Genomic DNA, 52,929 nt, shown 5'->3' with positions numbered 1-52,929 from the left:
AACTCGCGACCCTCACCTTGGCAAGGTGATGCTCTACCAACTGAGCCACGTCCGCTTGTCGTTTCCGGTCCGCTTGCGCGTCCCGGCGACGTGTTGAACTCTAGCGGATTCCCGGGCCAGCACAAAAACGCGTTTCCGCAGCGTGCTGAGCTGCCCGCTTCTCCGCGGCCCGGCCCGGGCGCCCAGGAGCGTTCGCCCGACGTTCACTCCCCGTGTCCCCCGGGTGGCTCGCAGCCCCCGCGTGCCACCTCCGCCCCCCACCCCCTCGGCGGGCCCCGTCATCGCTCCGCCGCCCGCCTAGACTCGCACCCGTGCACGACCTTGCTCCTCTGGCCCGCTTCGGCGGCCTCGTCGCGACCGACCTGCGGGATGTCACCAGTGACCCCGAGGCCCTGGACTCCGCCGGCTTCTGGGCCGTCTCCGCGGACTTCGAGGGCCGTCTGACCTGCGCCCGCTTCGGCGACGTGCGGACGGAGCCCGTCCCCGCCCCGGTGCCGGGAGCCTGGCGCGGCCCCGCCGCCGCTGACTGGACGTCCTCGCTCGACCGCGCCGCGTACACCGAGGGCGTGCGCCGGGTCCGGGCGCACATCGCGCGTGGCGAGGTCTACCAGGCGAACCTCTGTCGGGTGCTGTCCGCGCCCTTGCCCGAGCCGGACGCCGCCGACGTCGACGCCCTCACGGCCCTCCTCGCGCGCGGTAACCCGGCTCCGTACGCCGGAACGATTCGCCTGCCCGCCCACGGCGTCGAGATCGCGACCGCGTCCCCCGAGCTCTACCTGCGCCGTGACGGCGGCACCGTCGAGTCGGGGCCCATCAAGGGCACCGGGCGGACCGCGGAGGACCTCCTGGAGAAGGACCACGCGGAGAACGTGATGATCGTGGACCTCGTGCGGAACGACCTCGGCCGCGTCTGCGCCACCGGATCCGTCACCGTGCCCGAACTCTGCGTGGTCGAGCCTCATCCCGGCCTGGTGCACCTCGTCTCCACGGTCCGCGGCGAGCTCGACGCGAAGGCCGGCTGGCGCGAGCTGCTCGACGCCACCTTCCCGCCCGGCTCCGTCACCGGGGCCCCCAAGTCCAGCGCGCTGCGGATCATCGAGGCCCTGGAGACCTCCCCCCGGGGCCCCTACTGCGGCGGCATCGGCTGGGTCGACGCCGACCGCCGCACCGCGGAACTCGCCGTGGGGATACGGACCTTCTGGATCGACCGCGCCGAGGGCCTGCTCCGTTTCGGCACCGGGGCGGGCATCACCTGGGGCTCCGACCCCGAGCGCGAATGGGCGGAGACGGAATTGAAGGCGTCCCGCCTGCTGGCGGTAGCGTCGGGTACGTACGAGGCGAGCGGAAAGGCCATCTCTCGATGAAACTGTGGGTCAACGGCGGGCTGTACGACGCGGACCAAGCCCGGGTGTCCGTCCTGGACCACGGGCTGACCGTCGGCGACGGCGTCTTCGAAACGGTCAAGGCCGAGCGCGGCGGGACCTTCGCCCTCACCGAGCACCTCGAACGCCTCACCCGCTCGGCGCGCGGGCTCGGTCTGCCCGACCCCGACCTCGACGAGGTCCGCCGCGCCTGCGCCGCCGTCCTGGAGGCCAACCCGATGGAGCTCGGCCGGCTCCGCATCACGTACACCGGCGGCATCTCCCCGCTCGGCTCCGAGCGCGGTGAGGCGGGCGCCGGGCTCGTGGTGGCGCTCGGCGAGACGAAGCGCCGCGCCGACTCCACCGCCGTCGTCACCGTCCCCTGGACGCGGAACGAACGCGGCGCGCTCACCGGTCTGAAGACCACCTCCTACGCCGAGAACGTCGTCGCCCTCGCCCGGGCGCACGAACACGGCGCGTCCGAGGCGCTGTTCGCCAACACCGTCGGGCAGCTCTGCGAGGGCACCGGCTCCAACGTCTTCGTGGTGCTCGACGGCCACATCCACACCCCGCCCGTGTCCTCCGGCTGCCTGGCCGGCATCACCCGCGCCCTCGCGGTGGAGTGGACCGGCGCCAGGGAGACGGACCTGCCGTTCGACGTCCTGGACAGCGCCGAGGAGATCTTCCTGACGTCGACCCTGCGCGACGTCCAGGCGGTCCACCGGGTCGACGGCCGCACGTGTCCCGGGGCGCCCGGACCGGTGACCGCCAAGGCGATGCGGATCTTCGACGAGCGGGCGGCCGCCGAACGGGACCCCCGCTTGGCGTGACACCGCCGGGTAAATCCGGATGACGGCGGCCCGGCGGGTGGGTAGAACACCACTGATGACCACCACCCTGCGGCCGGCCGGGCCGCTTCAGCAGACCTCCGGCGGCGGGCGTTCGCGCCCGTTCGACGTGTGCGTGAACAGCCGTCGCGTCGGCTCGCTCCATCTCTCCACCGCGCCCGGCTTCGGCGCCGCGTGCGGGGTGATCGAGGACCTGCGGATCGACGAGCGGGACCGCCGCCGCGGCCGGGGCACGGTCGCCGCCCTCGCCGCGGAGGAGGTGCTGCGCGGCTGGGGCTGCCGCGAGGTCCAGATCTCCGTCCCCGCCGCCGCCGAGGCGGCGCTGCGGATGGCCACGGCCCTGGGCTACGTCGAACGCAGCCGCAACATGGACAAGGACCTGCCCCGGGAGCCGCCCGTCCTCCCACCGGACGTCGGGATCCGCCGCATGACAGAGCAGGAGTACGCGTCCTGGGCCGTGAAGGCCGAGGAGGAGTTCGCGCGGAGCTGGATGGACCGGGGTGTGCCGGAGGACCAGGCGCGGGCCAAGGCCGAGGCCAGCCACCGCGAGCTCCTGCCCCGGGGTCTGGCCAGCCCCGGCACCGAGATCCACGTGGCGGTGCGCGACGGGCAGACCGTCGGGTGGATCTGGACCGGACGGCGCGAGCTGAGCCCCGGCCGGAACGGGGCGTACGTCTACGACATCGAGGTGGCCGAGGGTTCGCGCGGCCGCGGCTACGGCCGCGCCCTCATGCTGCTCGCCGAACGGGTCGCGCTCGACGCGGGCCAGAGCCTGCTGGGTCTCCACGTCTTCTCCGGCAACGCCCCGGCTCTTCGCCTCTACGCCTCGCTCGGCTACCGGACCACCCACGTCAACAGCTACAAGCAGGTCCTGTAGAGCCCCCGGGAGCCGGCCGGCTCAGCCGGCGTCGGCGAGGAGACGGTCGGCGATCTCCTCGACACGCTCGCGCAGGCCGTCCTGGCTCTTGCCGCCGTCGAGACGCTGCCCGTCGATGACGTAGGTGGGGGTGCCGGTGACCTTGATGGCCTTGCCCTCCGCCTCGTCGGCGTCGACGGCGAGCAGATGCCGGCCGTCGATCAGGGCGGTGTCGAACTCCTCGGCGTCCAGACCGAGTTCCCTGGCCACCTCGATCAGCACGGACTCGCCCTGTCGGCCGAGTTCCACGGTCCTGGCGAGGAGCGCCTCGGCGTACGGCCAGCCCTGGCCCTGCTCGGCCGCCTCCTCGGCGGCCTGGGCGGCGGCGTACGCGTGCTTGTGCTTCTCCAGCGGGAAGTGACGCAGCCGTACGTCCACGCGGTCGCCGTACTTCTCGCGCAACGCGCGCACGTCGTCGAGGGCCTGGAAGCAGTCGGGGCACTGGAGGTCGAACCAGGCCTCCAGCACGACGGGGGCGGAGGCGGGCGCGGTGGTGGGGTCGCTCATGGGAGCAGTCTTCCAGCCCCCGGTGGCGTGGCCCAACCGGGACCTGGGGAGGAGATCGTCAGGGTGCGACCCGGAGATCTCCCTGAGGTCGGTCCCGGTACGTGGCCTGGATGGGCCCCGGCGGTGCAGGATGGAAGGGACGTATCGCCCGGCGCCAGGAGGACCGCATGCTTGCCGAGACCATCTGCTCCGCGGTGTCCGTGGCGGGCCTGGGCATCGCCGCCGTCACGGCGTACCGCAGGCGCTTCCTCACCGCGGCCAGGATCGCCGCCTACGCCCTGGTGCCGGTGGGCCTGGTGATGACGGGGGCGGTGGAGTGGCTCGCCGCGACGGCCTTCAGCCCCACGGCCTGGGCCGGCTTCGGGGTCCTCGGGGTGGCCTGGCTGCTGTTCACGACCACGCGCGCCGTCGAGCGGCGCAGGGGCGCCGGCCGCCAGGAGGCGACCGCCGGCAAGCGGGCCGGGACCGCGGCGCCCGCCGCGTCAGCGCCCTCGCTCGGCGGCGGTCAGCGCGGCGCGAGGCCGGAGCCGCGGCCCACCCCGACCGGGGACGACTTCAGCGACATCGAGGCGATCCTGAAGAAGCACGGAATCTGACGGGTGGCGGCGTCCACGGGATGGGGTGAACTGCCCCGCGCGTGAGGCGTGTTGCGAGCGGTCCGGGCGGGTGGCTGCGCCATGATCGCATCCGAGATGCTCGATACCTCGCGGGATCACGCCCCCGCCGCCACCGAAGAGCCGCGCGGTTGTCTGTTCGCGCTTTCCCAGCCGCCACTGATGATCTTTCTCGCGGTGATCGGCTGTCTGCTGCTGATGGCCGCCGTGCACGATCTGTTCCTGCTGTGAGCGGGTGCCGTCGGGTTCCCGCCGCGTGGTGGTGCCGCCCGGCGGATCAGCCGGCGGCTTCCTTGCGGCGCGCCCGGTACGCCGCCACGTGGAGCCGGTTACCGCAGGTGCGGCTGTCGCAGTAGCGGCGGGAGCGGTTGCGGGACAGGTCGACGAAGGCCCGCCCGCAGTCCGGTGCCTCGCAGCGCCGCAGCCGCTCCTGCTCGCCCGCGACGACGATGAACGCCAGTGCCATGCCGCAGTCGGCGCCGAGGTGGTCGGAGACCGAGGCTCCGGGGGCGAAGTAGTGGACGTGCCAGTCGTAGCCGTCGTGGTCGGTGAGCTGCGGAGTCGTGCCCGCGGCCGCGACGAGCTGGTTGATGAGCGTGGCCGCGATCCGGGCGTCCGGTGCGGCGAAGACGGCCGCGAACCTGCCGCGCAGCTCGCGGACCGCCTTGAGGTCGTGTGCGCCCAGATCGCCCACGTCGCTGATGTCGTGGGCCCGCACGAAGGCGTGCAGCGCCTGGAGGTCCTCGAGCTCGTCGACGCGGTCGCCCTGTGGAGCGGTGTTCATCAGGTCGACGACGGTGTCGAGGGCAATCCGGGTGTCGTGGGGGATCAGCACGATTCGCTCCCTGGCCTGCTGCGGGCGGGCGCCCGCGGAATTGCGCTGACTCTAGCGGCTCGGCCGCGACGGGCCGGGAGCGGTCCGAAAGCGGGCCGGAACGGGGCCGAAAGCAGGCGCCGGCCGGCTCGCGGGACGGAAAGCGGCCGCGCCGTCCCGCAGGAGGGCGCCTCGCGCGGTCCGGCCCGCCCGTTCACGCGGGTGCCCCGCGCCGTCCGTACGGTTCGGGCGGCCGGCCGGACGGCGCGGCCGGAAAACGGGCATCGGCGCCCCCGCCGCGCCGGCTGCGCGGTGAGGACGCCGATGTTCGCCGTGGGGCTTTCCGCCCGGCGCCGTCTCCCCGAGTCGGACGGCGCCGTGCGGCTCTCGGGCTGGCTCAGCTGTCGGCCAGGATGTGGGAGAGCTCGGTGTCGAGGTCGAAGTGACGGTGCTCGGTGCCCGGGGGCACGGCGGCGTCGGTCCTCTTCAGGAACGACTCCAAGGCCCTCGCCGGGGCCTCGAGCAGGGCTTCGCCCTCTGGGGAACTCAGTGCGATGCAGACGACGCCCTGACCGTGACTGCGGGACGGCCAGACTCTGACGTCGCCGGTGCCGGTGGGCCGGTGCAGCCCCTCGGCGAGAAGGTCGCGGGCGAAGACCCACTCGACCGTCTCCTCGGCTCCGGTGTGGAAGGTGGCGTGCACGGCATACGGATCGGCCGTGTCATACCGCAGGCCCGCGGGTACAGGCAGTGAGGACTCGCTCGACACAACGAGGCGCAGGTGCAGCTCGCAGCTGACCGTGGTGTTCATAAGCGCCAGGGCCTTTCGCTCAGTGTGCGCTCGGGGATTCGCACGTCGGCGAAATCGACATGCCACCTACGGTGCCGTTGTAAACCCCTCTGTCTGTTTTGTGATCGTTCAGGTAGCTCGTATGGGGGAGTGTGACTTCGGGTAATACCGCCATACCGGTGACGGCGCCGAATCCGGTAGGTTGGGACCCATGAATGCGGAGAGTGACGAGCGCACCGGGGAGTCCGCGACCGACGGCGACTCCGAGCTGGGATCCCGGGCGCCCGAGTTCATCAAGGCCCGCCGGACCCTCCATCTGAGCTGGCAGGTCGGCGTCTTCATCGTGGGTCTCGCCGTCGTCGTCGCCGGCGTCGTGATGCTGCCCCTGCCGGGCCCCGGCTGGCTGGTGATCTTCGGCGGCATGGCGATCTGGGCGACCGAGTTCGTCTGGGCCCAGCTCGTGCTCCGCTGGACGAAGCGGAAGGTGACCGAGGCGGCCCAGCGCGCCCTCGATCCCAAGGTCCGCAGGCGCAACATCATCCTCACGACCGTCGGTCTGGTGATCATCGCCGTACTCGTCGGAATCTACCTCTGGAAGTTCGGCTTCGTCATGCCGTGGAAGATCGACCAGTGAGCCGCGGGGCATGCCGAAGGCGGTCGAGGGGACCCGCTGACATGCGGTAATGTTTGCGGTGCGCCCGGGCGATTAGCTCAGTGGGAGAGCGCTTCGTTCACACCGAAGAGGTCACTGGTTCGAACCCAGTATCGCCCACCACCCGGACCGAAGGCCCGGAGACCGACAGGTCTCCGGGCCTTCGGCGTTCTCCTCGCGGCTACCGCATCCTGCCCAGCCGCTCACGCAGCCGCCGGGCGTCCCGCAGACGCTGCTCGTAGGTCGCGCCCACCGCCAGGAGCAGCAGACCGGCCAGGGCCGGCGGCAGCCAGCGAGGCAGCGCGCCCACGGCCTGTACCACGTACGGAGCCAGCTCGTGCAGCCCGTCCAGGGCCAGGGCGCAGCCGCCGAGGACCAGCAGCGCCTGAAGCCGGAACCGGGCCCCCAGGAGCGTCACCGCCAGCGCGGCCACCCCGAGGAGCAGCGGCCGCACCCAGTCGGGATCCGTCCAGGCCGCGAAGAGGCTCGGTACCAGCGTCGCCGCGAGGCCCGGACCGTACGCCGTCCAGGACGACGCCCCCGGATCGCGTCGGCGGTGCAGCGCCCCGACCGCCAGCGCGGGCACGGTGACCGGGAGCGTGTACGCCTCGGGCGTCGCCACGTCCGAGGCGGCGAGCCGCACCCAGGTCGCCAGCAGGAACAGACCGGCCGCCGACCACCCGGCCACCCGCCGCCGCTCCGGGCGCACCGCCGTCGCCGCCGCGATCACCCCGCCCAGGGCGAGAACGAGTGCCAGGACGGCCGGCCGGGAGACGGCGAGCCCGACCGCGAGCAGCCCCGCCACGGCACCCGTGATCTCCACGGGCACCGCGACCGGCCGCCGGCCGAGCCTGGCGCCGACGGCAGCCGTGGCCGCCGGGACGAGCAGCAGGAGCAGGGCCGTGCGGTGGCCGGGGAACTCCGCGGCCGCCGCCGCGGCCAGGACGAGCCCGGTCAGCGACCCCACCGCGGCACACGCGGCGACGGCCCGCCGGGCGCCCGCGCCGAGGATCCCCGCGGCCGTGAACAGGCCGAGGAGCACGCCCAGCGCCGCGAAGGTCGCCCCCCGCGTGTCCAGGGCCGCGGCGACACCGCTCACCGCCGAGACCATGCCGCAGGCGAGCGCGCTCCAGCCGAGCACCTCGCGCGGCGGGAGGGGGACGCGGGGCACCGCGGCCGTCGGCCCCGGACCCCAGGACGCCCACGGACCCCAGGCGGGGGCCTGCGCGCCGCCGGCCGGTCCGGAGGACGGAGGAACGGCGCCACCGGCCCGCGCGGCCGGCCCGCCGCCCGCAGCCGCCTCGCCGCCGGCCGTCCCGACGGGAGCCTGCCCGGCCGGCGAAGGAGACTCGGTCGACCGCTCGGCCGAGGGCACCCGCAGCCCCCGGGCCGCCGGCTCCGGGCGCACCGCGAGGAACAGCGCCGCCGCCACCGTCCCCAGCCGCAGCGTCAGCCCCACGCCGTACGGCGGCTCCAGCGACAGCGTCAGGGCCGTCAGCACCGCCCACCCCAGGAACAGGGCGCCACAGCGGGCCCACAGGCGCGGCACCGCCGCCAGGGCCGCCGCCGCGATCAGCAGCACCAGCGGGGCCGTGGCCGGGTACGACGCGAGGGCCGGCTCCGCGTGCGCGCCCGACCACACCGCCGTCGTGCGCCCCGTGGGCGCCAGGAGCGCCGCCGCCACCGGAGGCACCGCCCACACCACACCCAGCGCGAGGACCCCGCCCCCGGCGCCCGCCAGACCGAGCCGCACCCCGCGCGGCGCCGTCGACCGCAGCACCGCCGCGAGCGCCACCGCGCACAGCACGTACCCCGGCACCTGCCAGTCGCCCGGCAGCGCGGCGCGCAGCACACCGCCGGCCGCCGTGATCACGGAAAGGCCCGCCACCACCGAGGCGGCCGTCGCCACCCGAGGCATCCGCCACGCGAGGATCAGCGCGGGCACGGCGCCGCCCAGCAGCAGTGCGCCCGCCGGAAGGGCCGAGGTGAACGACAGCCAGCCCCCGGCCAGCAGTGCCCAGCCGCCCAGTACACCGCCGCCGACACCTGCCGTGACCCGCACCGCCGCGGGCTTCGCCCACAGCACCAGCGCCAGATCCGCGGCCGCCGTCACGAGCGCCGCCCAGGCCGTCGGGAGGAGGCCCCCGCCCGCCGCCTGCACGCCGAGGAGCAGGGGGAGTTGACCGGCCACCACGGCCGCGGGCAGCGGAATCCGCAGCCGGCCGAGCGCCGAGCCGTACGCCGTCCACGCCCCCGCGAGCACGGCCGACGCCACCGCCGCGTACCCCGCGCCGTCCGTGTCCGCCAGCGCCACCCGGTGCAGCGCGTACGCGTCGAGCACCGTCAGGGCCAGCGCGAGCGCCGCCACCGCCTCGGCCGTGGAGCCCAGACCGCGGCGCAGCAGCGTCACCGGCGCGCCGAGCGCGGCGGACGTCACCGCGAACAGCACCGCCGCGCGGCCGCCGATCCCCATCGAGCCCCAGCTCACCAGGGTGAAGGCGACGGCGGCGATCGTCAGCAGGGCCCCGCCGAGGGTCAGGAGGACGTTCTGCGCGCTGCGCGGCGTGGAGTCCGGACGCGGGGGAGCGGGCCAGGGGGCCGTCGCCGCGGGCCGGGCCACGGGCGCGTGCAGCATCTGCAGCAGCCACGCCCGGCGGGCCAGCAACAGGGCCCTCCGGGCGTCGATTTCGGCCAGCTCGCGGTCGACGAGCCGCAGCTCTTCCGCGGGCGGCAGGGGAGTGTTCATACCGGGAGTGTGGCGCGGGGCACACTCCCGGGCCATGCGCGCGCGTACTCAGATCCCGGCCTGAGTACGTCCACACTGGGGGCATGGACCGGTACCACTATCGCTTCCGCAGCGTCTGGCGCCTGGCGGCCCCGCCCGACGCGGTCTACGACGTCCTCGAACGCGGCGAGGAGTATCCCCGGTGGTGGCCCCAGGTCCGCGAGGTGGTCCCCCTCGACGACGTCACCGGCACCGCCCGCTTCCGCTCCGTCCTGCCGTACGACCTCGTCGTCACCGTCCGGGCCCGGCGCAACGACCCGGTCGCCGGTGTCCTGGAGGCCGGGCTCAGCGGCGATCTGGAGGGCTGGTTCCGCTGGACCCTCACCGCCGACCCCGCCGGAACCCGCGCGCTCTACGAACAGGAGGTCGAGGTGCGCGACCCGCTGATGCGCCGCTTCGCCGTCCCCGCGCGGCCCCTCTTCCGTGCCAACCACGCCCTGATGATGCGGGGCGGCCGGCGCGGGCTCGCCGCCCGCCTGCGGCCGGTTTGAAGGAAACCCGCCGGGACCTGTATGGTTCAACCCGTTCCCGGGCGATTAGCTCAGCGGGAGAGCACTTCGTTCACACCGAAGGGGTCACTGGTTCGATCCCAGTATCGCCCACCGGGTCAGGCCGGTCCGTCACACGACGGACCGGCCTTCCGCATCTCCGGGCCCGGGCTCACGCCGCCGTCCGCATCTCCGGACGCAGGGGCCACGTCGGATCCACCACCTCCGGTGTCCCGTTGCGCGCGAACCACGCCTGCAGCCCGCGCGCCTGCGCGGCGTGCCAGACCGCCTGCAGGGTGTGCAGCTCCGCCGGTGACAGCCGTTCCAGCCGGGACGCGAAGCGCCGCCCCACCGCCCGTACGACATCCATCGCCGCCGTCGCGTCGGCCGCGGCGTCGTGCGCGCCCTCCAGCTCGACGTCGTACTGCGCGCAGAGGTCCGTCAGCGTCCTGCGGCCCTTGCGGTAGCGGTCCAGATGACGGTCGAGGACCCGCGGATCCAGCACGCACAGCGGCGTGTTCTGCAGATAGCGGCCCAGCGACGAGGCCCGGTGGCGGCGCAGCTCGCGGTCCAGGATCGTCAGATCGAAGGGAGCGTTCATCACCACCAGCGGACGGCCCGCCGCGCACTGCTCGGCCAGCGCCCGTCCCAGCTCCTCCATCACCGGCGCGGGCCACCGCCCGTTCCGCTGGAGGTGATCGTCCGTCAGGCCATGGACCGCCGTGGCCGCTTCGGGCACCGGCACCCCGGGGTTGACCAGCCAGCGCGTCACCCGGGGGCGGCCGCCCGTCATGTCCTGGACGACGAGGGCGGCGGAGACTATCCGGTCCTCCTCGACGTCGACTCCCGTGGTTTCCGTGTCGAATGCGGCCAGGGGCCCCTCGAACCAGTGCGTCATCCCCGAACTCCTCGCACGTGTGCGGCAGATGGCGATCCCCCTGCCCGAATCGGTGATACCCGGGCTGTTTGCGCCGTACGCGGGCCGGTGACAACACAGATGACGGGGAAGGGAATCGACATGGCGCTCGCCCAGCCCGAATCGGGTGGGCTGCCGCCCCAGCGGGCAGCACCACTGCGCGGCTCACTCGCCACCACCGCCTGCATGGAGACACTTCAGGTGGGCTATCTGCACGCGGTCGCGGCGGCGGCGGGCTGCTCGCTGTCGCAGCCGTTTCCGGACAACGGAATCGACTGGCACGTGAGTCACAGCGCTCCCGGCCACACGGTCGACGACGAAGTCACCATCAAGGTGCAGCTCAAGTGCACCTATCAGATACCGCCGAGCCCGCCCGGAGGCACGTTCTCGTTCACGCTCGACAACGCCCACCTGGTGAAGCTCGCGCGGACACCCGTGTCGGTGCACAAGATCCTGGTCGTGATGCTCGTACCGCGCTCCCAGGAGGACTGGCTGCGGGCCGGGCACGACCGCCTCGACCTACGGCACTGCTGCTACTGGATCAACCTGGCCGGCCACCCGGTCACGGGACAGCGCCGCACCACCGTCCGCGTACCGACGGCGCGGATCTTCGACGACCGGGCCCTGTGCGAGATCATGACCCGCGTCGGCGTGGGAGGGAGACCTTGATGCACCGGCCGATCGACGAACCGGAGGGAGGGGCCGGCCACGGCACCGTCCCCCCGCCCTTCCGCCCCCATCCCACGCCCGGCGAGCTTCCCGGCGGCCCGTGGGCCGACGCGGACGGGCCGCCGGACGCCGGGCAGGTGGACCCGCGGGTCCTCGGCGCGCTCCTGGCCCGGCACGGCTGGCGCCGCCGCGGCGGCGCCACGGGCCGCTACAGCCGCTGGACCCCGCCCGGGAGCGGCGCCGGCATCGGCGCCACGAGCCTCCTGGTCCCGGAGAGCCGCGCCTTCCCCGACTGCGAGGACCTCCTCGAGGACGCCCTGACCGCGCTCGCGCGCAGCGCCGCGCCGTCGGCCCGTGAGGTCCTGGTGGGGCTCACCGTCCCCAGTGACGAGATCCGCTGGTGGCGCGACGTGCCGCCGGGGCCCGCCGGCACGGTGCCGTGGAGCGTCCAGGAGCAGCTCGGCTCGGCCGCCCGCCAGCTGCTGCTGGCCGGGGCCCTCGCCGTCCGGGCGCGGGCCGGGTACTACGGCGCCCGCCACCGCCGCCAGGCCCAGTCCTCCCTGCGGGCCGTGGTGGTCGGGGCCGCCCAGGGCGGCCGGGGCCTGACCGCGTTCGTCCCCGTCGACCCGGGCCGGGCCGTCGCCGTACGCCTCTACCACGCGCTCCACGCCGCCAGGGAGGCCGTCGACTACCAGCGGGCCACCGGCGGCATGGAGGCCTTCGACACCGCCGTCGAGGCCGGCGTGAGCCGCGAACTGACCGAGGCCCTCGTCACCCTCGTGCGCGGCTCCGAGGGCGCGCGGATCGCCCTCGAATGGGCCCCGGCCGCCGGGGCGCCGACGGGCTGCGCCGCCCGGCCCGAGCCGGTCGAGTTCTCACCGGGCGACCTGCCCGCCCTGCGCGAGGCCGGCGTCCGCTACCTCACCGACGAGCCGTCCGTACCGGTGCGCATCACCGGAGCCGTCGTCCGCATGCGCCGCTCGGGCCCCCGCGGCGAGGGGACCGTACGCCTGCGGGTCCTGGCCGGCGCGGAGGTGCCGCACGTGCGGGTGACCCTGGACGAGGAGTCGTACCGCACGGCCGGCCACGCCCACCTGGTGGGACTGCCGATCCGGGTCGTGGGACGCCTGGAGCGCAGGGGCGGCTTCCGCAGGATGACGGACGCCTCCGGGGTCGTCCCGGTGCAGGTGGACGAGGCGGAACGGGACCGGCTGATGAAGTCGCTGCACGAGAACCTCGACTTCTTCGAGGAGGCGTGGGGCGGGGAGTGAGCACCGGGGCACACCCCCGGGCCCGGGGGTAATCGTTTCGCGGGCGGGCACCACGGCTCGGTACGATCGACGGCGACGCGGCACCTCGTCTCTGCCGCGCACCGCCGGCGCCGGCACTTCGTATCTGCCCGCGCCCCGATGTATGGAGCACCATGTCTGATGTCCGTGTGACCGTCCAGTCCGCCTCAGGAGCCGAGGATCGGGCGGTGAGCGCGGGCACCACCGCCGGCGCCCTGTTCGCCGAGGACCGGTCGGTGATCGCCGCCCGGGTCGCCGGCGAGCTGAAGGACCTCTCCTACGAGGTCAGGGACGGCGATGTCGTCGAGTCCGTCGAGATCTCCTCCCCGGACGGTCTCGACATCCTGCGCCACTCCACCGCGCACGTGATGGCGCAGGCCGTGCAGGAACTCTTCCCCGAGGCCAAGCTGGGCATCGGCCCGCCGGTCCGTGACGGCTTCTACTACGACTTCGACGTCGAGCGGCCCTTCACCCCCGAGGACCTCAAGGCCGTCGAGAAGAAGATGCAGGAGATCCAGAAGAGGGGCCAGCGCTTCTCCCGCCGTGTGGTGACCGACGAGGCCGCCCGCGAGGAGCTCGCCGACGAGCCGTACAAGCTGGAGCTCATCGGCATCAAGGGGTCCGCCTCGTCCGACGACGGCGCGAACGTCGAGGTGGGCGGCGGCGAGCTGACCATCTACGACAACCTCGACGCCAAGACCGGCGAGCTGTGCTGGAAGGACCTCTGCCGCGGTCCCCACCTGCCCACCACCCGGAACATCCCGGCGTTCAAGCTCATGCGCAACGCCGCCGCCTACTGGCGCGGCAGCGAGAAGAACCCGATGCTCCAGCGGATCTACGGCACCGCCTGGCCCTCGAAGGAGGAGCTGAAGGCGCACCTCGACTTCCTCGCCGAGGCCGAGAAGCGCGACCACCGCAAGCTCGGCAACGAGCTCGACCTCTTCTCCATCCCGGACGAGATCGGCTCCGGCCTCGCCGTCTTCCACCCCAAGGGCGGCATCATCCGCCGGACTATGGAGGACTACTCGCGCCGCCGGCACGAGGAGGAGGGATACGAGTTCGTCTACTCCCCGCACGCCACCAAGGGCGCCCTCTTCGAGAAGAGCGGCCACCTGGACTGGTACGCGGAGGGCATGTACCCCCCCATGCAGCTCGACGGTGGTACCGACTACTACCTCAAGCCCATGAACTGCCCGATGCACAACCTGATCTTCGACGCGCGGGGACGTTCCTACCGTGAACTGCCCCTCCGCCTCTTCGAGTTCGGCACCGTGTACCGGTACGAGAAGTCGGGCGTCGTGCACGGTCTGACCCGTGCCCGCGGCTTCACCCAGGACGACGCGCACATCTACTGCACCCGTGAGCAGATGGCCGAGGAGCTCGACCGCACCCTCACCTTCGTGCTCAACCTGCTGCGCGACTACGGCCTGACCGACTTCTACCTGGAGCTGTCCACCAAGGACCCGGAGAAGTTCGTCGGCTCCGACGAGGTCTGGGAGGAGGCCACCGCGGTCCTCCAGCAGGTGGCCGAGAAGCAGGGCCTCCCGCTGACCCCCGACCCGGGCGGCGCCGCCTTCTACGGCCCGAAGATCTCCGTGCAGGCGCGCGACGCCATCGGCCGCACCTGGCAGATGTCCACCGTGCAGCTCGACTTCAATCTGCCGGAGCGCTTCGACCTGGAGTACACCGGCCCGGACGGCACCAAGCAGCGCCCGGTCATGATCCACCGTGCGCTCTTCGGCTCGATCGAGCGCTTCTTCGCGGTGCTCCTCGAGCACTACGCGGGCGCGATGCCCCCGTGGCTGGCGCCGGTGCAGGCGGTCGGCATCCCGATCGGCGACGCGCACGTCGACTACCTGCAGGAGTTCGCCGCCGAGGCGAAGCGGAAGGGCCTGCGGGTCGAGGTGGACGCCTCCTCGGACCGCATGCAGAAGAAGATCAGGAACCAGCAGAAGCAGAAGGTTCCGTTCATGATCATCGTCGGGGACGAGGACATGGCGGCCGGCACCGTCTCCTTCCGTTACCGCGACGGCTCGCAGGAGAACGGCATCCCGCGCGACGAGGCCATCGCCAAGATCGCCAAGGTCGTCGAGGAGCGGGTCCAGGTCTGACGCCCGGCCGGGCGCCGGGGCCGACACCAGCCCCGGCGCCCGGACGGCATCTCGGGCCGGAATCCGGCCGTCGCCCGCGTCCGGCAGGGGCGGGAGGCCCCCGGGGGACGCTCCCGGGGGCCTTGCCGCGCTCACCGGATCCTCGCCCCGCCGACTTCTTCCGAACGGGCGAAGCAATATGCTGCACAGCATGACGATTGAGCCGGAGCAGCAGATCGGAGTGGGGACGCAGGACGCGTTCCAGCGCCTGTGGACGCCCCACCGGATGGCGTACATCCAGGGAGAGAACAAGCCGACCGGGCCGGGGGCCGGGGACGGCTGTCCCTTCTGCTCGATTCCGGCCATGTCGGACGAGGACGGGCTCGTGATCGCGCGGGGCGAGCAGGTGTACGCCGTGCTCAACCTCTATCCGTACAACGGCGGCCACCTGATGGTCGTGCCCTACCGGCACGTCGCCGACTACACGGAGCTGGACGCCGCGGAGACCGCCGAACTCGGCGAGTTCACCAAGCGCGCGATGATCGCGCTGCGGTCCGCGTCCGGTGCGCACGGCTTCAACATCGGCATGAACCAGGGCTCGGTCGCGGGCGCCGGAATCGCCGCCCATCTGCACCAGCACGTGGTGCCCCGCTGGGGTGGCGACACCAACTTCATGCCGGTCGTGGGGCACACGAAGGTGCTTCCGCAGCTCCTCGCCGACACCCGCAAGATGCTCGCCGATGCCTGGCCGGCCTCCTCCCGGTAGGCCGGCCGCGGCTCGCGGTCCTCACGCGTCGTAGACGTCCGCCTTCTTCGGGCCCGGCTCCTGGACGGTGCCGCTCAGGATCAGCGAGCGGTTGGTGAAGCGCTCCGTGTCCACCCCGTGGTCGTCCAGCACCCTGATGGTCGCGGCGTGGACCGCGCGCATCACCGGGGTCGCGGCGCGGATGGCGTCGTCGGCCATGAAGCGGTGGCGCCAGGGCTGCGCCGCCCAGGCGTGCCGCAGACCGAACGGCTCCGGCAGGACGAGCTTGCCACCGAGGAAGTCCAGGACCGGCGGGAACCACGTCAGCGGCGCCCGGACCGCGAGGCGCACCACCTCGTCGGTCTCGATGAGCGGCAGCTGGATCTCCCGGGTCTCCCAGAACCGGACGGTCTTGGAGACCTCCTTCGTCTTCGCCTTGGGCTTGGTGGTGAAGAGCGAGTGGACGGGCCCCAGCGCATGGCCGGTGACCTCGACCCGCAGCGTGTGCAGCAACGACGTGACCGTGATCATCATCGTGAGGACGAGCTGACCGTCCCAGAGGGTGAACTGCACGCCGAGGTAGTGCCGGTTCCCGCTGCCGAACTGCTGGTCGTTGCAGATGCGCTGTATCTCGTGCGGTTTGACCTGGAAGTGCACGATGTTGTCGCCCTCGGGGCGGGCGACCTCGTCGGCGCCCTCGCCGACGGGCGACACGATCCAGTGCTTGACGGTCGGCTTGGGGAAACCGGTCTTGAGGGAGCCCCGTTCCATCAGCGACAGCTCGTCATGGATCTTGCGTACGACGTCCCAGGCGCGGAAGTCGTGGATCTCCCGGCCGTCCTTGGGCACCAGCTCCTCGGCGAGGGTCCAGCTGCCCCAGCGGGTCCCCATGCCCAGTATTCCCTTGGGGCCGGCGTAGAAGACGACGTTGGAGTGCTGCTCGGCGGTCAGCTTCTCCAGGTTCTGGCGGAGGTCCTCGGCCGCCTTCTCGCTCGGGTCGCCGGGCACCGCCTCCGGGATCCGGGCCCCGATGCCACCGCCGCTGAGCAGGCCGTCCCAGCGGGCCCGCAGGTCCCTGGCGGTCGACTCGCAGATCCGCTTGGCGAGGAACCAGCCGATGACCGGGGCCACGATCATGGCCCGGAGGTAGATCGACAGGACGCCGCCGAACGGCAGCTTGAACAGGACCAGCGCGGCCAGCAGACCGGCGCCCAGCAGCAGGGCCGTCCCCACGGCACCGGTCCGCCGGTTCTCCGTGCCGGAGACCATGCGGCGCAGCTGGATCACCCCGAGCCAGAGCAGCAGGCCGGGCAGGAAGACGATGCCGAAGAGGAAGGTGACCAGGGTCAGCCTGGTGTCGCGCTGCTTACGGATGCGGGTGGCGGCCAGACAGTGCTCGACCACCGGCTGGGGCTCGGTGCCGAAGGACTGGACGAGCGCCTTGCGGGCGCCGCCGAGCATCCGCACCTGCACCGCGCGCGAGAACGCCTCGCCGAGGTCCGGCCGGAAGAGCTTGTTCCACTTGCCCTCGGTCACCTTGGACTGGTGCCACTCGTTGTTGGCCTTGAGGATCTCCTCGACCGGACCGTCGCGATACGCGGCGGAGGCGAGGGCATGCGTCGCCGCCGTCTGTCCGTCCGAGCCCTGGAGGGGGATCTGCGCCCCGGGTCCGAAACTGCCGATCGTCACTGCCGCCCCCATCGCCGCGTGCCCGCGTGGTCCACCGCGTGTTCCTCTGCGGCCTGTTCCCAACTACCGCGCCCCGCACACCTTCTGAGCTGGGCACCACAGCGTAACCGGGTACCGGCGGATGCGTCACGGAACCGGGCACGGACGGCCGGATGCCGTCGACCGGAAGGGAGTTCCGCGGGCGGCACCGGCGGTCGGACGACGGCCGAGGGCGACAAGCGTCCGCCCGGACGACGGGCGGGCCGGCGGCCGCTCCGCCCCGGCCCGCCGCCGAGCGGCGTCCGGGCCGGGGCCGCACGGCCCGGCGCCGCCCGAAACACCGGCCCGCCTGCACACCGGGCTCCACGCCGGCCCGTCCGCCGGCCTCCCTTTCCCACCGTCGGCCCGGGCCTGACCGGCCGCCGGCTCGGGGGCAGGCGCGGTCGACTACGCCTCGGCGCCCGCCTGTTCGCGGAGCTTGTGCGCCACCGGCGGCGGCATCGCCTCATGACGGGCGTACGAACGGTCGAAGCGGCCGGTGCCGTGCGAGACGGACCGCAGGTCGACGGCGTACCGGCCCATCTCGATCTCCGGGACCTCGGCGCGCACCACCGTGCGCCCCTGCCCCGCCTGCTCCGTACCGACGACCCGGCCGCGTCGCCCCGACAGATCGCTCATCACCGGACCCACGTACTCGTCGGGGACGAGGACCTGGACCTCCGCGACCGGCTCCAGAAGCTGGATGCTCGCCTCGGCGGCCGCCTCCCGCAGCGCCAGCGCACCCGCCGTCTGGAAGGCGGCGTCCGAGGAGTCGACCGAGTGGGCCTTGCCGTCGCGCAGGGTGACCCGCACGTCGACCAGCGGGTACCCGGCCGCCACGCCCCGCGCCGCCTGGGCCCGCACGCCCTTCTCCACGGATGGGATGAACTGCCGCGGCACGGCGCCGCCCACCACCTTGTCGACGAACTCGATGCCGCTGCCCGGGGGCAGGGGCTCGACGTCGATCTCGCAGATGGCGTATTGGCCGTGGCCGCCGGACTGCTTGACGTGCCGGCCACGCCCGGCCGAAGGGCCGCCGAAGGTCTCCCGGAGCGAGACCTTGTGCGGGACGGCGTCGACCTGGACCCCGTAGCGATTGCGCAGCCGTTCGAGCGCGACCTCGCGATGGGCCTCGCCGAGGCACCACAGCACCACCTGGTGGGTGTCCTGGTTCTGTTCCAGGCGCATGGTCGGGTCCTCGGCCACGAGCCGCGCCAGGCCCTGGGAGAGCTTGTCCTCGTCGGCCTTGCTGTGCGCCTCGATCGCGAGCGGGAGGAGCGGGTCGGGCATCGTCCACGGCTCCATCAGGAGCGGGTCCTCCTTGGCCGAGAGGGTGTCCCCGGTCTCCGCCCGGCCGAGCTTGGCGACACAGGCCAGGTCGCCCGCCACACAGGCGTCGAGCGGCCGCTGCTGCTTGCCGAAGGGGGAGGTCAGCGCGCCGATCCGCTCGTCGACGTCGTGGTCCTCGTGTCCCCGGTCGGTCAGACCGTGCCCCGAGACGTGGACGGTCCGGTCGGGCCGCAGGGTGCCGGAGAAGACCCGCACCAGCGAGATCCGGCCGACGTAGGGGTCGGAGGCGGTCTTGACCACCTCGGCGAGGAGCGGGCCGTCCGGGTCGCAGGTCATCCGCGGCCGGGGCTCGCCGTCGGGGGTGGTGACGGCGGGGACCTCACGCTCCAGAGGGGTGGGGAAGCCGCTGGTGATCAGCTCCAGGAGCTCGACGGTGCCCAGCCCCTGCTTCGCGCCGGCGGCGGCGGGCGCGGCGGCGAGCACCGGGTGGAAGGTGCCCCGGGCGACGGCCTTCTCCAGGTCGTCGGTCAGGGTGGTGAGGTCGATCTCCTCGCCGCCGAGATAGCGGTCCATGAGGGACTCGTCCTCGCTCTCCGCGATGATCCCCTCGATGAGGCGGGCCCGTGCCTCGGCGATGAGCGGCCGCCGGTCCTCGTCGGGCGGGATCTCGCGCCGCTCGCCGCCTGCGTAGTCGAAGATCTTCTCCGACAGCAGCCCGATCAGGCCGGTGGCCGGGGCGTGGCCGTCGGGGGCTTCGGCACCGTGGACCGGCAGATAGAGCGGGAGCACCGCGTCGGGGTCGTCGCCGCCGAAGATCCGCCCGCAGACCTCTGTCAGCTCGGCGAAGCCGGTGCGGGCCGTGTCCAGGTGCGTGACCACGATGGCGCGGGGCATGCCGACGGCCGCGCACTCCTCCCAGACCATGCGGGTCGAGCTCGCCACGGCGTCGGCCTCCTGGGCCGCCGAGACGACGAAGAGGGCCGCGTCCGCCGCGCGCAGACCGGCCCTCAGCTCTCCGACGAAGTCGGCGTATCCGGGGGTGTCGAGAAGGTTGATCTTGCACCCGCCCCATTCCACCGGGACGAGGGAGAGCTGTACGGAGCGTTGCTGGCGGTGCTCGATCTCGTCGTGGTCGGAGAGCGTCCCGCCGTCCTCGACGCGTCCGGCCCGGTTGACCGCTCCGGCGGTCAGCGCGAGGGCCTCGACGAGGGTGGTCTTTCCCGATCCGCTGTGGCCGACCAGCACCACGTTCCGTACGGCCGAGGGCCGGTCGGCCGTCGGCGCCCTGCCGGCGGCCCCGGAGTGTGCGTTCGCCTTGTCGCCCATGGTGTTCCTCCCGATCGCTTGCACGGTGAGGCGGGCGCGGGCGTGGGGAGGGGGCGCGGCGGACGGTGCTTCGCGTGCAGCTCCGGCGACGCCCGCGGGTTGTCCTTCGAGCTTTGCACCGACGTCACGATGCGTCCATACGTCGTACGTGACGCGGCGGACCGGGTGCCCGACGGTACGGCGCCACGGTCCTGGCTACGATGGGCGAGCCGGTGGTCGTTGGGGCCGCGCGGCCCACCGAACGTCGGGAAGGCCATGCTGAACAAGTACGCGCGTGCATTCTTCACGCGTGTCCTCACACCGTTCGCCGCGTTTCTGCTCCGCCGGGGCGTCAGCCCCGACGCGGTCACACTCATCGGCACGGCCGGTGTGATGGCGGGTGCACTGGTCTTCTTCCCCCGGGGAGAGTTCTTCTGGGGCACGATCGTCATCACCCTCTTCGTCTTCTCCGACCTCGTCGACGGCAACATGGCCCGGCAGGCCGGCATCTCCAGCCGCTGGGGGGCGTTCCTCGACTCCACGCTCGACCGGGTCGCCGACGGCGCCATCTTCGGCGGCTTCGCGCTCTGGTACGCGGGTACCGGCGACGACGACGTGCTGTGCGCGGTCGCCATCTTCTGCCTGGCCAGCGGTCAGGTCGTGTCGTACACCAAGGCCCGAGGAGAATCGATCGGCCTGCCGGTCGCGGTCAACGGCCTCATCGAGCGGGCCGAGCGCCTGGTGATCTCGCTGGTCGCGGCCGGCCTGGCCGGACTGCACGCGTTCGGCGTGCCCGGCGTCGACGTCCTGCTGCCGATCGCGCTGTGGATCGTGGCCGTCGGCTCGGCGGTGACGCTGGGGCAGCGGGTCGTGACCGTACGGCGGGAGTCGGCGGAGGCGGACGCCCGCGGTGACGCGGGCGCCGGCCGGGGGAGCGAGGCGACGTCGTGAGCGGTGCCACGGACCTGCGGGACCGGCTGACCGACGGGCTGTACGGGCTCGGCTGGGCGACGGTCAGGAAGCTGCCCGAGCCGGTCGCGGTCGGGCTCGGCCGGCGGATCGCCGACATCGCCTGGAAGCGGCGGGGCCCGAGCGTGCTGCGGCTGGAGTCCAACCTCGCGCGCGTGGTGCCCGACGCCACGCCGGAGCGGCTCGCCGCGCTGTCGAAGGCCGGCATGCGTTCCTACATGCGGTACTGGATGGAGTCCTTCCGGCTGCCGGCCTGGAGCAAGGAGCGGGTCGGAAGCGGCGTCGACATCGAGGACGTCCACCATCTGAAGGACGGGCTCGCCTCCGGGCGCGGTGTCATCGTCGCCCTGCCGCACCTGGCCAACTGGGACCTGGCGGGCGTGTGGGTGACCCGGCACCTCGGGGTGCCGTTCACCACGGTCGCCGAACGGCTCAAGCCGGAGACGCTGTACGACCGCTTCGTGGCCTACCGCGAGTCCCTGGGCATGGAGGTCCTGCCCCACACGGGCGGCGCCGCCTTCGGCATACTGGCGCGCCGCCTGCGGGCCGGCGGTCTGATCTGCCTGGTCGCCGACCGCGATCTGTCGGCGTCCGGTACGGAGGTCTCGTTCTTCGGCGAGACGGCACGGATGCCGGCCGGTCCGGCGATGCTGGCGCAGCAGACCGGCGCCCTGCTGATGCCCGTGACGCTCTGGTACGACGACTCGGCGGTCATGAAGGGGCGGGTGCACGCGCCCGTCGCCGTGCCCGAGACAGGCACGCGGGCCGAGAAGACGTCCGTGATGACACAGGCGCTGGCCGACGCCTTCGCCACCGGCATCGCCGACCACCCGGAGGACTGGCACATGCTGCAACGACTGTGGCTCGCGGATCTCGACGAGCGTGCCGAAGAGCCCGGCGGCGACCGTGCCGACGGCCGGGGCTCCGACGAGCGGGGCTCCGGCGACCACCGGGGCGACGGCCCGCGCGGGGAGCGGAGCGCGTGAGGATCGGCATCGTCTGCCCGTACTCGTGGGACGTGCCGGGCGGCGTCCAGTTCCACATCCGCGACCTGGCCGAGCATCTGATCCGCCTCGGGAACGAGGTGTCGGTGCTCGCTCCCGCCGACGACGAGACACCGCTCCCGCCGTACGTCGTCTCGGCCGGCCGGGCCGTTCCCGTGCCGTACAACGGCTCCGTGGCGCGGCTCAACTTCGGCTTCCTGTCGGCCGCGCGCGTGCGCCGCTGGCTGCACGAGGGCACCTTCGACGTCATCCACATCCACGAGCCGGCCTCCCCGTCGCTGGGGCTGCTGACCTGCTGGGCGGCTCAGGGGCCGATCGTGGCCACCTTCCACACCTCCAACCCGCGCTCGCGGGCGATGATCGCCGCGTATCCGATCCTCCAGCCGGCGCTGGAGAAGATCAGCGCGCGGATCGCGGTGAGCGAGTACGCGCGGCGGACCCTCGTCGAGCACCTGGGCGGCGACGCGGTCGTCATCCCCAACGGCGTCGACGTCGACTTCTTCGCGCGCGCCGAGCCGAAGAAGGAGTGGCAGGGCGAGACGCTCGGCTTCATCGGGCGGATCGACGAGCCCCGCAAGGGGCTGCCCGTGCTGATGCGGGCCCTGCCGAGGATCCTCACGGAGCGGCCCGGAGCACGGCTCGTCGTGGCGGGGCGCGGCGACGAGGAGGAGGCCGTGGCCGGTCTCCCGGCGGAGATGCGCGCGCGGGTCGAGTTCCTCGGCATGGTCAGCGACGAGGACAAGGCACGCCTGCTGCGCAGTGTCGACCTGTACGTCGCGCCCAACACCGGCGGCGAGAGCTTCGGGATCATCCTGGTCGAGGCGATGTCGGCCGGCGCGCCGGTCCTCGCCTCCGACCTCGACGCGTTCGCGCAGGTCCTCGACCAGGGCGGGGCCGGCGAACTGTTCGCCAACGAGGACGCGGACGCGCTGGCGGACGCGGCGGTCCGGCTGCTCGGGGACGAGGAGCGGCGCAAGGAACTCAGGGCCCGGGGGAGCGCGCACGTACGGCGCTTCGACTGGTCGACGGTGGGCGCGGACATCCTGGCCGTGTACGAGACGGTGACGGACGGCGCGGCGTCGGTGGCCGCGGACGAGCGCACCGGCCTGCGGGCCCGCTTCGGCCTGGCGGCCCGGGACTGATCCGCCGGGGTTCTCCCGGCACGGCCCGTCCGTGCCGGGGCGTTCCCTCGGGCCGGGTTCGGGGCGGTTCCCGTGGGCCGGGTTCCGGGCGGTCTCTCCCGGCCGTGTCCGGCGTCCCGGCCGGCCCTTGCGGTACCAAGGGCCGGCGGAGCCCGGTCTCCCGTGACCACGCCCTCGGGAGGGGAGGCCCGCCGCCCCGGTAGCCTGTGCGCCCGTGACCGTAACCCTGATCTGGACCGTCGTCGCGCTCATCGCGATCGGCCTGTACCTCAGCTGGACCGCCGGGCGGCTCGACCGGCTGCACTCCCGGCTCGACGCCGCCCGCGCCGCCCTCGACGCCCAGCTGCTGCGGCGCGCCTCGGTCACCCAGGAACTGGCCACCTCCGGGGTGCTCGACCCGGCCGCCTCGATCGTGCTCTACGAAGCGGCCCACGCCGCCCGCCAGGCCGAGGAGGACCACCGCGAGGTCGCCGAGAGCGAGCTGAGCCAGGCGTTGCGGGCCGTCTTCGGCGAGCCCGAGCAGGTCGAGGTCGTACGGGAGGCCCCGGGCGGCGAGGAGGCCGCCGGCGAACTCGCGGCGGCCGTGCGCAGGGTCCCGATGGCCCGCAGGTTCCACAACGACTCCGTGCGCGCCGCCCGTGCGCTGCGCCGTCACCGTACGGTCCGCTGGTTCCGTCTCGCGGGCCACGCCCCCTTCCCGCTGGCCTTCGAAATGGACGACGAGCCGCCCGTGGCCCTTGCCGATCGCCCGACCTGACCCCCCTCGCCTGGGAATGCAACGAAAACGATCCACGGGCTCCACATTGGCCCTTGCTGTGGACCGCAGGTGGCCTGTTTCCTCGTCTTGTCTCCACACCGCTTTCTCGAGTGAGGTCCCTGTGTCCACCACGCTTCCCAACAGCAACCCGTCCGCTGAGTCGTCGGCGATTGGCACCTCCCGCGTCAAGCGCGGCATGGCCGAGCAGCTCAAGGGCGGTGTGATCATGGACGTGGTCAACGCCGAGCAGGCGAAGATCGCCGAGGACGCCGGTGCCGTGGCCGTCATGGCCCTGGAGCGGGTCCCCGCGGACATCCGCAAGGACGGCGGCGTGGCCCGCATGTCCGACCCGAACATGATCGAAGAGATCATCGGCGCCGTGTCCATCCCGGTCATGGCCAAGTCCCGCATCGGCCACTTCGTCGAGGCGCAGGTCCTGCAGTCCCTCGGCGTCGACTACATCGACGAGTCCGAGGTGCTCACCCCGGCCGACGAGGTCAACCACTCCGACAAGTGGGCCTTCACCACGCCGTTCGTCTGTGGCGCCACCAACCTGGGCGAGGCCCTGCGCCGCATCGCGGAGGGCGCGGCCATGATCCGCTCCAAGGGCGAGGCCGGTACCGGCAACGTCGTCGAGGCGGTCCGCCACCTCCGCCAGATCAAGAACGAGATCGCCCGCCTGCGCGGCTACGACAACAACGAGCTGTTCGCCGCCGCCAAGGACCTGCGCGCCCCGTACGAGCTGGTCAAGGAGGTCGCCGAGCTCGGCAAGCTGCCGGTCGTGCTGTTCTCCGCCGGTGGTGTCGCCACCCCCGCCGACGCCGCGCTGATGCGCCAGCTCGGCGCCGAGGGCGTCTTCGTCGGCTCCGGCATCTTCAAGTCCGGCGACCCGGCCAAGCGCGCCGCCGCCATCGTGAAGGCCACCACCTTCTACGACGACCCGAAGATCATCGCGGACGCCTCCCGCAACCTGGGCGAGGCCATGGTCGGCATCAACTGCGACACCCTCCCCGAGTCCGAGCGCTACGCCAACCGCGGCTGGTAAGACCCCATGAACACTCCTGTGATCGGTGTCCTGGCTCTCCAGGGCGACGTACGGGAGCACCTGATCGCCCTGGCCGCGGCTGACGCCGTGGCCAGGCCGGTCCGGCGCCCCGAAGAGCTCGCCGAGGTCGACGGCCTGGTCATCCCCGGCGGCGAGTCCACCACCATCTCCAAGCTGGCCGAGCTGTTCGGCCTGACGGCCCCCCTGCGCGAGCGCATCGCCGCCGGCCTGCCGGTCTACGGCACCTGCGCCGGGCTCATCATGCTCGCCGACAAGATCCTCGACCCGCGCTCGGGCCAGGAGACCTTCGGCGGTATCGACATGATCGTCCGCCGCAACGCGTTCGGGCGGCAGAACGAGTCCTTCGAGGCCGGCGTCGAGGTCCGCGGCATCGAGGACGGTCCCGTCGAGGGCGTCTTCATCCGCGCCCCCTGGGTCGAGTCCGTCGGCGCGCAGGTGGAGGTCCTCGCCGAGCACGACGGTCACATCGTCGCCGTGCGCCAGGGGCGGGCCCTCGCGACCTCGTTCCACCCGGAGCTCACCGGGGACCACCGCATCCACGCCCTGTTCGTCGACATGGTGCGCGCGGCGCGGTGACACGATCCCGGTAGGATCTCTGGGGTTCGTTCAGTAATGGGTTACGCGAAGGAGACAGGCAGATGTCCGGCCACTCTAAATGGGCTACGACGAAGCACAAGAAGGCCGTGATCGACGCCAAGCGCGGCAAGCTCTTCGCGAAGCTGATCAAGAACATCGAGGTCGCCGCGCGTACCGGCGGTGCCGACATCGACGGCAACCCGACGCTCTTCGACGCCATCCAGAAGGCGAAGAAGAGCTCCGTCCCGAACAAGAACATCGACTCCGCGGTCAAGCGCGGCGGCGGCCTCGAGGCCGGCGGCGTGGACTACGAGACGATCATGTACGAGGGTTACGGCCCGAACGGCGTCGCGGTGCTCATCGAGTGCCTCACCGACAACCGCAACCGCGCCGCCTCCGACGTCCGCGTCGCCATGACCCGCAACGGCGGCTCGATGGCGGACCCGGGCTCGGTCTCGTACCTGTTCAACCGCAAGGGCGTCATCGTCCTCCCCAAGGGTGAGCTGAGCGAGGACGACGTCCTCGGCGCGGTGCTCGACGCGGGCGCCGAGGAGGTCAACGACCTCGGCGACAGCTTCGAGGTGATCAGCGAGGCCACCGACATGGTCGCCGTGCGCACCGCCCTGCAGGAGGCCGGCATCGACTACGACTCCGCCGACTCCAACTTCGTCCCGACCATGCAGGTCGAACTCGACGAAGAGGGCGCGCGCAAGATCTTCAAGCTGATCGACGCGCTCGAGGACAGCGACGACGTGCAGAACGTCTTCGCCAACTTCGACGTCAGCGACGAGGTCATGGAGAAGGTCGACGCCTGACGGCGGGCCGTCTTCGGCGGGCCGACGGGGACACACTCCCGTCGGCCCGCCGCTGTTCGCGGGGCGTTGTCAGTGCGAGCCGATAGCCTGCGCGAACCGGGGAACCCCCGGACGTAGTCTGAGGCGGAACGACAGTGCGGGGAGGGACTGAGGTGCGCGTTCTCGGGGTGGACCCGGGCCTGACCCGGTGCGGCGTCGGCGTCGTCGAAGGTGTCGCGGGCCGGCCCCTCACCATGCTCGGCGTGGGCGTGGTGCGGACGGCCGCCGACGCGGACATCGGCGTACGGCTGGTCGGCATCGAGCGTGGCATAGAGGAGTGGCTCGACCGCTTCTCACCCGAACTGGTCGCCGTGGAGCGGGTGTTCAGCCAGCACAACGTCCGCACGGTCATGGGGACCGCCCAGGCCAGCGCCGTCGCCATGCTCTGCGCCTCCCGTCGCGGGATCCCCGTCGCCCTGCACACTCCCAGCGAGGTCAAGGCCGCCGTCACCGGCAGCGGGCGGGCCGACAAGGCCCAGGTCGGGGCCATGGTGACCCGCCTCCTGCGGCTCGCGGCCCCGCCCAAGCCGGCCGATGCGGCCGACGCGCTCGCCCTGGCCATCTGCCACATCTGGCGGGCCCCCGCGCAGAACCGCCTCCAGCAGGCCGTGGCCCTGCACGCCGCCGCTCACTCCACCGCATCGCCCTCCGCTCCGCGCACCGCGAAAGGCCGTACCCGATGATCGCCTTCGTCAGCGGCCCCGTCGCCGCGCTCGCCCCCACCACCGCGGTCATCGAGGTCGGCGGTGTGGGCATGGCCGTCCAGTGCACCCCGAGCACCCTCGCCGAGCTGAGGATCGGTCAGGAAGCCCGTCTGGCCACGTCGTTGGTGGTGCGGGAGGACTCGCTCACCCTGTACGGCTTCGCCGACGACGACGAGCGGCAGGTCTTCGAGGTCCTCCAGACCGCCAGCGGCGTCGGCCCGCGCCTGGCCCAGGCCATGCTCGGCGTGCACAGCCCCGACGCGCTGCGGCTGGCCGTCTCCACCGGAGACGAGAAGGCGCTCACCGCCGTCCCCGGCATCGGCAAGAAGGGCGCCCAGAAGCTCCTCCTCGAACTGAAGGACAAGCTGGGCCGGCCGCTCGGCACCGGCGGCCTCGTCGGCGCCCAGCGCGCCGCCGCCTCCGGACCGGCCCCGTGGACGGAGCAGCTGTCGGCCGCGCTCATCGGCCTGGGCTATGCCAGCCGCGAGGCGGAGGACGCCGTCGCCGCGGTCACCCCGCAGGCCGAGGCCGCCCTCGCCGAATCCGGCTCCGCCCCCGTCCCGCAGCTGCTGCGCGCCGCGCTCCAGACGCTCAACCGCGCCCGCTAGCACCGCCGGACCGCGGCACCGCCCCCGTACGCCCCCGCACCCGCACCGCACCGAGAAGACCGAGAAGGCAGACACGTGAACTGGGACGACGACACGGCACCGGCCGCCGAGGAGCGGATCGTCGACGCCGCCGCCGAGGGCGACGACCAGGCCGTCGAGGCGGCCCTGCGCCCCAAGGACCTCGCCGAGTTCGTCGGCCAGGAGAAGGTCCGCCAGCAGCTCGACCTGGTGCTGAAGGCGGCCCGTCAGCGCGGCGCGACCGCCGACCACGTCCTGCTCTCCGGGGCCCCCGGCCTCGGGAAGACCACCCTCTCGATGATCATCGCCGCGGAGATGAACGCGCCGATCCGCATCACCTCCGGCCCCGCCATCCAGCACGCCGGCGACCTCGCCGCGATCCTCTCCTCCCTCCAGGAGGGGGAGATCCTCTTCCTCGACGAGATCCACCGCATGTCCCGGCCCGCCGAGGAGATGCTCTACATGGCGATGGAGGACTTCCGCGTCGACGTGATCGTCGGCAAGGGCCCCGGCGCCACCGCCATCCCGCTCGAACTGCCCCCCTTCACCCTGGTCGGGGCGACCACCCGGGCCGGACTCCTCCCGCCGCCGCTGCGGGACCGCTTCGGCTTCACCGGGCACATGGAGTTCTACGAACCGGCCGAGCTGGAGCGCGTGATCCACCGCTCCGCCGGCCTCCTCGACGTCGAGATCGACACCGCGGGCGCCGCCGAGATCGCCGGCCGCTGCCGGGGCACGCCCCGCATCGCCAACCGCCTCCTGCGCCGCGTCCGCGACTACGCCCAGGTCAGGGCGGACGGCGTGATCACCCGCGACATCGCGGCGGCCGCCCTCGGCGTCTACGAAGTGGACAGCCGCGGCCTCGACCGGCTCGACCGGGCCGTCCTGCAGGCCCTGCTGAAGCTCTTCGGCGGCGGACCGGTCGGCCTGTCCACCCTCGCCGTCGCGGTCGGCGAGGAGCGCGAGACCGTCGAGGAGGTCGCCGAGCCCTTCCTCGTACGCGAGGGGTTGCTGGCCCGCACGCCCCGTGGCCGGGTCGCCACCCCCGCGGCATGGACGCATCTCGGACTGGTCCCGCCGCAGGCAGCGGCCCCGGGAGCGGCCGGAAGCGGACAACAGGGGCTCTTCGGGGCGTGACGGCGCGGAGACTCGCCGGTCGAGGAACCGCGGTGCGATGCTGGACGTTGTTCCATCGATGCGGACTCGCCTAGACTCCGCCGATGCCGACCTTTCTGGTCGGCACGCCCACCCCCGAAGATCAGGCCGCGGTTTCTCCGCGTCCGTGCGAAGGAAACCCGTCCCGTGAGTATCGTGACCCTCCTCCCCTTCATCGTCCTCATCGGGGCCATGTTCCTGATGACCCGCTCTGCCAAGAAGAAGCAGCAGGCGGCGGCGGAGATGCGTAACCAGATGCAGCCCGGCACCGGCGTACGGACGATCGGGGGGATGTACGCCACCGTCAAGGAGGTCGGTGACGAGACCGTCCTCCTCGAGGTCGCGCCCGGCGTGCACGCCGTCTACGCCAAGAACGCGATCGGTGCGGTCCTCGCCGACGAGGAGTACAACCGGATCGTCCACGGTGACGAGCCGGAGGCCGACGCCACTGTCGTGCCCGACGACGCCTCCTCGCTGACCGAGTCCGCCGAGGACGCCGAGCACGACGCCGTGGAGGTCTCGGGGGAGGCCAAGACCGACCTGACCAAGAAGGCGGACGAGGCCGAGGCCGACGCCGAGGTCAAGAAGGACGCCAAGGCCGACGGCGAGGCGGACGGGAAGTAGTCGCGACCGGGGACCGAGAGGACGCCCACCGGCGTCCGCGGTCCCCGGCACGGTTGCACGTCTGCGGGGGCAGGTCCCCACACACACTTCGTGGCCGTACGCGCACACCCGGCGCGGAACGGTTGGACAGGGAGAAACGACAAGGTGGCAGCACCGAAGAAGGGCCGAAGGCCGGCGGGGGGACAGGGGAGGCCGGGGCGTGCCCTGGCACTGATCCTGATCGCCATGGTCGCGCTCACGGGCGGAATGTTCTGGTCGGGTCACACCACGCCGCGTCTGGGCATCGACCTGGCGGGCGGAACCTCGATCACGCTCAAGGCGGAGGCCGAGCCCGGCAAGGAAGACGCCGTCAACGAGACCAACATGAACACCGCGGTCGGCATCATCGAGCGTCGTGTCAACGGTCTGGGTGTCTCCGAGGCCGAGGTCCAGACCCAGGGCCGCGAGAACATCATCGTCAACATCCCCAAGGGTGTCGACGAGAAGGACGCGCGTGAGCAGGTCGGTACCACCGCCCAGCTCTACTTCCGGCCGGTCCTGACCTACGCGCCCTCCGAGCAGCCGGCGCCGAACCCCAGCCCGTCGACCACCGCTCCCAAGCCCACGGCCTCCGGGTCGGCGGCGGACAAGGGCAAGGACGAGGGCAAGAAGGACGAGAAGACGGCCACCCCGTCGTCGAGTGCCTCCACCCAGGGCCGCGCGGTCTCCGAGGCCCTCAAGGCCCCGAGCCCGACCCCGACGCCGAGCGGCTCCGCCTCCGGCAAGCCCGACCCGGCCGCGACCCCGCAGCCGTCGCAGACGCCGGACGCCGCGACCTCCGCGCTCGAGAAGAAGTTCACCGCGCTGAACTGCCTCGACGCCAAGCAGCGCAGCGCCGCCAACAAGAACGCCAAGCCCGCCGACACCATCGTCGCCTGTGGCAAGAACTCCATCGGGCAGTGGGAGAAGTACATCCTCGGCCCCGCCGAGGTGGACGGCAAGGACGTCGACGAGGCCCAGGGCGTCTTCGACCAGCAGCGCGGCATGTGGATCGTCAACATGGAGTTCACGGACAGTGGCTCCAAGAAGTTCCAGAAGATCACCAGCAAGCTGTCCACGCAGCAGGAGCCGCAGAACCAGTTCGCGATCGTCCTGGACGGCGAGGTCGTCTCCGCCCCGTCGGTGCGCACCGCGCTGAGCGCCAACGCCGAGATCTCCGGTAGCTTCACCCAGAAGTCCGCGCAGGACCTGGGCAACATCCTGTCGTACGGCGCGCTCCCGCTCTCCTTCGACACCCAGAGCGTCACGACCGTGACCGCCGCGCTCGGTGGCGAGCAGCTGGAGGCCGGCCTGATCGCCGGTGCGATCGGCCTGGCCCTGGTCGTCATCTACCTCGTGGTCTACTACCGCGGCCTGTCGCTCATCGCCCTGCTCAGCCTTCTCGCCTCGGCGATCCTGACGTACGTGATCATGGCGCTGCTCGGCCCGGCCATCGGCTTCGCGCTGAACCTGCCGGCCGTCTGTGGCGCGATCGTGGCCATCGGTATCACCGCGGACTCGTTCATCGTCTACTTCGAACGCATCCGTGACGAGATCCGCGAGGGCCGCTCGCTGCGCCCGGCCGTGGAGCGTGCCTGGCCCCGTGCCCGTCGCACGATCCTGGTCTCCGACTTCGTGTCGTTCCTCGCCGCCGCCGTGCTGTTCCTCGTGACGGTCGGCAAGGTCCAGGGCTTCGCGTTCACGCTCGGCCTGACCACCCTGCTCGACGTGGTCGTGGTGTTCCTCTTCACCAAGCCGGTCATGACGCTCCTCGCGCGCACGAAGTTCTTCGGCGAGGGCCACGCATGGTCCGGCCTGGACCCGAAGCGGCTCGGCGCCAAGCCTCCGCTGCGACGTTCCCGCCGTGTCTCCGCCCCCACCGACCCGAAGGAGGCGTGAGATGTCGAAGCTCGGCACTCTCGGCGCCCGGCTCCACCGAGGTGAGGTCGGCTACGACTTCATCGGCAACCGCAAGATCTGGTACGGCCTGTCCATCCTCATCACCATCACGGCCATCGTCGGCCTGGCGGTGCGGGGCCTGAACATGGGCATCGAGTTCCAGGGCGGTGCGGTCTTCACCACCCCGAAGGCGTCCGCCTCGGTCTCGCAGGTCCAGGAGTACGCGGAAGAGGCCTCCGGCCACGACGCGATCGTCCAGGAGCTCGGCAACGGCTCCATGCGTATCCAGGTCGGCGGCCTCGACACCGCGCAGTCCGACAAGGTCCGCACGGAGCTGGCCCAGGACATGGGCGTCGCCGAGGAGAAGATCGCGGCCGAGCTGGTCGGACCCAGCTGGGGCGAACAGATCGCCACCAAGGCGTGGACCGGACTCGCGGTCTTCATGATCCTGGTGGTGATCTATCTGGCCATCGCCTTCGAGTGGCGCATGGCCGTCGCCGCGCTGATCGCGCTGATCCACGACATCACGATCACGGTCGGCATCTACTCCCTCGTGGGCTTCGAGGTCACGGTCGGTACGGTGATCGGTCTGCTGACCATCCTCGGTTACTCGCTCTACGACACCGTGGTGGTCTTCGACTCCCTCAAGGAGGGCACGAAGGGGATCACCAAGCAGACGCGGTGGACCTACAGCGAGATCGCCAACCGCTCGATCAACGGCACCCTCGTCCGTTCGATCAACACCACCGTCGTCGCGCTGCTGCCGGTCGCCGGCCTGCTCTTCATCGGTGGCGGCGTCCTCGGCGCCGGCATGCTGAACGACATCTCCCTGTCGCTCTTCGTCGGCCTCGCCGCCGGTGCGTACTCCTCGATCTTCATCGCCACGCCGCTCGTCGCCGACCTCAAGGAGCGCGAGCCGTCGATCAAGGCGCTGAAGAAGCGGATCCTCGCCAAGCGGGCCGCCGCGGCCGCGAAGGGCGAGTCCCTGGACGCGGACGACGCCACCGACGAGGGCCACGGCCACGACGGCTTCGAGGACGTGGCGGAGACCGCCGTCGTCGGACAGCGCTCGCGCCGCGGACGCCCGACGGAGCGCCGCGGATGACCGCCCAGGCCCCGGACACCGCCGGTCTGCTGCTCAGCCGGATCAGGGACGTCCCCGACTACCCGAAGCCGGGTGTGCTGTTCAAGGACATCACCCCGCTGCTCGCGGACCCGGAGGCGTTCACCGCCCTGACCGACACCCTCGCCACGCTGTGCGCCACGCACGGTGCGACGAAGGTCGTCGGTCTGGAGGCGCGCGGCTTCATCCTCGCCGCGCCGGTCGCGGTCCGCGCGGGCCTGGGCTTCATCCCGGTCCGCAAGGCCGGCAAGCTGCCCGGCGCCACGCTGAAGCAGGCGTACGAGCTGGAGTACGGCACCGCCGAGATCGAGGTGCACGCCGAGGACCTCCTGCCCGGGGACCGGGTCATGGTCATCGACGACGTCCTCGCCACCGGTGGAACCGCCGAGGCCGCGCTGGAGCTCATCCGGCGGGCCGGGGCCGAGGCCGCGGGTGTCGCGGTCCTCATGGAGCTCGGCTTCCTCGCCGGGCGTGCCCGGCTGGAGCCCGCCCTGCGCGGCGCTCCACTGGAGGCGCTGATCACGGTCTGACGCCGTGGACGTGTGTACGGAGCGGGGCGCTCCGGGGGAATCCCCGGAGCGCCCCGCCTGTTCTCCCGGTATGTCCCGGAAAGGGGCCCCCACCGGGGATGCCGGCGCCCGCACCCGCCCCACGCGTGAGCACCGCGGCCCCCGGCTCGATACCATGGGCTTTCCGGGCCTGTCCGGGGGACCCGGTACCGCACGAGGAGCGCTCTTGCCAGACGAGGCCCAGCCACTCTCCGCAGCGCAGCCCGACCAGCAGGCCGACAAGGCCGCGGCGGGCCCCGCCACGCCCCAGCCCGAGCCCGCGGAGAGCAGCCCCTCGCCCGTGGCCCCGGCACCGGCCCCCGCATCGGCTTCGCCGTCCGCGTCCCGGCCCGTGCCCCCCGCTCCGGCCCGCTCCGGCGGCTCGTCCAACCGCGTGCGCGCCCGCCTCGCCCGCCTGGGCGTCCAGCGCTCCTCCCCGTACAACCCGGTCCTGGAACCGCTGCTGCGGATCGTCCGCTCCAACGACCCCAAGATCGAGACGGCCACGCTCCGCCAGGTCGAGCGGGCCTACCAGGTCGCCGAGCGCTGGCACCGCGGACAGAAGCGCAAGAGCGGCGACCCGTACATCACCCACCCGCTCGCCGTCACCACCATCCTCGCCGAGCTGGGCATGGACCCGGCGACGCTGATGGCCGGCCTGCTGCACGACACCGTCGAGGACACCGAGTACGGCCTGGACACGCTGCGCCGGGACTTCGGCGACCAGGTCGCCCTGCTCGTCGACGGCGTCACCAAGCTGGACAAGGTCAAGTTCGGCGAGGCCGCGCAGGCCGAGACCGTCCGCAAGATGGTCGTCGCCATGGCCAAGGACCCGCGCGTCCTGGTCATCAAGCTCGCCGACCGGCTGCACAACATGCGCACCATGCGCTATCTCAAGCGGGAGAAGCAGGAGAAGAAGGCCCGCGAGACCCTCGAGATCTACGCGCCCCTGGCCCACCGCCTGGGCATGAACACCATCAAGTGGGAACTCGAGGACCTCGCCTTCGCGATCCTCTACCCCAAGATGTACGACGAGATCGTCCGCCTCGTCGCCGAGCGCGCCCCCAAGCGCGACGAGTACCTCGCGATAGTGACCGACGAGGTCCAGTCGGATCTGCGCGCCGCCCGCATCAAGGCCACCGTCACCGGCCGGCCCAAGCACTACTACAGCGTCTACCAGAAGATGATCGTCCGCGGCCGTGACTTCGCGGAGATCTACGACCTGGTCGGCATCCGTGTCCTCGTCGACACCGTCCGTGACTGCTACGCCGCCCTCGGCACCGTCCACGCGCGCTGGAACCCGGTCCCCGGCCGGTTCAAGGACTACATCGCGATGCCGAAGTTCAACATGTACCAGTCGCTCCACACCACGGTCATCGGGCCCAACGGCAAGCCCGTCGAGCTGCAGATCCGTACGTTCGACATGCACCGCCGGGCCGAGTACGGCATCGCCGCGCACTGGAAGTACAAGCAGGAGGCCGTCGCCGGCGCCTCCAAGGTGCGCGCCGACGTGCCGAAGAAGACCGGCAAGGACGACCACCTCAACGACATGGCGTGGCTGCGCCAGCTGCTGGACTGGCAGAAGGAGACCGAGGACCCCAGCGAGTTCCTGGAGTCCCTGCGCTTCGACCTCTCCCGCAACGAGGTCTTCGTCTTCACCCCCAAGGGCGACGTCATAGCACTGCCCGCCGGGGCGACCCCCGTCGACTTCTCCTACGCCGTGCACACCGAGGTCGGCCACCGCACGATAGGCGCGCGGGTCAACGGGCGGCTCGTGCCCCTCGAATCGACGCTGGACAACGGCGACCTGGTCGAGGTCTTCACCTCCAAGGCGGCGGGCGCGGGACCCTCCCGCGACTGGCTCGGCTTCGTCAAGTCGCCCCGGGCCCGCAACAAGATCCGCGCCTGGTTCTCCAAGGAGCGCCGGGACGAGGCGATCGAGCAGGGCAAGGACGCCATCGCACGGGCCATGCGCAAGCAGAACCTGCCGATCCAGCGCATCCTGACCGGCGACTCGCTCGTCACCCTCGCCCACGAGATGCGCTACAGCGACATCTCCTCCCTGTACGCGGCGATCGGCGAAGGCCATGTCACCGCGCAGTCCATCGTGCAGAAGCTCGTCCAGGCCCTCGGCGGCGAGGAGGCCGCCAACGAGGACCTCGTCGAGACCGCCCCGCCCTCGCGCGGCCGGGCCAAGCGCCGCTCCAGCGCCGACCCCGGTGTCGTGGTCAAGGGCGTCGACGACGTCTGGGTGAAACTGGCCCGCTGCTGCACGCCCGTCCCCGGCGACCCGATCATCGGCTTCGTCACCCGGGGAAGCGGGGTGTCGGTGCACCGCAGCGACTGCCTCAACGTCGACTCGCTCTCCCGCGAGCCGGAGCGCATCCTCGAGGTCGAGTGGGCGCCCACCCAGTCCTCGGTCTTCCTGGTCGCCATCCAGGTGGAGGCCCTGGACCGCTCCCGGCTCCTGTCGGACGTCACGCGCGTCCTGTCGGACCAGCACGTCAACATCCTCTCGGCGGCCGTCCAGACCTCCCGCGACCGGGTGGCCACCTCGCGCTTCACCTTCGAGATGGGCGACCCCAAGCACCTCGGACACGTCCTGAAGGCCGTACGGGGCGTGGAGGGCGTCTACGACGTGTACCGGGTCACCTCGGCCCGCAGGCCCTGACACGACCCCTCCGGCGCAAGGGAAAGGGCCCCGCCACCCGTGAGGGTGCCGGGGCCCTTTCGCGTGTCCGCACGAGGAGCCGGCTCAGCCGCCGAACTCGTGCAGACCCTTCAGAGCCTGGTCGAGCAGGGCCTGGCGGCCCTCCAGCTCACGCGCCAGCTTGTCGGCCTTGGCGTCGTTGCCCGACGCGCGGGCCGCGTCGATCTGCTTCTGCAGCTTGTCGACCGCGTCCTGCAGCTGACCGGTGAGACCCGCGGCACGCGCGCGTGCCTCCGGGTTCGTCCGGCGCCACTCCGACTCCTCGGCCTCGCCGATGGCCCGCTCCACCGCGTGCATCCGGCCCTCGACCTTCGGCCGGGCGTCGCGCGGCACGTGGCCGATGGCCTCCCACCGCTCGTTGAGGGAGCGGAAGGCGGCGCGGGCCGCCTTCAGGTCCGTCACCGGCACCAGCTTCTCGGCCTCGGCGGCGAGCTCCTCCTTCAGCTTGAGGTTCTCGGTCTGCTCCGCGTCCCGCTCGGCGAAGACCTCGCCGCGCGCCGCGAAGAACACGTCCTGGGCACCGCGGAAGCGGTTCCACAGGTCGTCCTCGTGCTCGCGCTGGGCGCGGCCCGCCGCCTTCCACTCCGTCATCAGCTCGCGGTACCGCGCGGCCGTCCCACCCCAGTCGGTGGAGTTCGACAGCGACTCGGCCTCCGCGACCAGCTTCTCCTTGGCCTTGCGGGCCTCCTCGCGCTGCGCGTCCAGCGAGGCGAAGTGCGCCTTGCGGCGCTTGGAGAACGCCGAGCGGGCGTGCGAGAAACGGTGCCACAGCTCGTCGTCGGACTTCCGGTCGAGCCTCGGCAGGCCCTTCCAGGTGTCCACGAGCGCCCGCAGCCGCTCACCGGCCGAACGCCACTGCTCGCTCTGCGCCAGCTCCTCGGCCTCCTTGACCAGAGCCTCCTTGGCGCCGCGCGCCTCGTCGGTCTGCTTGGCCTTCTGGACCTTGCGCTCCTCGCGGCGCGACTCCACCGTCTCGACCAGCTTGTCGAGTCGCGTGGTCAGTGCGGCGAGGTCGCCCACGACGTGATGCTCGTCCACCTGCTTGCGGATGTGATCGATCGCGGCCGTCGCGTCCTTGGCCGAGAGGTCGGTCGTCCTCACCCGCTTCTCGAGGAGGCCGATCTCGACAACCAAGCCCTCGTACTTGCGCTCGAAGTAGGCCAGTGCCTCCTCGGGAGTACCGGCCTGCCACGATCCGACGACCTTCTCGCCCTCGGCAGTACGCACGTACACGGTGCCCGTCTCGTCGACGCGGCCCCACGGGTCGCTGCTCACAGCGCCTCCTCCACATGATGCCGACGAGGGGGTTGTGCCCCCTGGGCATCGTCCACAGTTTCCGGGGGCGGGCAGCGCCCGCCCTGCACAACGCCAATCTAGGCGACCGGTCGCCCGGCTGTCCGCACTCAGCGCGACCGAAATTGAACGGTCACGCCTCGGCTCGCGCCTCCTGCTCTTCCCGCGTCACTCCTTGGTGACGGTGGCCTTCGCGATGGTGACGGCCTTCTTGGGAGCACCGTCCTTGGCACCGCCCTCGACGCCGCCCTTCGCGACCTCCTCGACGGCCTTCAGACCGGCCGCGTCCATCGTGCCGAAGGGGGTGTAGGTCGGGGGCAGCTTCGTGTCCTTGTAGACCAGGAAGAACTGGCTGCCGCCGGAGCCCGGCTGGCCGGTGTTGGCCATGGCGACGGTTCCGGCCGGGAACGTCACCGAGCCGTCCGCGCCGGCCTTGCCCAGCGCGGTCAGGTTCTCGTCCGGGATGTTGTAGCCCGGGCCGCCCGTGCCGTCGCCCTTCGGGTCGCCGCACTGGAGGACGAAGATGCCCTCGGTGGTGAGGCGGTGGCACTTCGTGCCGTCGAAGTACTTCTTGTCCGCGAGGTGCTTGAAGGAGTTCACCGTCCGCGGGGTCTTCGCCGCGTCCATCGTGATGCGGACGTTGCCCCGGTCGGTGTTCAGGGCCATCGTGTACGTGCCCTTCTTGTCGATGGCCATGGCCGGCTCCGGAGCCTTCGACTCGCTCTGCGCGGGCGTGGGGGTGTCGCCCGGAGCCGCGGCGTCGCTGCCCTTCTTGTCCCCGTCGCTCAGCGCGACCGAGGCGTACACCGCGCCGCCGGCGGCCAGCACCACGGCGAGGGCGGCCGCGATGACGGTGTTGCGGCGCCGCGCCTTCTGCTGCGCCAGGCGCCGCTGCTGCTGGCGCACGTACTTCTCCCGGGCGAGCTGCCGCCGCCGCTGATCGCTGCTGACCACCGGGTCTGCTCCTTGTAGGTCGTCTGTTCCAGTGCTGGCCGGATGTGCCCGTACCGTATACGGGTTGGCTGTGGAATACGCAGCGCCGGTAGGCTCTGATCTGCCACTTCCACCCGTCGCATCCCTGTGCCGGACGACAATTAAGGACGATCGTGCTGATTGCCGGGTTCCCCGCCGGGGCCTGGGGGACCAACTGCTACCTGGTCGCCCCCGCCGCAGGCGAGGAGTGCGTCATCATCGACCCCGGCCACCAGGCCGCCCAGGGAGTCGAGGAGACGCTCAAGAAGCATCGGCTCAAGCCCGTCGCGGTGGTCCTCACCCATGGCCACATCGACCACGTCGCCTCCGTCGTCCCCGTCTGCGGCGCCCATGACGTACCCGCGTGGATCCACCCGGCCGACCGGTACATGATGAGCGACCCGGAGAAGGCCCTCGGCCGCTCCATCGGGATGCCCCTCATGGGCGAGCTGACCGTGGGTGAGCCGGACGACGTGCACGAACTCGCCGACGGCGCGAAGCTGGACCTCGCCGGACTCGAGTTCTCCGTCGCGCACGCCCCCGGTCATACCAAGGGGTCGGTGACCTTCCGGATGCCCCCGGCCGCGGACATCCCGTCCGTGTTCTTCTCCGGGGATCTGCTCTTCGCCGGCTCCATCGGACGCACCGACCTGCCCGGCGGTGACATGGACGAGATGCTCGAATCGCTGGCCCGCGTGTGCCTGCCGCTCGACAACTCGACCGTGGTGCTGTCGGGACACGGTCCCCAGACGACCATCGGCCAGGAGCGCGCCACCAACCCGTACCTGCGGGACATGGCCACCGGCCGCGCGGAACGCGGCGGCGCGCAGGCTCCCCGACGAGGAATGTGACGAGATCCACGTGAGCACCTTCAAGGCCCCCAAGGGCACCTTCGACCTCATCCCGCCGTACTCCGCCACGTACCTGGCCGTCCGTGACGCCATCTCCGGCCCGCTGCGGAAGTCCGGCTACGGCTATGTGGAGACCCCCGGATTCGAGGACGTCGACCTCTTCGCCCGCGGTGTCGGCGAGTCCACCGACATCGTGACCAAGGAGATGTACACCCTCACCACGAAGGGCGGAGCCAACCTCGCGCTGCGCCCCGAGGGCACCGCCTCCGTGCTCCGCGCGGCCCTCGAGGCCAACATGCACAAGGCCGGCGGTCTGCCGGTCAAGCTCTGGTACTCCGGCTCGTACTACCGCTACGAACGCCCGCAGAAGGGCCGCTACCGCCACTTCTCGCAGGTCGGCGCCGAGGCCATCGGAGCCGAGGACCCCGCGCTCGACGCCGAGCTGATCATCCTCGCCGACCAGGCGTACCGCTCGCTGGGGCTGCGGAACTTCCGCATCCTGCTGAACTCGCTCGGCGACAAGGAGTGCCGCCCCGTCTACCGCGAGGCGCTCCAGGGCTTCCTGCGCGGCCTCGACCTCGACGAGGAGACCCGCCGCCGCATCGAGATCAACCCGCTGCGCGTCCTCGACGACAAGCGGGCCGACGTCCAGAGGCAGCTCGTCGGCGCGCCCTCGCTCGCCGACCACCTCTGTGACGCCTGCAAGGCGTACCACTCCGAGGTGCGCGAGCTGCTCACGGCCGCCGGCGTGGTCTTCGAGGACGACGAGAAGCTCGTCCGCGGCCTCGACTACTACACGCGGACGACCTTCGAGTTCGTCCACGACGGCCTCGGCTCGCAGTCCGCGGTGGGCGGCGGCGGCCGCTACGACGGCCTCTCCGAGATGATCGGCGGCCCCGCGCTCCCGTCGGTGGGCTGGGCCCTCGGCGTGGACCGCACCGTCCTGGCCCTGGAGGCCGAGGGCATCGAGCTGGACATCCCGCCGGCCACCAGCGTCTTCGCCGTCCCGCTGGGCGAGGAGGCGCGCCGCGTTCTGTTCGGTGTCGTCACCGAGCTGCGCAAGGCGGGCGTCGCCACGGACTTCGGCTACGGCGCGAAGGGCCTGAAGAGCCACATGAAGAACGCCAACCGGTCCGGTGCCCGGTACGCGCTCGTGGCCGGCGAGCGGGACCTCGCCGAGGGCGTCGTGCAGCTCAAGGACATGGAGTCCGGCGAGCAGGAGCCGGTCGCCCTGGACAAGGTGATCGCGCACCTCCAGGCGAAGCTGGCCTGATCCGCGGACGTGTACGACGAGGGGCCCGGGCCGCCGGAGAGCGGCCCGGGCCCTCTCGCGTGCGGGCGGTCCGTTCGTTCTTATGTCCACCGAACGGCGTGCGCGGGCCCGCGTGCGGCAGAATGACCTTGCCCAGAGGCCAGCGAGCGACGGAAACGGCGATATGACGACAGCAGCGGTGGAGCGCGACGGCGGCACGATCGGCGCGAGCCGCGCCTTCGCCTGGATGCTGGTGATCACGGGCGCGGCCGGGGTGCTCGCCGCCTGGGTCATCACGATCGACAAGTTCAAGCTGCTCGAGGACCCGAACTTCACCCCGGGGTGCAGCCTCAACCCGATCGTCTCCTGCGGCAACATCATGAAGAGCGAGCAGGCGTCGGTCTTCGGCTTCCCCAACCCCCTGCTGGGCCTGGTCACCTACGCCATGGTCGTCGCGATCGGCCTCGCCCTCCTGGCCGGCGCCCGCTACCGCCGCTGGTACTGGCTGGGCCTGAACGCCGGCACCCTGTTCGGCGTCGGGTTCTGCACCTGGCTGATGTACCAGTCGCTGTACGAGATCAACAGCCTCTGCCTGTGGTGCTGCCTCGCCTGGGTCGCCACCATCGTCATGTTCTGGTACGTGACCTCGCACAACGTCCGCCACGGCGTCATCCCGGCCCCGGGCGCCCTGCGGACCTTCTTCGACGAGTTCACCTGGGTCCTGCCCGTCCTGCACATCGGGATCATCGGCATGCTGATCCTGACCCGCTGGTGGGACTTCTGGACCGGCTGAGACCGGCGGGCGGCGACCGTCCCGGCGGCGTTGTCGGTGGCGTGACCTAGGCTTCATGACGTGGAGCCCGACCTCTTTACCGCAGCCGCCGAAGAACGCCAGGAGAAGGACCCGTCCAGCAGCCCCCTGGCCGTCCGGATGCGTCCGCGCGTCCTCGACGAGGTCCTCGGCCAGCAGCATCTGCTGAAGCCGGGGTCCCCGCTGCGCCGGCTCGTGGGCGAGGGCGGAGGAGGCCCCGCGGGCGCCTCCTCGGTCATCCTCTGGGGCCCTCCCGGCATCGGCAAGACCACCCTCGCGTACGTCGTCTCCAAGGCGACCAACAAGCGCTTCGTGGAGCTGTCCGCCATCACCGCGGGCGTCAAGGAGGTCCGGGCGGTCATCGAGGGGGCCCGCCGCGCGGCCGGGGGCTACGGCAAGGAGACGGTGCTCTTCCTCGACGAGATCCACCGCTTCTCCAAGGCCCAGCAGGACTCTCTGCTCCCCGCCGTGGAGAACCGCTGGGTGACGCTGATCGCGGCGACGACGGAGAACCCGTACTTCTCGATCATCTCCCCCCTGCTCTCCCGCTCGCTGCTCCTCACCCTCGAATCGCTCACCGACGACGACCTTCGCGCTCTGCTGCGCCGGGCCCTGACCGAGGACCGGGGACTCGGCGGCGCGGTCACGCTGCCCGAGGACGCCGAGGCGCACCTGCTGCGGATCGCCGGAGGCGACGCACGCCGGGCGCTGACGGCCCTGGAGGCGGCGGCCGGCGCGGCCCTCGCCAAGGGCGAGCCGGAGATCACCCTTCAGACGGTCGAGGAGACCGTCGACCGCGCCGCGGTGACGTACGACCGGGACGGCGACCAGCACTACGACGTGGCGAGCGCGCTGATCAAGTCGATCCGGGGCTCCGACGTGGACGCGGCCCTGCACTATCTGGCGCGCATGATCGAGGCCGGGGAGGACCCCCGGTTCATCGCGCGGCGCCTGATGATCTCGGCCAGCGAGGACATCGGGCTCGCCGATCCGACCGCCCTTCCGACGGCCGTGGCGGCCGCCCAGGCCGTCGCCATGATCGGTTTCCCCGAGGCCGCGCTGACCCTGTCGCACGCCACGATCGCCCTCGCCCTGGCCCCGAAGTCGAACGCCGCGACCCTCGCGATCTCCGCGGCCCAGGCGGACGTGCGCAACGGCCTGGCGGGAGCGGTCCCCGCCCATCTGCGCGACGGCCACTACAAGGGCGCGGCCAAGCTGGGCCACGCCCAGGGATACGTCTATCCGCACGACGTCCCCGGCGGGATCGCGGCCCAGCAGTACGCCCCGGACGCGGTACACGGCAAGCGCTACTACGAACCGACGAGGTACGGCGCCGAGGCGCGGTACGCGGACGTGGTGGAGAAGGTGCGCGAGCGGCTGCGCGGCGACGGCTGACGTCCCGCCCCGGGCGCGTGCACGGGGCCCCGGCCGACCCGGTACACTCGTGCGGAGTGCTGCGTCCCGTGTCCGGCTTCGGCCGGCGCCACCAGAACGGGACAGGCAGCCGGAGGCCCGCCTCTCGCGAGCCTCCAGGAGTGTCGCGCACCTTCGAAGGTGTCGCGGGCAACCCATCACCTCCCCGGATTCCCGGGACCAGGCGATGGGCCGTTCGTGTGCTGCACGTAGTGCCCAGACCAGGGAGCGGCTGCCCGGTCGGTCCTCACGGACCGCGCGGGTTTCCCCGGCTGCGGATGCGACCTCCTCTAACCCTGGTGAAGCCGTATTCGTACAGATAGAGAGGTTGGTTCATGCCGAACCAGTCCCGTCCCAAGGTCAAGAAGTCGCGTGCCCTCGGCATCGCGCTGACCCCCAAGGCCGTCAAGTACTTCGAGGCCCGCCCCTACCCGCCGGGCGAGCACGGCCGTGGCCGCAAGCAGAACTCGGACTACAAGGTCCGTCTGCTCGAGAAGCAGCGTCTGCGCGCCCAGTACGACATCAGCGAGCGCCAGATGGCGCGCGCCTACGACCGTGCCAAGAAGGCCGAGGGCAAGACGGGCGAGGCGCTGGTCGTCGAGCTCGAGCGTCGCCTCGACGCCCTGGTCCTGCGTTCGGGCATCGCCCGCACCATCTACCAGGCCCGCCAGATGGTCGTGCACGGTCACATCCAGGTCAACGGCACCAAGGTCGACAAGCCGTCGTTCCGCGTCCGTCCCGACGACGTCGTGATGGTCCGCGAGCGCTCCCGTGAGAAGCCCCTGTTCCAGGTGGCCCGCGAGGGTGGCTTCGCCGCCGACGGTGAGACCCCGCGCTACCTGCAGGTCAACCTGAAGGCCCTGGCCTTCCGCCTCGACCGTGACCCGAACCGCAAGGAAATCCCGGTCATCTGCGACGAGCAGCTGGTCGTCGAGTACTACGCCCGCTGATCCAGCGGTCGTCGTACCGCGCACTCCGCGGTTCTCAGCCCGCCGCTTCCCCGCCCTTCCGGGTGGGGGAGTCGGCGGGCTTCCGCATTCCCGGAAGGCTCCGGCGCTGTGGACGGGCGGACTTTCCCGCGGTGGCCGGCCCCGAGCCCCGATGCCGGCGCTCGGCGAGGGCCCGCGCCACCGTCGCCTCGAGCGACAGCTCCCGGCCCTCCCGCACGGACGCCCCGTAGCGCTCCGCGCCCAGCAGTTCGCCGGCCTGCCGCTCGCACAGCGCCCGCGGCCCGCCGAACGCTCCCGACCCGAACAGCCGCAGTCCCACCGAGTCCCACACCGGCAGGGTCGCCCCCTGCAGCACTGCCGCCTCCTCGGGATCGCCCTCGCTCGCCGTCACCAGTGCCAGCAGTTCGAGGGCGAGGACCAGCCCCACCAGGTCGTGGAAGGCGTGGTTGATGGTGACGCACTCGGCGAGCAGCTCCCGCGCCTCGCCGTGGGCCCCCCGGGTCCAGGCCGCGTACGCCAGCACATAGAGCGCGTACGCCCGGGTCCAGCGCTCCCCGCGCTCCTCGCAGATCTCCCTGACCTCGGTGCACAACGCGACCCCGCCCTCCAGATCCCCCTGGAAGACCCGGGCCATCGCCAGCTCGACCTGTGCCATCAGCACACTGCTGTTCAGCTCGCCCAGCGTCCGGTACGCCTCCAGAGCCCGGCCGATCAGTTCCTCGGCACGGACCATGTCGTCCGAGAGGAGCGCCAGACAGCCCATCCGGTGGGTGGCGTACGCCTCCGCCAGCGCGTCGCCCGTACGCCGGGCCCGCTCACCGCACTCGTGCAGCGCCGCCACCGCCGCCGTGCTGTCACCTTGCAGGATCGCCACGTATCCGAGCACCCACAGCGCCTTCAGCCCGGCGCCGGGCGGCTCGGAGCGCTCCGGGCCGAGCGCGAGCGCCCGGTCCAGCCAGTGCCGGCCCTCCGACAGGCGTCCGCACCCGACCCAGCAGAACCAGAGGGTTCCCGCCAGGTGCCGGGCCAGATGCGCCTCGCCCGGCAGCTCCAGGCACAGTTCGAGGGCCGCCCGCAGATTGGGCAGCGCAGCCTCCGTGCAGGCTGCCACCTCGGCCTGCCGCGGACTGAACCACTCCAGCTCGCACCAGGTGGCGAGCCCCATGTACCAGTCGCGATGCCGTCGCCGCATGCGCTCGGTGTCGTCGAGGGCCGCCAGCCACTCCGCCCCGTACGCGGCGACCGTGTCCAGCATCCGGTAGCGCGGGCCCGCAGGGCCGTCCTCCCGGGTGAGCAGCGACTGGGCGAGGAGACCGCCCAGTGCGTCCATGACCCGTTCCGGGGCGAGTTCGGGCCCGCCGCAGACGTACTCCACCGCCTCCAGGTCGAAGGGCCCGGCGAAGACCGACAGCCGTGCCCACAGCAGCCGCTCCTCGGGGGTGCACAGTTCGTGGCTCCAGCCGATCGCCGTGCGCAGTGTCCGGTGGCGCGGCAGTGAGCCGCGCGTCCCGTCCGTGAGCAGGCGGAAACGGTCGTCGAGCCGGTGCAGCACCTGCTCCACCGTGAGCAGCGGGAGCCTGGCGGCCGCCAGCTCCAGGGCCAGCGGAATCCCGTCGAGCCGTCGGCACAGCCGCCGCACGGCGGAGGCGTCGTCCGGCCCGACCCGGCCCGGCCCCGCGCCGGCCGAGGCCGCGGCCCGCTCCTCGAACAGCGCCACCGCGTCGACGTCGTCCATCGGCGCCAGGGTGAGGACAGCCTCCCCGTCGACCCGCAGCGGACGGCGGCCCGCCGCGAGGACGGTGAGGCCGGGACAGCGCAGCAGCAACTCCCTCACCAGCTGGGCGCATTCCTCGACGAGGTGCTCGAAACCGTCGAGGACCAGAAGCAGCCGGCGGTCCGCCAGATGCTCGATCAGGACCTCGCGCGGCGCGCGGAGGGTGTGGTCGGTCAGGCCCAGCGCCTCGACGAGGGAGTGGGCCACCAGGTCCGGGTCGCGCAGCGCCGCGAGCTCGGCGAGCCACACCCCGTCGGCGTAGCGTTTCTGCACGCGCGACGCGGTCCGCAGAGCCAGCCTGGTCTTGCCGACGCCCCCCACACCGACGACGCAGACCAGTCGGAACTCCTGCAGGAGCCGGGCCAGTTCGTCCCGCTCGTCGGTCCGTCCGACGAACCGGTTCAACTCCGCCGGGAGATTGCTCCTTCGCATGGGACACGGAGCGTACCCATCCGGGCGCACTCCGTACAATCGGATCGACCCGATCCGCGCCCGGGGGCCGGGAATCCGGTACGGGGAAAGACCGCGGGCGCGATAGGGTCGGAGAACGACTTTTCGCAAGGGCCCAACGACAGCAGAGAGCGGTGCGGAGTGACCGGTGGAGAGGTTGCCGGGATTCTGGTGGCCGTGTTCTGGGCGATCCTCGTCTCCTTCCTCGCCGTGGTGCTGGTGAGACTGGCGCAGACGCTCAAGGCCACCACCAAGCTCGTGGCGGACGTGACCGAACAGGCCGTCCCGCTGCTCGCCGACGCCTCGGCGACCGTCCGGTCGGCGCAGACGCAGCTCGACCGGGTCGACGCGATCGCCTCGGACGTCCAGGAGGTCACCTCCAACGCCTCGGCGCTCTCCACGACCGTCGCCTCCACCTTCGGCGGCCCGCTGGTCAAGGTCGCGGCCTTCGGCTACGGCGTGCGCAGGGCACTGGGCCGCGGCCGGGACGACGCGCCCCCGGCGCCGGAGGGCCGCTCGCGCCGCACCGTGATCGTCGGCCGCACCGTGCCGTCCGCGAGGCGCCGGAAGCAGAAAGGCTGAGCCGCGATGTTCCGCCGTACGTTCTGGTTCACCGCCGGCGCCGCAGCCGGCGTGTGGGCCACCACCAAGGTCAACCGGAAGCTCAAGCAGCTCACCCCCGAGAGTCTCGCCGCGCAGGCCGCGAACAAGGCGATCGAGACCGGGCACCGGCTCAAGGACTTCGCCCTCGACGTCAGGGCGGGCATGGTCCAGCGGGAGGCCGAGCTGGGCGAGGCGCTCGGCATCGAGGCGCCGGCGGACCACGAACTCCCCGGGCCGCGCCGCAGGGCCGCGCTCGATCCCACCGCGCCGTCGGCGCGCCCGAGCACGCACACGTATCCCCACCCCACGATCCCGTACAACCGGAATGAGGACCACTGATGGAGTCGGCTGAAATCCGCCGCCGCTGGCTGAGCTTCTTCGAGGAGCGCGGGCACACCGTCGTCCCTTCGGCGTCGCTCATCGCGGACGACCCGACTCTGCTGCTCGTCCCCGCCGGCATGGTGCCCTTCAAGCCCTACTTCCTGGGCGAGGTCAAGCCGCCGTTCACGCGCGCCTCCAGCGTGCAGAAGTGCGTGCGGACGCCGGACATCGAAGAGGTCGGCAAGACCACCCGCCACGGCACGTTCTTCCAGATGTGCGGCAACTTCTCCTTCGGCGACTACTTCAAGGAAGGCGCCATCAAGCTGGCCTGGGAGCTGCTGACCACCTCGGTGGAGCACGGCGGCTACGGCCTCGACCCGGAGAAGCTCTGGATCACCGTCTACCAGGAGGACGACGAGGCCGAGCAGATCTGGCGCGACGTCGTCGGCGTCCCGGCCGAGCGCATCCAGCGCCTCGGCAAGAAGGACAACTACTGGTCGATGGGCGTCCCCGGCCCCTGCGGCCCGTGTTCCGAGATCAACTACGACCGCGGTCCGGACTTCGGTGTCGAGGGCGGCCCGGCCGTCAACGACGAGCGGTACGTGGAGATCTGGAACCTGGTCTTCATGCAGTACGAGCGCGGCGAGGGCACCTCCAAGGAGGACTTCGAGATCCTCGGCGACCTTCCCTCGAAGAACATCGACACCGGCCTCGGTCTCGAGCGCCTGGCGATGATCCTCCAGGGCGTGCAGAACATGTACGAGACCGACACCCTCAAGGTCGTCATCGACAAGGCCACACAGCTCACCGGCGTCGCCTACGGCAAGACCCACGACAGCGACGTCTCGCTGCGCGTGGTGGCCGACCACATGCGGACGTCCGTGATGCTGATCGGTGACGGCGTCACCCCGGGCAACGAGGGCCGCGGCTACGTCCTGCGCCGCATCATGCGCCGCGCCGTCCGCAACATGCGTCTGCTGGGCGCGACCGGACCGGTCGTGCGTGACCTCGTCGACGTCGTGATCGACACGATGGGCGAGCAGTACCCGGAGCTGGTCACCGACCGCAAGCGCATCGAGACCGTCGCCCTCGCCGAGGAGGCCGCGTTCCTCAAGGCTCTCAAGGGCGGCACCAACATCCTCGACACCGCCGTCACCGAGACGAAGGCCGCCGGCGGCACCGTCCTCGCCGGCGACAAGGCGTTCCTGCTCCACGACACCTGGGGCTTCCCGATCGACCTGACCCTGGAGATGGCCGCCGAGCAGGGCCTCTCCGTGGACGAGGCCGGGTTCCGCCGCCTGATGCAGGAGCAGCGCGAGCGCGCCAAGGCCGACGCCAAGGCCAAGAAGACCGGTCACGCCGACGTCACCGCCTACCGCGAGATCGCCGACACCAACGGCACCACCGAGTTCACCGGCTACACCAACACCGAGGGCGAGACCACGGTCGTCGGTCTGCTGGTCAACGGAGTGCCGTCGCCCGCCGCCACGGAGGGCGACGACGTCGAGGTCGTCCTCGACCGCACGCCGTTCTACGCCGAGGGCGGCGGCCAGCTCGCCGACCAGGGCCGCATCCGGCTGCACAGCGGTGCCGTCATCGAGGTCCGCGACGTCCAGCAGCCGGTCCCGGGCGTCTCCGTGCACAAGGGCTCGGTGCAGGTCGGCGAGGTGACGGTCGGATCCACGGCCTACGCCACCATCGACATCCGGCGCCGCCGGGCCATCGCCCGCGCCCACAGCGCCACCCACCTCACGCACCAGGCGCTGCGCGACGCCCTCGGTCCGACGGCCGCCCAGGCCGGTTCGGAGAACTCCCCGGGCCGCTTCCGCTTCGACTTCGGCTCGCCGAACGCCGTACCCGGCACCGTCCTGACGGACGTCGAGCAGAAGATCAACGAGGTCCTCGCCCGGGAACTCGACGTCCACGCCGAGGTCATGTCCATCGACGAGGCCAAGCGGCAGGGTGCCATCGCCGAGTTCGGGGAGAAGTACGGCGAGCGGGTCCGCGTGGTGACCATCGGCGACTTCTCCAAGGAGCTCTGCGGCGGTACGCACGTCCACAACACCGCCCAGCTGGGTCTGGTGAAGCTGCTCGGCGAGTCGTCGATCGGCAGCGGCGTGCGCCGTGTCGAGGCCCTCGTCGGCGTCGACGCGTACAACTTCCTGGCCAAGGAGCACACGGTCGTCGCCCAGCTGCAGGAGCTGGTCAAGGGCCGCTCGGAGGAGCTGCCGGAGAAGATCTCCGCCATGCTCGGCAAGCTGAAGGACGCCGAGAAGGAGATCGAGAAGTTCCGCGCGGAGAAGGTCCTGCAGGCCGCCGCCGGTCTCGTCTCCGGTGCCAAGGACGTCCGGGGCGTCGCCCTGGTCACCGGGCAGGTCCCCGACGGAACCTCCGCCGACGACCTGCGCCGGCTGGTGCTCGACGTCCGCGGCCGCATCCCCGGCGACCGCCCGGCGGTCGTGGCCCTGTTCACCACGGCCAACGGACGCCCGCTGACGGTCATCGCCACCAACGAGGCGGCCCGCGAGCGCGGCCTCAAGGCCGGCGAGCTGGTCCGTACGGCCGCCAAGACCCTCGGTGGCGGCGGCGGCGGCAAGCCGGACGTCGCCCAGGGCGGCGGCCAGAACCCGCAGGCCATCGGCGACGCCATCGACGCCGTCGAGCGCATGGTCGGGGAAACCGCCTGATGCGACGCGGCCGTCGTCTCGCGATCGACGTCGGGGACGCCCGGATCGGGGTCGCCTCGTGCGACCCCGACGGGGTCCTCGCCACGCCGGTGGAGACCGTGCCGGGACGTGACGTCCCGGCCGCCCACCGGCGGCTGCGCCTCATCGTCGAGGAGTACGAACCCATCGAGATCGTGGTCGGCCTGCCTCGCTCCCTCTCCGGGGGCGAGGGGCCGGCCGCTGCCAAGGTCCGCCGCTTCGCCCAGGAGCTGGCGCGGGGGATCGCTCCCGTGCCGGTGCGCCTGGTCGACGAGCGGATGACCACCGTGAGCGCGACGCAGGGGCTGCGGGCCTCGGGTGTGAACGCGAAGAAGGGGCGGTCCGTCATCGATCAGGCCGCCGCTGTGATCATCCTTCAGAACGCTCTCGAGTCCGAACGGGTATCAGGTAATCCGCCCGGCGAGGGCGTCGAAGTGGTCATCTGATCGCGATACGGTAACGTTCCGCGCGATGCGGCGGTGTTCGAACAGCTGCCGCACTACGAGGGGCGGACCGTCCGGGCGCCTCGCGGCTGTTTTGGGGATCGATGACTGAGTATGGCCGGAGCCCCGGCTCCGAACCGTGGCACCCCACGGACCCGCTGTACGGGGACCAGGGGTGGGAAGGCCAGCAGCAGTACCCGCAGCAGGCGCAGTACGGCCACCAGGACGCTTACGGGCAGGGCCAGGGTGTCCAGGGCGGAGGCCAGGACGGCCGGTACTACGACCCCCAGTACCAGCAGCCGTACCAGCAGGAGCAGCCGCAGCATCCCCAGGCGCCCCAGCAGTACGACGATCGGCAGTACGTCGATCAGACCTACGGCGGTCAGTCGCAGGGGTACGACACGCCCGGGTATCCCGCACAGCAGTACGACACGAACTGGGAGACCGGTCAGGCGGCCATGCCGTACGGCGGCACTCCCGCCGACCCGTACGGCGGTCAGGACCCCGACCTCTACCGCACCCCCGAGGCGTACCCGCCGCCGCAGCCCCCGAGCCGGCGGCAGGGTCCCCCGGAGCCGGTCACGGACTGGGACGCGGAGGCCCAGGAGGAGGAGAAGCACCCCTTCTTCACCGGTGACGACGACCCCGAGGACGACGAGGAGGCGGCCGGCGGCCGCCCCTCCCGAGGCGGTCGCGACCGGCGCGGCAAGGGCGGAAAGAGCGACAAGGGCCGCAAGGGCAGGAACGGCGTCGCCTGCCTGGTCGTCGCCCTCGTCCTCGCGGGCGGTGTCGGCGGTGTCGGCTACTTCGGCTACCAGTTCTGGCAGGGCCAGTTCGGCGCCGCACCCGACTACGCCGGCACGGGCAGCGGCTCGGTCCAGATCGAGATCCCCCGGGGCTCCGGCGGCTACGACATCGGCAACATCCTCAAGAAGGCCGGTGTCGTCAAGAGCGTCGACGCCTTCGTCTCGGCGCAGCAGAAGAACCCCAAGGGTCTGTCGATCCAGGCCGGCGTCTACACGCTGAAGAAGGAGATGTCGGCGGAGAGCGCCGTCTCCCTGCTGCTCAGTCCGGCGAGCCAGGCGAACTTCGTCATCCCCGAGGGCAGGCGCAACACCTGGGTCTACGACCAGATCGACAAGCGCCTCGACCTCGCGGCCGGCACGACCAAGGACATCGCCAAGGCCAAGGCGGACGACCTCGGACTGCCCGACTGGGCGAAGAACCACAAGGACGTCAAGGACCCGCTGGAAGGCTTCCTCTTCCCCGCGAGCTACCCGGTCGCCAAGGGCAACAAGCCCGAGGACGTCCTGCGCAAGATGGTGGCCCGCGCCAACCAGGAGTACGGGAAGCTCGACCTGGAAACCAAGTCCAGGGCGCTCGGGCTCAAGGGCCCGTGGGAACTCGTCACGGTCGCGAGCCTGGTCCAGGCCGAGGGCAAGACGCACGACGACTTCACCAAGATGGCGGAGGTCATCTACAACCGGCTCAGCCCGGAGAACAAGGAGACCTACCAGCTCCTCCAGTTCGACTCGTCGTACAACTACCTGATGGGCCAGAGCAAGATCAAGATCGGCCGCGACGAGATCAACAGCAACCCGGACCCGTACAACACGTACAAGCAGAAGGGTCTGACGCCCGGGCCCATCGGCAACCCGGGAGCCGAGGCGCTGGTGGCCGCCCTGAATCCGACGAAGGACGGCTGGATGTACTTCGTCGCGACCGACGGCATGAGCAAGACCGAGTTCGCCAAGACGCTCGCCGAGCACGACCGGCTCGTCGAGAAGTTCAACGCCTCCGGGAGTGACTGATGTCCGCGACGCGACGGGCGGCCGTCCTCGGCTCGCCGATCGCCCACTCGCTCTCTCCGGTGCTCCACCGGGCGGCGTACGCCGCGCTGGGGCTCGGCGACTGGTCGTACGACCGCTTCGAGGTGGACGAGGCCGGGCTCCCCGGCTTCGTCGCCGGCCTGGACGCGTCGTGGGCGGGTCTGTCGCTGACCATGCCGCTGAAGCGGGCGATCATCCCGCTGCTCGACGGGATCAGTGACACGGCGGCCTCGGTCGAGGCCGTGAACACCGTCGTCCTCACCGAGGACGGCCGCCGCGTCGGCGACAACACCGACATCCCCGGCATGATCGCGGCCCTGCGGGAGCGGGGCGTCGAGAAGGTCGAGTCCGCGGCGGTCCTCGGTGCGGGCGCCACCGCCTCCTCGGCCCTGGCCGCCCTGGCCGGGATCTGCGGCGGTCCGGTCACGGCATACGTCCGCAGCGAGGCGCGCGCGGACGAGATGCGCGGCTGGGGCGAGCGGCTCGGCGTCGACGTCCGCACCGCGGCCTGGGACGACGCCGCCCAGGCGTTCTCCGCGCCGCTGGTCGTCGCGACCACCCCGGCCGGCACCACCGACGCCCTGGCCGCGGCCGTCCCCGCCGGGGCCGGCACGCTCTTCGACGTCTTGTACGACCCGTGGCCGACCGCCCTCGCCGCGGCCTGGTCGGAGCGGGGCGGCAAGGTGGTCGGCGGCCTCGACCTCCTGGTCCACCAGGCCGTCCTCCAGGTCGAGCAGATGACGGGCGTCCCGTCGGCGCCCCTTGCCGCGATGCGGGCCGCGGGTGAACAGGCGCTCGCCGCCCGGTAGATTCCGGGCCGGTCCGTCCGGCCGCACGGCGCCGTCCCGCCGTCGGGGGTGGCGGGAAAGCGTCTTCGCCGATGAGACGGGCGTCCGATAGCTGGACCGGAGGCCGGTGAGGCCGTCGGGACGTGAAAGGATCGGGTACGGCGGGCCAGGCCGCGCACCCGGTCGCGCCGTCGCAGTGCCAGGCGCGAGTATGAGGAGCATCGTTGAGCAGGTTGCGTTGGCTGACCGCTGGGGAATCCCACGGACCCGCGCTGGTCGCGACGTTGGAGGGCCTTCCCGCCGGCGTCCCGGTCACCACGGAGCTGGTGGCGGACCACCTCGCGCGGCGGCGCCTCGGCTATGGGCGCGGCGCCCGGATGAAGTTCGAGCGGGACGAGATCACCTTTCTCGGCGGGGTCCGCCACGGGCTCTCCCTCGGCTCCCCGGTCGCGGTGATGGTGGGGAACACCGAGTGGCCGAAGTGGGAGAAGGTGATGTCGGCCGACCCGGTCGATCCGGCGGAGCTGAAGGAGACGGGCCGGAACGCGCCGCTGACCCGGCCGCGGCCCGGTCACGCGGACCTGGCCGGCATGCAGAAGTACGGCTTCGACGAGGCCCGGCCGATCCTGGAGCGGGCCAGCGCCCGGGAGACCGCGGCCCGTGTCGCCCTCGGCGCCGTCGCCCGCTCCTTCCTCAAGGAGACCGCGGGCATCGAGATCGTCTCGCACGTGGTGGAGCTGGCCGGGGCGAAGGCTCCGTACGGTGTCTACCCGGAGCCGGGGGATGTCGGGAGGCTGGACGCCGATCCGGTGCGCTGTCTGGACGCGGACGCGTCGAAGGCGATGGTCGCGGAGATCGACCAGGCACACAAGGACGGCGACACCCTCGGCGGGGTCGTCGAGGTTTTGGCGTA

Annotated in this window: 48 protein-coding genes and 2 tRNA genes; 40 read left to right on the top strand and 10 right to left on the bottom strand. The window is 71.9% G+C overall.

Going from position 1 to position 52,929, the window contains the following annotated elements; translation table 11 throughout:
* Window positions 1-311: 311 nt before the first annotated feature.
* The 3 genes from AB0K65_RS28055 to AB0K65_RS28045 are packed head-to-tail and all read left to right on the top strand — an operon-like array spanning window position 312 to window position 3,086.
* Window positions 312-1,364 (top strand): chorismate-binding protein, encoded by a 1,053-nt coding sequence (locus AB0K65_RS28055; protein ID WP_365721288.1) that lies wholly within the window; start codon window positions 312-314, stop codon window positions 1,362-1,364.
* A complete protein-coding gene (locus AB0K65_RS28050; protein ID WP_365721286.1) occupies window positions 1,361-2,191 on the top strand; it encodes an aminodeoxychorismate lyase in 831 nt (276 codons plus the stop codon). The genes AB0K65_RS28055 and AB0K65_RS28050 overlap by 4 nt, the downstream gene beginning before the upstream one ends.
* 55 nt (window positions 2,192-2,246) lie before the next feature.
* Window positions 2,247-3,086 carry a GNAT family N-acetyltransferase gene (locus AB0K65_RS28045; protein ID WP_365721284.1) on the top strand — a complete coding sequence of 280 codons (840 nt, stop codon included), beginning with the start codon at window positions 2,247-2,249 and terminating at the stop codon, window positions 3,084-3,086.
* Window positions 3,087-3,107: 21 nt separating this feature from the next.
* Here AB0K65_RS28045 and AB0K65_RS28040 read toward each other — a convergent pair whose 3' ends face one another.
* Complete coding sequence (locus tag AB0K65_RS28040) at window positions 3,108-3,632, bottom strand: DsbA family protein (protein WP_365721282.1); 525 nt, start codon at window positions 3,630-3,632, stop codon at window positions 3,108-3,110.
* Window positions 3,633-3,799: 167 nt separating this feature from the next.
* On the opposite strand from AB0K65_RS28040, the gene AB0K65_RS28035 reads away from it, so the two are divergent.
* The gene (locus AB0K65_RS28035) at window positions 3,800-4,228 is read left to right on the top strand and encodes a hypothetical protein (protein ID WP_365721280.1); all 429 of its coding nucleotides are present in this window, start codon (window positions 3,800-3,802) and stop codon (window positions 4,226-4,228) included.
* A gap of 81 nt (window positions 4,229-4,309) precedes the next feature.
* The gene (locus AB0K65_RS28030) at window positions 4,310-4,477 is read left to right on the top strand and encodes a hypothetical protein (protein WP_365721292.1); all 168 of its coding nucleotides are present in this window, start codon (window positions 4,310-4,312) and stop codon (window positions 4,475-4,477) included.
* Between the two features lie 46 nt (window positions 4,478-4,523).
* Here the strand turns inward: AB0K65_RS28030 and AB0K65_RS28025 are convergent, their stop codons facing one another.
* A complete protein-coding gene (locus tag AB0K65_RS28025) occupies window positions 4,524-5,081 on the bottom strand; it encodes a CGNR zinc finger domain-containing protein (protein ID WP_365721278.1) in 558 nt (185 codons plus the stop codon).
* Between the two features lie 376 nt (window positions 5,082-5,457).
* Window positions 5,458-5,871: an SsgA family sporulation/cell division regulator gene (locus tag AB0K65_RS28020; protein ID WP_015032345.1), complete on the bottom strand. Its 414-nt coding sequence runs from the start codon at window positions 5,869-5,871 to the stop codon at window positions 5,458-5,460.
* A 190-nt stretch (window positions 5,872-6,061) separates the two neighbouring features.
* Here AB0K65_RS28020 and AB0K65_RS28015 point away from each other — a divergent pair, with 190 nt between their 5' ends.
* Entirely contained in the window at window positions 6,062-6,484 is a 423-nt protein-coding gene (locus AB0K65_RS28015; RefSeq protein WP_365721276.1) for a TIGR02611 family protein, read from the top strand.
* Window positions 6,485-6,550: 66 nt separating this feature from the next.
* Window positions 6,551-6,625: transfer RNA gene (locus AB0K65_RS28010), tRNA-Val, on the top strand.
* Window positions 6,626-6,683: 58 nt separating this feature from the next.
* Here AB0K65_RS28010 and AB0K65_RS28005 read toward each other — a convergent pair.
* Window positions 6,684-9,248 carry a hypothetical protein gene (locus AB0K65_RS28005; protein ID WP_365721274.1) on the bottom strand — a complete coding sequence of 855 codons (2,565 nt, stop codon included), beginning with the start codon at window positions 9,246-9,248 and terminating at the stop codon, window positions 6,684-6,686.
* A gap of 83 nt (window positions 9,249-9,331) precedes the next feature.
* Here AB0K65_RS28005 and AB0K65_RS28000 point away from each other — a divergent pair, with 83 nt between their 5' ends.
* Together AB0K65_RS28000 and AB0K65_RS27995 are read left to right on the top strand one after the other, a co-directional pair.
* Window positions 9,332-9,778 carry an SRPBCC family protein gene (locus AB0K65_RS28000; RefSeq protein WP_365721272.1) on the top strand — a complete coding sequence of 149 codons (447 nt, stop codon included), beginning with the start codon at window positions 9,332-9,334 and terminating at the stop codon, window positions 9,776-9,778.
* 39 nt (window positions 9,779-9,817) lie between these two features.
* A tRNA-Val gene (locus AB0K65_RS27995) sits at window positions 9,818-9,889 on the top strand.
* Window positions 9,890-9,947: 58 nt separating this feature from the next.
* On the opposite strand, the gene AB0K65_RS27990 is transcribed toward AB0K65_RS27995, so the two are convergent.
* A complete protein-coding gene (locus AB0K65_RS27990; protein ID WP_365721270.1) occupies window positions 9,948-10,673 on the bottom strand; it encodes a 3'-5' exonuclease in 726 nt (241 codons plus the stop codon).
* 120 nt (window positions 10,674-10,793) lie between these two features.
* On the opposite strand from AB0K65_RS27990, the gene AB0K65_RS27985 reads away from it, so the two are divergent.
* The 4 genes from AB0K65_RS27985 to AB0K65_RS27970 all read left to right on the top strand — a co-directional run bounded on the left by AB0K65_RS27985 (window position 10,794) and on the right by AB0K65_RS27970 (window position 15,505).
* Window positions 10,794-11,360 (top strand): DUF4365 domain-containing protein, encoded by a 567-nt coding sequence (locus AB0K65_RS27985; RefSeq protein ID WP_365721290.1) that lies wholly within the window; start codon window positions 10,794-10,796, stop codon window positions 11,358-11,360.
* Window positions 11,360-12,631, top strand: a complete 1,272-nt coding sequence (locus tag AB0K65_RS27980; protein ID WP_365721268.1) for a hypothetical protein — start codon at window positions 11,360-11,362, stop codon at window positions 12,629-12,631. Before AB0K65_RS27985 ends, AB0K65_RS27980 begins: the two co-directional genes overlap by 1 nt.
* 152 nt (window positions 12,632-12,783) lie before the next feature.
* Window positions 12,784-14,760, top strand: a complete 1,977-nt coding sequence (thrS, locus tag AB0K65_RS27975; RefSeq protein ID WP_365721266.1) for a threonine--tRNA ligase — start codon at window positions 12,784-12,786, stop codon at window positions 14,758-14,760.
* A gap of 178 nt (window positions 14,761-14,938) precedes the next feature.
* Complete coding sequence (locus tag AB0K65_RS27970; RefSeq protein ID WP_365721264.1) at window positions 14,939-15,505, top strand: HIT domain-containing protein; 567 nt, start codon at window positions 14,939-14,941, stop codon at window positions 15,503-15,505.
* A 21-nt stretch (window positions 15,506-15,526) separates the two neighbouring features.
* On the opposite strand, the gene AB0K65_RS27965 is transcribed toward AB0K65_RS27970, so the two are convergent.
* Together AB0K65_RS27965 and AB0K65_RS27960 are read right to left on the bottom strand one after the other, a co-directional pair.
* Complete coding sequence (locus AB0K65_RS27965) at window positions 15,527-17,185, bottom strand: hypothetical protein (protein ID WP_365721262.1); 1,659 nt, start codon at window positions 17,183-17,185, stop codon at window positions 15,527-15,529.
* A gap of 414 nt (window positions 17,186-17,599) precedes the next feature.
* Window positions 17,600-19,807, bottom strand: a complete 2,208-nt coding sequence (locus AB0K65_RS27960; RefSeq protein ID WP_365721260.1) for an elongation factor G-like protein EF-G2 — start codon at window positions 19,805-19,807, stop codon at window positions 17,600-17,602.
* Window positions 19,808-20,062: 255 nt separating this feature from the next.
* On the opposite strand from AB0K65_RS27960, the gene pgsA reads away from it, so the two are divergent.
* From pgsA to AB0K65_RS27885, 15 genes are all read left to right on the top strand, one after another.
* A complete protein-coding gene (gene pgsA / locus AB0K65_RS27955) occupies window positions 20,063-20,737 on the top strand; it encodes a phosphatidylinositol phosphate synthase (RefSeq protein WP_365721258.1) in 675 nt (224 codons plus the stop codon).
* A complete protein-coding gene (locus AB0K65_RS27950) occupies window positions 20,734-21,741 on the top strand; it encodes a phosphatidylinositol mannoside acyltransferase (RefSeq protein ID WP_365721256.1) in 1,008 nt (335 codons plus the stop codon). The genes pgsA and AB0K65_RS27950 overlap by 4 nt, the downstream gene beginning before the upstream one ends.
* Complete coding sequence (locus tag AB0K65_RS27945; protein ID WP_365721254.1) at window positions 21,738-22,901, top strand: glycosyltransferase family 4 protein; 1,164 nt, start codon at window positions 21,738-21,740, stop codon at window positions 22,899-22,901. Before AB0K65_RS27950 ends, AB0K65_RS27945 begins: the two co-directional genes overlap by 4 nt.
* 214 nt (window positions 22,902-23,115) lie before the next feature.
* Window positions 23,116-23,658 carry a hypothetical protein gene (locus AB0K65_RS27940; protein ID WP_365721252.1) on the top strand — a complete coding sequence of 181 codons (543 nt, stop codon included), beginning with the start codon at window positions 23,116-23,118 and terminating at the stop codon, window positions 23,656-23,658.
* 121 nt (window positions 23,659-23,779) lie between these two features.
* Window positions 23,780-24,703 (top strand): pyridoxal 5'-phosphate synthase lyase subunit PdxS, encoded by a 924-nt coding sequence (pdxS, locus tag AB0K65_RS27935; RefSeq protein WP_365721250.1) that lies wholly within the window; start codon window positions 23,780-23,782, stop codon window positions 24,701-24,703.
* A gap of 6 nt (window positions 24,704-24,709) precedes the next feature.
* On the top strand, window positions 24,710-25,300 hold the full coding sequence (gene pdxT, locus AB0K65_RS27930; RefSeq protein ID WP_365721248.1) for a pyridoxal 5'-phosphate synthase glutaminase subunit PdxT: 591 nt from the start codon (window positions 24,710-24,712) through the stop codon (window positions 25,298-25,300).
* A 62-nt stretch (window positions 25,301-25,362) separates the two neighbouring features.
* Window positions 25,363-26,115 carry a YebC/PmpR family DNA-binding transcriptional regulator gene (locus AB0K65_RS27925; RefSeq protein ID WP_365721246.1) on the top strand — a complete coding sequence of 251 codons (753 nt, stop codon included), beginning with the start codon at window positions 25,363-25,365 and terminating at the stop codon, window positions 26,113-26,115.
* 152 nt (window positions 26,116-26,267) lie between these two features.
* Window positions 26,268-26,837 carry a crossover junction endodeoxyribonuclease RuvC gene (gene ruvC, locus AB0K65_RS27920; RefSeq protein WP_365721244.1) on the top strand — a complete coding sequence of 190 codons (570 nt, stop codon included), beginning with the start codon at window positions 26,268-26,270 and terminating at the stop codon, window positions 26,835-26,837.
* Window positions 26,834-27,466 carry a Holliday junction branch migration protein RuvA gene (gene ruvA, locus AB0K65_RS27915; RefSeq protein ID WP_365721242.1) on the top strand — a complete coding sequence of 211 codons (633 nt, stop codon included), beginning with the start codon at window positions 26,834-26,836 and terminating at the stop codon, window positions 27,464-27,466. Before ruvC ends, ruvA begins: the two co-directional genes overlap by 4 nt.
* A gap of 75 nt (window positions 27,467-27,541) precedes the next feature.
* Window positions 27,542-28,621 (top strand): Holliday junction branch migration DNA helicase RuvB, encoded by a 1,080-nt coding sequence (gene ruvB / locus AB0K65_RS27910; RefSeq protein WP_365721240.1) that lies wholly within the window; start codon window positions 27,542-27,544, stop codon window positions 28,619-28,621.
* 165 nt (window positions 28,622-28,786) lie between these two features.
* Complete coding sequence (yajC, locus tag AB0K65_RS27905; protein ID WP_365721238.1) at window positions 28,787-29,263, top strand: preprotein translocase subunit YajC; 477 nt, start codon at window positions 28,787-28,789, stop codon at window positions 29,261-29,263.
* A gap of 144 nt (window positions 29,264-29,407) precedes the next feature.
* On the top strand, window positions 29,408-31,180 hold the full coding sequence (secD, locus tag AB0K65_RS27900) for a protein translocase subunit SecD (RefSeq protein ID WP_365721236.1): 1,773 nt from the start codon (window positions 29,408-29,410) through the stop codon (window positions 31,178-31,180).
* A gap of 1 nt (window position 31,181) precedes the next feature.
* Window positions 31,182-32,285: a protein translocase subunit SecF gene (secF, locus tag AB0K65_RS27895; protein ID WP_365721234.1), complete on the top strand. Its 1,104-nt coding sequence runs from the start codon at window positions 31,182-31,184 to the stop codon at window positions 32,283-32,285.
* Window positions 32,282-32,833, top strand: a complete 552-nt coding sequence (locus tag AB0K65_RS27890) for an adenine phosphoribosyltransferase (RefSeq protein WP_365721232.1) — start codon at window positions 32,282-32,284, stop codon at window positions 32,831-32,833. The genes secF and AB0K65_RS27890 overlap by 4 nt, the downstream gene beginning before the upstream one ends.
* A gap of 205 nt (window positions 32,834-33,038) precedes the next feature.
* Entirely contained in the window at window positions 33,039-35,522 is a 2,484-nt protein-coding gene (locus AB0K65_RS27885) for a bifunctional (p)ppGpp synthetase/guanosine-3',5'-bis(diphosphate) 3'-pyrophosphohydrolase (RefSeq protein WP_365721230.1), read from the top strand.
* Window positions 35,523-35,606: 84 nt separating this feature from the next.
* Here the strand turns inward: AB0K65_RS27885 and AB0K65_RS27880 are convergent, their stop codons facing one another.
* Both AB0K65_RS27880 and AB0K65_RS27875 read right to left on the bottom strand, forming a co-directional pair.
* The gene (locus AB0K65_RS27880; RefSeq protein WP_365721228.1) at window positions 35,607-36,836 is read right to left on the bottom strand and encodes a DUF349 domain-containing protein; all 1,230 of its coding nucleotides are present in this window, start codon (window positions 36,834-36,836) and stop codon (window positions 35,607-35,609) included.
* A gap of 186 nt (window positions 36,837-37,022) precedes the next feature.
* Window positions 37,023-37,808 carry a peptidylprolyl isomerase gene (locus tag AB0K65_RS27875; protein WP_365721226.1) on the bottom strand — a complete coding sequence of 262 codons (786 nt, stop codon included), beginning with the start codon at window positions 37,806-37,808 and terminating at the stop codon, window positions 37,023-37,025.
* A gap of 152 nt (window positions 37,809-37,960) precedes the next feature.
* Between AB0K65_RS27875 and AB0K65_RS27870 the strand changes: the two genes are divergently transcribed.
* The 5 genes from AB0K65_RS27870 to rpsD all read left to right on the top strand — a co-directional run bounded on the left by AB0K65_RS27870 (window position 37,961) and on the right by rpsD (window position 43,103).
* Window positions 37,961-38,677, top strand: a complete 717-nt coding sequence (locus tag AB0K65_RS27870; protein ID WP_365721224.1) for an MBL fold metallo-hydrolase — start codon at window positions 37,961-37,963, stop codon at window positions 38,675-38,677.
* Window positions 38,678-38,687: 10 nt separating this feature from the next.
* Window positions 38,688-39,950, top strand: a complete 1,263-nt coding sequence (gene hisS / locus AB0K65_RS27865; RefSeq protein ID WP_365721222.1) for a histidine--tRNA ligase — start codon at window positions 38,688-38,690, stop codon at window positions 39,948-39,950.
* A 163-nt stretch (window positions 39,951-40,113) separates the two neighbouring features.
* Entirely contained in the window at window positions 40,114-40,722 is a 609-nt protein-coding gene (locus AB0K65_RS27860) for a vitamin K epoxide reductase family protein (protein ID WP_365721220.1), read from the top strand.
* A gap of 60 nt (window positions 40,723-40,782) precedes the next feature.
* Window positions 40,783-42,135, top strand: a complete 1,353-nt coding sequence (locus tag AB0K65_RS27855) for a replication-associated recombination protein A (protein WP_365721218.1) — start codon at window positions 40,783-40,785, stop codon at window positions 42,133-42,135.
* A 353-nt stretch (window positions 42,136-42,488) separates the two neighbouring features.
* Window positions 42,489-43,103 (top strand): 30S ribosomal protein S4, encoded by a 615-nt coding sequence (gene rpsD, locus AB0K65_RS27850; RefSeq protein ID WP_365721216.1) that lies wholly within the window; start codon window positions 42,489-42,491, stop codon window positions 43,101-43,103.
* A 34-nt stretch (window positions 43,104-43,137) separates the two neighbouring features.
* Here the strand turns inward: rpsD and AB0K65_RS27845 are convergent, their stop codons facing one another.
* On the bottom strand, window positions 43,138-45,309 hold the full coding sequence (locus AB0K65_RS27845; RefSeq protein WP_365721214.1) for an AAA family ATPase: 2,172 nt from the start codon (window positions 45,307-45,309) through the stop codon (window positions 43,138-43,140).
* A gap of 159 nt (window positions 45,310-45,468) precedes the next feature.
* On the opposite strand from AB0K65_RS27845, the gene AB0K65_RS27840 reads away from it, so the two are divergent.
* The 7 genes from AB0K65_RS27840 to aroC form a co-directional block, all read left to right on the top strand.
* Complete coding sequence (locus tag AB0K65_RS27840) at window positions 45,469-45,909, top strand: DUF948 domain-containing protein (RefSeq protein ID WP_365721212.1); 441 nt, start codon at window positions 45,469-45,471, stop codon at window positions 45,907-45,909.
* A 6-nt stretch (window positions 45,910-45,915) separates the two neighbouring features.
* Window positions 45,916-46,269, top strand: a complete 354-nt coding sequence (locus AB0K65_RS27835) for a DUF6167 family protein (protein ID WP_365721210.1) — start codon at window positions 45,916-45,918, stop codon at window positions 46,267-46,269.
* Window positions 46,269-48,938 (top strand): alanine--tRNA ligase, encoded by a 2,670-nt coding sequence (gene alaS, locus AB0K65_RS27830; RefSeq protein ID WP_365721208.1) that lies wholly within the window; start codon window positions 46,269-46,271, stop codon window positions 48,936-48,938. Before AB0K65_RS27835 ends, alaS begins: the two co-directional genes overlap by 1 nt.
* Window positions 48,938-49,402 carry a Holliday junction resolvase RuvX gene (gene ruvX / locus AB0K65_RS27825; RefSeq protein ID WP_365721206.1) on the top strand — a complete coding sequence of 155 codons (465 nt, stop codon included), beginning with the start codon at window positions 48,938-48,940 and terminating at the stop codon, window positions 49,400-49,402. The genes alaS and ruvX overlap by 1 nt, the downstream gene beginning before the upstream one ends.
* 101 nt (window positions 49,403-49,503) lie before the next feature.
* A complete protein-coding gene (mltG, locus tag AB0K65_RS27820) occupies window positions 49,504-51,210 on the top strand; it encodes an endolytic transglycosylase MltG (protein ID WP_365721204.1) in 1,707 nt (568 codons plus the stop codon).
* The gene (locus AB0K65_RS27815) at window positions 51,210-52,037 is read left to right on the top strand and encodes a shikimate dehydrogenase (RefSeq protein WP_365721202.1); all 828 of its coding nucleotides are present in this window, start codon (window positions 51,210-51,212) and stop codon (window positions 52,035-52,037) included. The genes mltG and AB0K65_RS27815 overlap by 1 nt, the downstream gene beginning before the upstream one ends.
* A 203-nt stretch (window positions 52,038-52,240) precedes the next feature.
* Window positions 52,241-52,929 (top strand): chorismate synthase (gene aroC, locus AB0K65_RS27810; protein WP_365721200.1); only part of this gene is annotated, 689 nt, incomplete at its 3' end.

It is taken from the genome of Streptomyces sp. NPDC053755, assembly GCF_040677675.1.
GTDB lineage: Bacteria > Actinomycetota > Actinomycetes > Streptomycetales > Streptomycetaceae > Streptomyces.
This window is presented reverse-complemented; position numbering and strand designations above follow the sequence as displayed.

What these genes read in the sequence shown, in the direction of transcription:
- pdxT (WP_365721248.1), top strand. Translation starts at nt 24,710, where the DNA reads ATGAACACTCCTGTGATCGGTGTCCTGGCTCTCCAGGGCGACGTACGG.
- AB0K65_RS27990 (WP_365721270.1), bottom strand. Translation starts at nt 10,673, where the DNA reads ATGACGCACTGGTTCGAGGGGCCCCTGGCCGCATTCGACACGGAAACC.
- secF (WP_365721234.1), top strand. Translation starts at nt 31,182, where the DNA reads ATGTCGAAGCTCGGCACTCTCGGCGCCCGGCTCCACCGAGGTGAGGTC.
- AB0K65_RS27960 (WP_365721260.1), bottom strand. Translation starts at nt 19,807, where the DNA reads ATGGGCGACAAGGCGAACGCACACTCCGGGGCCGCCGGCAGGGCGCCG.
- AB0K65_RS27845 (WP_365721214.1), bottom strand. Translation starts at nt 45,309, where the DNA reads ATGCGAAGGAGCAATCTCCCGGCGGAGTTGAACCGGTTCGTCGGACGG.
- AB0K65_RS28015 (WP_365721276.1), top strand. Translation starts at nt 6,062, where the DNA reads ATGAATGCGGAGAGTGACGAGCGCACCGGGGAGTCCGCGACCGACGGC.
- AB0K65_RS27970 (WP_365721264.1), top strand. Translation starts at nt 14,939, where the DNA reads ATGCTGCACAGCATGACGATTGAGCCGGAGCAGCAGATCGGAGTGGGG.
- AB0K65_RS28040 (WP_365721282.1), bottom strand. Translation starts at nt 3,632, where the DNA reads ATGAGCGACCCCACCACCGCGCCCGCCTCCGCCCCCGTCGTGCTGGAG.
- AB0K65_RS27835 (WP_365721210.1), top strand. Translation starts at nt 45,916, where the DNA reads ATGTTCCGCCGTACGTTCTGGTTCACCGCCGGCGCCGCAGCCGGCGTG.
- AB0K65_RS27815 (WP_365721202.1), top strand. Translation starts at nt 51,210, where the DNA reads ATGTCCGCGACGCGACGGGCGGCCGTCCTCGGCTCGCCGATCGCCCAC.
- AB0K65_RS28050 (WP_365721286.1), top strand. Translation starts at nt 1,361, where the DNA reads ATGAAACTGTGGGTCAACGGCGGGCTGTACGACGCGGACCAAGCCCGG.
- AB0K65_RS27965 (WP_365721262.1), bottom strand. Translation starts at nt 17,185, where the DNA reads ATGGGGGCGGCAGTGACGATCGGCAGTTTCGGACCCGGGGCGCAGATC.
- AB0K65_RS27980 (WP_365721268.1), top strand. Translation starts at nt 11,360, where the DNA reads ATGCACCGGCCGATCGACGAACCGGAGGGAGGGGCCGGCCACGGCACC.
- AB0K65_RS28045 (WP_365721284.1), top strand. Translation starts at nt 2,247, where the DNA reads ATGACCACCACCCTGCGGCCGGCCGGGCCGCTTCAGCAGACCTCCGGC.
- ruvA (WP_365721242.1), top strand. Translation starts at nt 26,834, where the DNA reads ATGATCGCCTTCGTCAGCGGCCCCGTCGCCGCGCTCGCCCCCACCACC.
- pgsA (WP_365721258.1), top strand. Translation starts at nt 20,063, where the DNA reads ATGCTGAACAAGTACGCGCGTGCATTCTTCACGCGTGTCCTCACACCG.
- AB0K65_RS28000 (WP_365721272.1), top strand. Translation starts at nt 9,332, where the DNA reads ATGGACCGGTACCACTATCGCTTCCGCAGCGTCTGGCGCCTGGCGGCC.
- alaS (WP_365721208.1), top strand. Translation starts at nt 46,269, where the DNA reads ATGGAGTCGGCTGAAATCCGCCGCCGCTGGCTGAGCTTCTTCGAGGAG.
- AB0K65_RS27860 (WP_365721220.1), top strand. Translation starts at nt 40,114, where the DNA reads ATGACGACAGCAGCGGTGGAGCGCGACGGCGGCACGATCGGCGCGAGC.
- AB0K65_RS28030 (WP_365721292.1), top strand. Translation starts at nt 4,310, where the DNA reads ATGATCGCATCCGAGATGCTCGATACCTCGCGGGATCACGCCCCCGCC.
- AB0K65_RS27985 (WP_365721290.1), top strand. Translation starts at nt 10,794, where the DNA reads ATGGCGCTCGCCCAGCCCGAATCGGGTGGGCTGCCGCCCCAGCGGGCA.
- AB0K65_RS27925 (WP_365721246.1), top strand. Translation starts at nt 25,363, where the DNA reads ATGTCCGGCCACTCTAAATGGGCTACGACGAAGCACAAGAAGGCCGTG.
- AB0K65_RS28035 (WP_365721280.1), top strand. Translation starts at nt 3,800, where the DNA reads ATGCTTGCCGAGACCATCTGCTCCGCGGTGTCCGTGGCGGGCCTGGGC.
- ruvX (WP_365721206.1), top strand. Translation starts at nt 48,938, where the DNA reads ATGCGACGCGGCCGTCGTCTCGCGATCGACGTCGGGGACGCCCGGATC.
- AB0K65_RS27890 (WP_365721232.1), top strand. Translation starts at nt 32,282, where the DNA reads ATGACCGCCCAGGCCCCGGACACCGCCGGTCTGCTGCTCAGCCGGATC.
- AB0K65_RS28005 (WP_365721274.1), bottom strand. Translation starts at nt 9,248, where the DNA reads ATGAACACTCCCCTGCCGCCCGCGGAAGAGCTGCGGCTCGTCGACCGC.
- mltG (WP_365721204.1), top strand. Translation starts at nt 49,504, where the DNA reads ATGACTGAGTATGGCCGGAGCCCCGGCTCCGAACCGTGGCACCCCACG.
- AB0K65_RS28020 (WP_015032345.1), bottom strand. Translation starts at nt 5,871, where the DNA reads ATGAACACCACGGTCAGCTGCGAGCTGCACCTGCGCCTCGTTGTGTCG.
- rpsD (WP_365721216.1), top strand. Translation starts at nt 42,489, where the DNA reads ATGCCGAACCAGTCCCGTCCCAAGGTCAAGAAGTCGCGTGCCCTCGGC.
- thrS (WP_365721266.1), top strand. Translation starts at nt 12,784, where the DNA reads ATGTCTGATGTCCGTGTGACCGTCCAGTCCGCCTCAGGAGCCGAGGAT.